Here is a 55,662-nt window from a genome sequence, read left to right as displayed (position 1 = left end):
GGCCTTCCGCGGCCTAGAGACCTTCATCGAGTTCTTCCACCGCCTTACCAGCGGCCTTTCCTTGCTAATGGTGGTGGGGCTGCTCCTTTGGTCGCGCCGGGCCTTTCCCAAAGGCCACCTGGTGCGCTTGGGGGCTGGTCTTTCGATGTTCTTCATGGTCACCGAGAGCCTGATTGGAGCTGGTTTGGTGCTCTTTCGCCTGGTGGGGCAGGACGCCAGCCTGGCTAGGGCCATCGTGGCCCCCGCCCACCTGATCAACACCCTCTTCCTGATCGGGGCCCTGGCCCTCACCGCCTGGTGGTCCCGCTACCCCGAGGCCCGGCCCTTCTGGCGGGGCCAGGGCCTCGTGGCCTGGGCCCTTGGCCTGGGGGTGGTGGGCCTGCTGGGGGTGGCGGCCTCGGGGGCCCTTTCCTCCTTGGGCGACGCGCTCTTTCCCGTGCGCAACACCGCCGAGGCAGTGGGGCGGGCCCTGACCCCAGGTGAGCACTTCCTGGTCCAGCTCCGCATCTACCATCCCTTCATCGCGGTGCTGGTGAGCCTTTACGTGGTGCTGGCAGCCCAGCTTATCGCCAGCCTGCGCCCCTCGCCCCACACCCGCTTTTTCGCTCGGATGGTGGGCGTGGTCTTTGTCCTGCAGCTTTTGGTGGGCTTCCTCAATGTCCACCAAGCGGCCGCCCTCTACACCCAGCTGCCCCACCTCTTGCTTTCAGATCTGGCCTTCATCACCTGGGTTCTGCTGGCCGTTTCGGCTCTGAGCACGAAGGGCCAGAGTGCGCAACCCCGCACCGCTGCGGCCCAGGGGGCAAGGTAAACTGGTATGGTGCTTTCTGCTACCCAAACCGAACGCGCCACCTGGCGCGACTACTTCTGGCTGACCAAGCCCCGGGTCATCAGCCTGCTGCTCTTCACCACCCTGATGGCCATGTTCATGGCCGCCAGGGGCTGGCCGGGCCTGGGCCTATTCTTGGTGGTGCTGGTGGGGGGGTATATGGCCGCGGGGGCGGCCAACGCCTTCAACATGGTGATTGACCGGGACATAGACGGTCGGATGCGGCGCACCGCCCAGCGCCCCACCGTAACCGCGAAGATCGGCACCAAGGAAGCCACCCTCTTCGCCAGCATCCTGGCTTTCCTTTCCTTCCTAATCCTGGGCTGGGGGGCCAACATGCTCGCCGCGCTGCTGGCGATGGCCGGGCTGGTCTGGTACGTGGGGGTCTACACCCTCTACATGAAGCGCCGTTTTTGGAGCAACATCGTCATCGGCGGAGCTGCCGGGGCCTTTCCTCCCCTGGTGGGCTGGGCTGCGGTCACGGGGGAGCTCTCCCTTTTTGCCTGGTACCTCTTCCTGATCATCTTCTTCTGGACGCCAGTGCATTTCTGGGCCCTGGCCCTGATGATCAAGGACGAGTATGCCGCAGTGGGGGTGCCTATGCTCCCGGTGGTGCGGGGTGAGCGCGAGACCGCCTACCAGGTGTTTCTGTACGCTATCCTGACGGTCGTTCTCACCCTTATCCCCGTGTTGATGGGGGAACTTAGGGGCTTTTACCTGGGGGTGGCGCTCGCTTTGAACGCTTTGCTGCTTGGACAGAGCTGGCGGCTTTTGCAAAGCCAGGAGCGCCCCCGTGCTCTGGCCTTGTATAAGTACTCGATGCTATACCTGGCATTACTCTTTGTCGCTATGGCTATAGACAGGGCGCTTTAGATGGTAGGATGGGGGCCTACCGGGTAGGGGTATTCTGTGCAGTAGAAAGGAGTAATTCCAAAAAAAATGCTTTAGAATGACCAGGCAAGTGTAGGGAGGACGCGCGAATGCTGCAACGAGGTCTGAGTTGGCTCATCCTACTTCTTGGGCTAGCCCTGGCGGCCGAGCCCGGCCAGGCAGGGGGTCATGTTCTCAACATCATCGACCCGGAGGCCTCGGCCTTCAACCGCGAGGTGCGGGGGCTGCTGGTCTGGGTGATGGGCTTTGCTGCCCTGGTTTTCGTGGTGGTGATCGGGGCGCTGACCTATGTGGTCATCAAGTTCCGCCGCACTGGAAAGGAGACCTCGGAGCCTGAGCAAATACACGGAAATGACCGGCTCGAGGTCATCTGGACGGTGATTCCTACCATCATCGTGCTCATCATCTTTGGTCTCACCGCCCGGAGCATGTTCCGCCTCGACCAACCTACCCCGGGCGCTATGGTGGTGGAGGTCCGGGGCTGGCAGTTCTGGTGGGACTTCATCTACAGAGACTATGGGGTGCGCAACTCCAACGAGCTCGTGCTTCCGGTAGGCAGGCCGGTGCGCTTTGAGGTCACTGGAGGGGATGGCCAGAACTACGACGTGATCCACTCCTTCCGCATTACCAGCATGGTGGGGGCCCGCGACGCCATTCCGGGGGTGGTCACCCACATCGAGGTGACCCCGGAAAAAATCGGTACCTACTATGGGCAGTGCGTGGAGCTGTGCGGGGCCTCCCACGCCAACATGCGCTTCCGCGTAAAGGTGGTTTCGCAGGAGGAGTTTGACCGCTGGATCGAGGGGGCCAAGGCCTACCAGGCCACCCCGCCAGCCGACCCCGTCCTGGCTCGAGGGGAGGAGCTCTTCAAGCAGCAGTGCGCAGCCTGCCACGCCATCAAGGGGGTTTCCCAGGGGCTGCCGCAGAACCCCGATCTCACCTTCTTTGGCAACCGTACCACTGTGGGGGCGGGGATGTGGCCCAACACCCCGGAATTCCTGGAGCGCTGGATCAAGAACTCCCCTGGCATGAAACCCGGGGTCAAGATGCCGGCCTACCCCACGATGTCGGATGAGGACGTCAAGGCCATCGCCGCCTACCTGATGAGCCACAAGGTGGAGGGCCTGGACTTCAGCAATCTGGATAGGTTCTAGAGGAGGTATCGCACAACTATGGCCGTAGTTGCACCACAACCTACACGGCGCATGACCTTTTGGGAGGCGCTCTGGGACCTTCTGACCACCAGCGACCACAAGAAGGTAGGGATGATCTACCTGGTCACCTCCTTTGTGGCCTTCGGGTTTTCAGGCCTGATGGCGGTGGCCATCCGCTGGCAGCTTGCTGGCCCCGAGCGGCAGTTTTTGGTTGGGGACGCCTACAACCAGGTGCTCACCCTGCACGGGGCCACCATGCTCTTTTTCTTCATCATCCCAGCAGGGCTGGCAGGTTTTGGCAACTTCATCCTGCCCCTCATGTTGGGCGAGCGGGACGTAGCCCTACCGCGGATTAACGCCTTTGCCGCCTGGCTCTTCGTCTTCTCGGGGGTGCTCATCTACACCTCGCTCTTCTTTGGCGGGGCCCCGGACGTGGGCTGGACCTTCTACTACCCCTTTTCCCGCACTACCGGCATCGGCACCGACTTCTTCATGATGGGGGTGCTGCTGGTAGGCCTGTCGAGCCTGCTGGGCTCGGCCAACTTCGCCGCCACGGTCTACAACCTGCGGGCCAAGGGCATGGGCCTGTGGAAGATGCCCATCTTTGTCTGGAGTATTTTTGCCACCTCCTTGCTCTCGCTCTTTGCCCTGGCGGGCATTACCGCGGCCAGCCTGACCGTGCTACTCTCGCGCAAGCTGGGGCTGAGCCTTTATGACCCCATCATCGGCGGCGACCCGGTGCTCTACCAGCAGTTCTTCTGGTTCTACTCCCACCCGGCGGTCTACATCATGCTGCTCCCTTACCTGGGCATTGCCGCCGAGGTGGCCTCGACCTTTGCCCGCAAGCCGGTCTTCGGCTACCGCTTCATGGTCTTCGCCCTGGTGGGCATCGCGGTGGTGGGCTTCCTGGTCTGGGCGCACCACATGTTCACGGTGGGCGAGAGCCTTCTTTTCCAGCTCGTTTTCGTCTTCTTCACCGTGCTGGTGGCGGTGCCCACAGGGGTGAAGATCTTCAACCTGCTGGGCACTTTGTGGGGCGGCCAGCTCGACTTCAAGACCCCCTTGCTCTTCTTGATGGGCTTCATGTTCAACTTCCTGCTGGGGGGGATTACCGGGATCATGCTGGCGGTGGCGCCCTTCGACTATCAGGTGCAGGACAGCTACTTCGTGGTGGCCCACTTCCACAACGTTCTGATGGCCGGCTCAGGTTTCCTAGCTTTTGCTGGGCTTTACTACTGGTGGCCTAAGATCACCGGGCGGATGTACCCCGAATTCTGGGGCAAGGTGCACTTCTGGCTCTTCTTGGTGGGCTATCTGCTGGCCTTCATGCCCCAGTACGTGCTGGGCTTTTTGGGCATGCCCCGCCGCTACTACACCTACCCCGACGGCCTCTACCTCTGGAACGAGATGAACCTCATCTCCACCGTGGGGGCCATCATCCTTGGGCTGGGGGGTGTCGCCTGGCTTATCGCCATGTTTGAGAGCTTCCGCCAAAACGTGAAGGCCCCCGACAACCCCTGGGGGGGCTATACCCTCGAGTGGGCCACCTCCTCGCCGCCGCCTTCGTACAACTTTGCCGTGCAGTTCCCCACGGTCTTCAAATCCGAACGGCCCCTCTACGACTGGGAGAAGGAGGGCCTGAAGCCCAAGCCCATCGACCCTGCCACCATTCACCTGCCAGCTCCCACCATCTGGCCCTTTATGACCGCGGTGGCCCTGTTCATCCTAGGGGTGGGCATTTCGCTGGCCCCTAACCTCGGGACGGCCCCGGTGGGCGGCCTGCCAGGGTGGGGCGGCTGGCTGGCGGTGGGCCTCCTCCTCTTCTTCTATAGCCTCTTCAAGTGGGGCCTGCGCCGCGAGTACGACCACCCGGTGGAGCACCACACCGTGACCGGTAAGTCCAATGCCTGGGTGGGGATGGCTTGGTTCATCGTCTCAGAAATTGCCCTCTTCGGCATCCTGATCGCGGGCTATCTGTACCTGCGCCTCACCGGGGCCGCGGTGCCGCCGGAGGACCACCGCCCGGCCTTGTGGCTGGCCCTTCTCAACACCTTCTTCCTGGTTGCGAGCTCCTTTACCGTGCACGCTGCCCACCACGACCTGCGCAGCAACAAGTTCTCCCCCTACAAGCTGGGGATGCTCATCAGCATCCTCCTGGGGGTGGCCTTCTTCCTCTTCCAAGTTTGGGAGTTTGCCATCGCCTCGGGCCACTATGTGGAGGCCCTGAACGCGGCCGGTCAGTCGGAGGCGGCCCGCAAGGCGGCGCTTTGGTTCAACGCCTTCTTCCTCATCGTGGGCCTCCACGGGCTGCACGTGCTCATCGGGGGGACCGGGCTGGTGATTGCCTACGCCCAGGGCCTGGCGGGCAAGATCAACAACCACGAGCAGGGCACCCTCGAGGCCTCCTCGATGTACTGGCACCTGGTGGATGCGGTTTGGCTCTTCATTGTGACCATCTTCTACATCTGGTAGGACTGGGTTCTGCTGGGGCCCCTTCGCGGGCCCCGTTTATCATGGGCCTGTGCTTGGGGCCTGCTTGGTGCTCGCTACCCTTTACAACAGCGCCCTGTTTGCCGGGGCCGAGGGGGTTTGGGTGGGGCGGGCCTGGGTCGAGGGGCGGCGGCTGGAGGCGCTGGTCCTTACCCCAAAGGGGGCCTTTGGGGTGGGCCTGCCGGAGGAGGACGAGGGGCTCTACGGCCTGGCCCCCACACCCGGGGGCTGGGTGGCGGTGGGCTTTAGCGGGCTGCGGGCCCTCTGGGTGAGGCTGGATGCCCAGGGCCGGCCCCGGGCGGCCTGGCGGGGGCCGGAGGGGGTGCTTTGGTTCACCGATGGGGTCCATGCTGTGGGTGGGCTGGGCCCTAGGCCCGACTGGGATGTCTGGCTGCTGCGCCTGGCCGATGGCAAGGGGCACCGTTATAGGGGCCCGGGCGATGCCTACGCCTATGGCCTGTGGCGCTCGGGCGGGGCGCTTTACCTGGTGGGCCGCACGGCGGGGCCCGGGGGCTTCGATGCCTTCTGGCTGCACACAGACCTGGAGGGCCGGCTACGGGCCGGCTACCAGAGCCGTTTTCCTGGCAACGACTACCTACGCTACGTGGGTCCGGGGTTGGCCGTGGGGCGGGCCGAGGTGGAGGGGGACTCGGAGGGCTTTTTGTGGTGGCTGCCCGGGGGCCGGGCCGAGCTGTGGCGCAGGCCCGGCCTGGACTACTTTCGCATGTGGCGGACCTACCCTAGGAGCCGGGTCCTGGTAGGGGAGGCCGAGGTGGAGGGGGAGCGGCGGGGGCTTTGGGTAGAGGGGGGGCAGGCCAGGGCCCTGGGTTCCGGCCTGGGCTCTTTGCGCTACCTCGAGCCCCAGACCCCCCGGGCGGTGGGCTTCAGCTACAGCTACAGCCCCGAGGGCCAGGGCTGGCTGAGCACGGGGCAGGGCGCTGGGGTGGTGCTAAAGTATCGGCGCGAGCCGTTCTTCCTACAGCCGAAGCGGCTCGAGTGGCGTGCGGAACCAGTGGAGCCGGTCTGGCAGCCGCTGCCGGGGGCGGTGGAACTGGCGGGGCGCCTCGAGCCCTGCCCGGCTCAGTAGAGCCAGGGGATGAGCTTTCGCACCTGTTTGCGATAAGCCTCGTACTGCGGGTAGCGCTGGTGTAAGAAACGCTCCTCGAGGGTGGCCTTCCTGTCCAGAAGGGCAGTCAATAGACCGCTGAGGGCCAGCGTCCAAAGGTTGAGGTGGGCCAGGGTGCTCCCCCAGGCCCAAAGGAGGAGCCCCGCGTAGATGGGGTGCCGTACTACCCGGTAGAGGCCTTCCTGCACCAGGTGGCCCTCCGGCCTGGGCCTAGGCAGGGCGGTCAGGTTGCGCCCGAGCTGCCAGGCTGCCACCAAGAGCACGGCCATCCCCAGCGCGCCCAGCCCTCTTCCGATCCAGACCAACCAGAAAGGGCTAGAAGACGGGGTAAGCCCCAGGGCCAGCCCCAGAAGCAAGAGCAGCCCGAACTGCCCCACCACATACCATCCTCCCGCTTCGCCAAAGCGCATGGCTACCCTGCAAGGCCCATGCCCAGGCTGGCCAGCCCCATCGTTCCCAGCGCCCAGAGCCAGACTCTATCAAAGTTAATCCAAAGCCGCGGCAAAAGGTGTAGCCCCAGCCGGTAGGCCAGCAGGGCCGCCAGGGCCATGACCAGAAGGGTGCTCAGGCTGTGCACCGCCAGGGCCTCCAGCCCCCGAAGGGCCCCAGAAGCGCATAGAAAGGGCAGGAGCATGAGCCCCGCTCCGTGGCCCAGGGTGAGCAGGAAGGACCAGGCCGAAAGCTCCAAGGCCCCAGCCCGCATCCGGCCCACCGGATGCCAGGGTTTTCGGCTGCGCCACAGGGCAAAACCGATCAGGCCCAGGCCCAGCCAGGGTCGCAGTTCGGTGGTGGGCAGCAGGAGGTCCAGGGCCCAAAGGGGCGCGAGCATGACCCCAACCGCCGCGGTATGGCCCAGCGCAATAGGGCCCAGCGCCCCCAGCAAAGCCCCCAGCCGCCTTTCCTGCAAGCCCCGGGCCACCGCGAAGAGCCAGCCCATGGCCGGGTTGAGGCCGTGGAGGGCCCCCATCAGGGCCACAGAGGGTAGGAGGGGCTCCATCAGGGGAAGCAGTAGGCGTCGCTCGAGGCGTCGCCCCCTTGCAGCCGCACCTGGTGGGCCCGGTTGGGGCCGAAGTCAATGAAGAAGCGCTCGTCCCAACGGAGCCCCCCCTCGGGGTCGGCCTCGGCCTTGACCATCCAGCCCCGGATGCCCTCGGGGTAGAACTGCGCATCCCAGGGCAGGTAGAGGGAGTTGGTGAAGTAGATGTGCCGCCCGTCGCGGCTCACCTCCACCATCTGGGGGCCGCCGTTCAGGGGGCCCTGGGCCGCAGGATGGCCCGCTTTCCGCACGATGCCGCCAATCCTAAGGCTTCCCGTGAGGCGGGGCTCGAAGGGGTTGGAAACCTCGTACTGCCTCAGCTCTCCGGTGCCCCAGCAGGCCACGTACAAGAAGCGGTCATCCACGCTCAGGTTGATGTCGGTGATCAGGGGGGGCACCGCCTTGAAGGGTTTCAGGATGGGGGGCAGCAGGTCCTCTTCGGCGGGCTCGGCGGGAATCTCGATGACCTTCTGCACCGCCCAGGCTCCATTCTGGCGGTACCAAAGCCAGACCGAGGCCGAGAGGTCCTTGAGCGAGACCACCGAGTTCAAAAAGCCGTAGGCCCGGGTGGGGTCGTGGGCCGGTCGGAGCTCCAGGGCCATCTGGTGCTCGGCCCCCAGGTCCAGGGCCTGGAGGCGACGGCGGCGGGCTATGTCCCAGAAGTGGAGCCGGTGGCCGTATCTCCCGGCCAAAAGCTCCTCGCCCAGCAGGCCCTGCTCCACCATGCGCGGGGTGCCCCATTCACTGGAGATCAGGGTGTCGTAGCCCAGGTGCCACCAGAAGTCGTAGTGTAGGTACTGGTCCCCTCGGTCGATTTCCCAGCGACCTAGAGGCTCCAGGCTTTCGTGCTCCAGCACCATGATGCCCCCGGGGCCCTCTCCTTCAGGGCTGCCTAGGGCCGAGATGTAGACGCCATCGGGCCCGCAGTGCACGGTATGGGGCCGGCTGTAGCCGGTGCGCTCGGCTAAGGTCTTGGGCTCGATGACCTTGACTACCTTGGGGCAGGTGGGGTCGGGCTTGGTGTCCAGGATGGTGATGTGCGAGCTTTTGATATCCGGCACCACCAGGTAGCGCCGCTCCACATGGGGGTGGGGGGCCTGGGGGCAGAGCATGGAGCTGCAGGCGTTCCAGCCAAAGTGGTGGAGCTCCCCCCCGGTGTAGGGCATCTCGGCGTGGCCGATCACCTGGGCGTAGCGGCTCGAGCCCGGGTTCACGTCCACCACCGCGATCCGGTCGGGCTGGCTGCGGTCGGCGTTCAGCCAGACCACGTAGGCCAGCTCCTCAGGGGGGGCCTTCATAGCGGCGCGGGGCGAGGGGTAGAAGCTTGGGTCGGGTTGCCACAGGGCCATGCTGCACCTCCTGCTTTTCTGATTACCTTACAAAAAGGGTAAATATTGCTGCCCTGGGGTTCAAGGGCCTGGGTTACGAAGCCGTCCCTACCGAGGCCTGACGTGGGGGCCTTATCCTCGCATGGAGGAGGGTATGAAATGCGGCGTGTTTGGATGGCAGTGCTCCCGCTCTTTTTAGCGCTGGTGGCCCTGGTTTTCGTGCTTGGCCAGGGCCAGACCCTCACGGTTACGGTTTTGGCTATAAACGACCTGCACGGGGCCTTGTTGCCCCAAAACTTTAGCGTCCCCGACCCAAACGACCGCAGCCGCCGGGTGAGCATCCAGGCCGGGGGGGTGGAGGCCCTGGCCACCCTGGTCAAAGAGATGCGGGCGCGGAACCCCCACACCGTCTTCGTGGGGGCGGGTGACCTGATCGGGGCCACCCCCCTCATCTCGGCCCTCCTGGCCGATGAGCCCACCATTATGGCCCTCAACCGGATGGGCATGGCGGTGAGTGCTTTGGGCAACCATGAGTTCGACAAGGGCCTCAAGGAACTCCAGCGCATCCAGCGCGGCGGTTGCCAGGAGGCCTACGACCCCAGCCGGGCCTGCCGGCTCGGGACCTATGAGGGGGCCCGGTTCCCCTACATCGCCGCCAACGTGCTGGACAGGGCCACGGGCCGGCCCCTCTTCCCCCCCTACGTGGTGCAGCGGGTGGGTGGGGTGGAGGTGGCTTTTGTGGGCGCGGTGCTTCGGGGTACCCCCAGCATCGTTCCGCCCAGCGGGATAGCCGGCCTGGATTTCACCGATGAGGCCGAGGCCATCAACCGGGTAATCCCCGAGATCCGGGCGCGGGGGGTCGAAGCCATCGTGGCCCTGGTGCACGAGGGAGGGTTCGCACGGGAACCCTTCGACGAGCCCAACTGCACATCGCTCAGCGGCCCCATCGTAGACATCGTGCGCCGGCTGGACCGTGCGGTGGACGTGGTGGTCTCGGGCCACACCCACCGGGGCTACCTGTGCCGGGTGGATGGGCGGCTGGTGACCCAGGCCGATGCCAACGGGCGGCTTCTGACCCAGATCGACCTCAGCATCGACCCAAGGACCCGGGATGTGGTAGCGGCCCGCGCGGCCAACCTGGTGGTGGATGCGGCCCGGCTGGCCAAGGACCCCGAGATGACCGCCTTGGTGAACCAGGCCCGGGCCATCGCCGACCCCATCGCCAACCAGCCGGTGGCCCGGCTGGCGGTTGAGCAGATCAGGCGCGAGGCCAGCCCCGCAGGGGAGAGCGCCCTGGGCAACCTGATTGCCGATGCGCAGCTCGCGGCCACCCGCGACCCGGCCAAAGGGGGCGCGGTGGTGGCCTTCATGAACCCTGGGGGAATCCGGGCCGACCTGCCCCCGAACCCCAGCCCGAACCGCACCGTCACCTACGGGGACCTCTTCACCGTGCAGCCTTTTGGCAACACCCTGGTGGTGATGACCCTCACCGGGACTCAGATCAGGGCCCTGCTCGAGCAGCAGTTCGACAACCCCGAGCCGGGCCGCAACCGCATCCTGCAGGTCTCGCAGGGCTTCAGCTACACCTGGGATGCCCGCCGGCCCAAGGGCGAGCGGGTCCTCAGCATCCGCCTCAACGGACAGGAGCTTCTGCCCGATGGGCGCTACCGGGTGACGGTCAACAGCTTCCTGGCCGAGGGAGGGGATAACTTCACCGTGCTGCGCGAGGGCACCGAGCGCGTGGGGGGGCCGCTCGACCTGGACGCCCTCCAAGCCTACCTGCAGGCCATGGAGGCCGCCGGACGACCCGCGGGGTCCCTTCTGGAAAACCGGATTAGCGCGGTCAATCTGCCCTAGTCTCAGGAGGTCAGCATGGCCCGCAAGGCCTCGGCCGCGGGGTTGCCGGCTTGGGCGGGGTAGATGAGCCAGAAAAGCCGCCTGAGCTCCATTCCCCGGATGCGCAAGGCCCGCAGGTTGCCCACCTTTACGTTGGGCCGCACCACCACGCTGGAGACGATGCCCACCCCGGCCCCCTCGAGCACCAGCCGTTTGGTCACCTCGTGGTTGTCGGTGTAGAAGACCGGGTTGATCTCCAGCCCGGCCTGTTCCAGGGCCGAGCCCAGCACCCGGTAGGTCATGGCGTTGGGGTCCCGCACGATAAGCGGGACTTCGACTAACTGCTCGGGATTAATGTCTTCTTTTTTGGCCCAGGGGTGCTCGGGGGGCACGATGACCACCAGCTCGTCCTCGTAGAAGAGGGTGCGCTCAAAGCCCTCCAGGTGCTCCACCGACTCCACCACTGCAAGCTCGATCTCCCCCTGCAAGAGCCGCTGGGTAAGCCGTTCGGAGCTGCCGCTTTCCAGCTTGACCCGGATTTCGGGGTAAAGCCGCTTGAACTCGGTGAGGTAGCGAGGCAGCACGTAGACCGCCATGGTGGTGGCGGCGCCTATCTCCACCCGCCCTCGTTCTAAGCGCTCGAGGGCCTGGGCGGCCTGCATGAACTCCTCCAGGGCCTGCACGGCCCGTTTGGCCTCGGGCAGCAGGTCCTGGCCGGTCTTGGTCAGCACCAGTCGGCGGCCCTGGCGGTGGAAAAGGGTGTGGCCGAGCTGGGCCTCGAGGGCCCGGATGTGTTGGCTTACCCCGGGCTGGGTCATGCCCAGGCTTAGGGCTGCGCGGCCCACGCTGCCCTCCTGCACCACGCTTAGGAACACCCGCAGCGACTGGGGGTTGGGGAAGGGGCGGCGCTCAAGCATAAGACCAGTTTATCAAAAACTTTCAAAACAAACTTGCGCTATTTGTCACGAGCACCTACGCTGAACTCACCAAAGGAGGTGATGGATGACGGTTACCGAACGCCCCACGCGCAACCTGTCCCTGGACTTGTTGCGCGGCACCGAGGCAGCTGCTCTGGCGGCTGCCCGGTGGGTGGGGCTCGGCAACAAGGAGGAGGGCGACCAAGCAGCAGTAGACGCTATGCGCCTTCTGCTCTCCACCGTGCCCATGCGGGCCCGGGTGGTGATCGGGGAAGGCGAGAAGGACCAGGCCCCCATGCTTTACAACGGCGAGGAGCTGGGGACAGGAGAGGGGCCGGAGGTGGACCTGGCGGTGGACCCCATCGAGGGCACCCGGCTGGTGGCCTATGGCCGGGGTGGGGCCATCAGCGTGATTGCGGCAGCCGAGCGGGGGGGGCTTTTCAACCCCGGACCCGGCTTCTACGCAGCCAAGCTGGTGGTGGGCCCGGCAGCCAGGGAGGCCATCGACCTTGCAGCAAGCCCGGAGGAAAACCTGAAGGAAATAGCCCGGGCGCTGGGCAAGCGTGTGCAAGAGCTTACCGTTTTCGTGCTGGACAAGCCGCGCCACGCCCGCCTAATCGAGCAGATTCGCCATGCTGGGGCGCGGGTCAGCCTGCACACCGATGGCGACGTGGGCGGGGCCTTGGCCGCGGTGCTGCCCGATACCGGCATCGATGTGCTGATGGGCACCGGCGGTACCCCGGAAGGGGTGATTGCGGCGGTGGCGGTCAAGGCGCTGGGTGGTGGGATGCAGATGCGCCTCGACCCCCAAAGCGAGGAGGAGCGCTGGGCCTTGGTGAACAGCGGTTACGACCCCCAGCGGGTCTACAGCCTGGAGGAGCTCTGCCCTTCCCAGGACACCCACTTCGCCGCTACGGGCATCACCGATGGCCAGTTCGTGCGAGGGGTGCGCTACCGGGGCGCCTACGCCATTACCCACAGCCTGGTCATCCGGGGCCACACCGGTACCCTGCGCTACATCGAGTCGTACCACCGTTTGGAAAAACTCCGCGCCATTAGCGGGGAGCTTTACTAGGAGGAAGTATGTCACTGGGATACGCAGGTAAAACCACTGGCAAGTACGCCAAAGCCGGGGTGCGGGAATACCGCGACATGGGCTACTGGCGGCCTGACTATGTTCCTAAGGACACCGACACCCTGGCCCTGTTCCGCATCACCCCCCAGCCTGGGGTGGAGCCGGAGGAGGCTGCTGCAGCGGTGGCCGGTGAGTCCAGCACCGCCACCTGGACGGTGGTCTGGACCGACCGGCTGACCACCCTGGACCGCTACCAGGCCAAGGCCTACAAGATCGAGCCGGTGCCCGGTAACCCAGAGCAGATTTTCGCCTACATCGCCTACGACCTGGCCCTGTTCGAGGAGGGCTCGATTGCCAACATGACCTCCTCCATCATCGGCAACGTCTTCGGCTTCAAGGCGGTGAAGGCTTTGCGCCTGGAGGACCTTAGGATACCGGTGGCCTACCTCAAGACCTTCAAGGGAGCCCCCCACGGCATCCCGGTGGAGCGGGACATGCTCAACAAGTATGGCCGGCCGCTGCTGGGCTGCACGGTGAAGCCCAAGCTGGGGCTTTCGGGGCGCAACTACGGCCGCGTGGTCTATGAGGCTTTGGCCGGGGGGCTTGACTTCACCAAGGACGACGAGAACATCAACTCCCAGGCCTTCATGCGCTGGCGCGACCGTTTTCTCTACTCCCAAGAGGCGGTCATGAAGGCCGAGCAGGTCTCGGGCGAGCGCAAGGGCCACTACCACAACGTGACCGCGGCCGACATGGAGGAGGTGCTGCGCCGGGCAGAGTTCGCCAAGGAAATCGGCTCCATCATCATCATGGCCGACCTGACCATGGGCTACACTGCCCTCCAGACCCTCTCCAACTGGTGCCGCAACAACGGGATGATCCTCCACCTGCACCGCGCCTCCCACGCCACCTTCACCCGGCAGAAGAACCACGGCATCAACTTCCGGGTGCTGGCCAAGTGGATGCGGATGTTGGGGGTGGACCACATCCACGCTGGGACGATTGTGGGGAAGCTCGAGGGCGACCCCAACCTGACCAAGGGCTACTACGCCATTCTGCGGGAGCAGTACAACCACTACGACCCGGTACGGGGCATCTACTTCGACCAGGACTGGGGTTATCTGCCAGGGGTGATGCCGGTAGCTTCCGGCGGCATCCACGCCGGGCAGATGCACCTGCTGCTGGACCTCTTGGGCGAGGATGTGGTGCTGCAGTTCGGCGGGGGCACCATCGGCCACCCCATGGGCATTGCCGCGGGGGCCACGGCCAACCGGGTGGCGGTGGAGGCCATGGTACAGGCCCGCAACGAGGGGCGGGACATTGTGGCCGAGGGGCCTGAGATCCTGCGCCAGGCCGCCAAGCACTCCCCGGCGCTGGCCGCTGCGCTGGAGATCTGGAAGGACGTCACCTTCGACTTTGCCTCCACCGACACCCCGGACTTCCTGCCCACCCCGACCATGTGAAGGAGGCAATCATGCGCATCCATCAGGGGACTTTTTCCTTCCTCCCAGACCTTACCGACGAGCAGATCGAAAAGCAGATCCGCTACATCATCCAGAACGGCTGGGCGGTCTCGATTGAGTACACCGACGACCCCAACCCCTACAACATCTACTGGAACATGTGGGGCCTGCCCATGTTCGACCTGGAGGACCCGGCGGCGGCCATGTACGAGTTCAAGAAGTGCCGCGAGGCCTTCCCCAAGCACTACATCAAGATCAACGGCTACGACCCCAGCCCCATGTGGCAGGCCCAGCGGGTGAGCTTCATCGCCCACCGGCCCACCCAGGACGACCCTGGCTTCCGCCTGAAGCGCATGGTCTGGTCGGATGGGCGGGTGCAGAAGTACGGCCTCGAGCCCTATGTGACCGATAAGCCCTCGGGAGAGCGTTACTAGCCCCCTCCGGCCCGCCCCTCGGCCCCTGGCTGGGGGCGGGTTGTCCTAAAAGGAAGTGCCCATGACCGAGACTGTAAGCACCACCGACCTAAAGGCCTTGTTGCAGGAGACCGGCGTGCCCGAGGTGCTGGAGCGCCTCGACCGGGAGCTGGTGGGCTTGGCACCGGTCAAGACCCGCATCCACGAGATTGCGGCCTACCTGGTGGTGGATAAGCTGCGGCGGGAGCTGGGCCTGGTGGCCACCCGTCCGGTCTTGCACATGGCCTTTACCGGCAACCCTGGCACCGGCAAGACCACCGTGGCCATGCGCATGGCCACCATCCTAAACCGGCTGGGCTACATTCGGCGTGAACATCTGGTGGTGGCCAGCCGCGACGACCTGGTGGGCCAGTACATCGGCCATACCGCCCCCAAGACCAAGGAAGTGCTGAAGCGGGCCATGGGGGGGGTCTTGTTCATCGACGAGGCCTACAGCCTTTACCGGGCCGAGAATGAGCGGGACTACGGCCAGGAGACCATCGAGATTCTGCTCCAGGTAATGGAAAACCAGCGCGAGGACCTGGTGGTGATCCTGGCCGGCTACGAGGACAAGATGGAGCAGTTCTTCTCGCTCAACCCCGGGATGCGCTCGCGCATCGCCCACCACATCCGCTTCCCCGACTACACCGAGGAGGAGCTGGTGGCCATCGGCAAGCTCATGATTGCCGAGCAGAACTACTACCTGGACGAGGCCGCCGAGCGGGCCTTCGTGGATTACGTGCGCTGCCGCAGGCGGTTGCCCAACTTCGCCAACGCCCGTAGCATTCGCAACGCCATTGACCGTTTCAAGCTGCGCCAGGCCAAACGGCTGTTTGAGCGGGCGGGCCAGGTGACCCCCGACGATCTGCGCCGTATTGCCGAGGAGGATATCCGGGCCAGCGAGGTCTTCCGGGAGTGCGAAGAGCTGGAGAAAGGAGGCCAGGATGCCGCATAGGCCCTTTATGCTTGGCATCGCCGGCGACTCGGGGGTGGGGAAGACCACCATAAGCAGCGGGATCGCCCGCTTGCTGGGCCAGGAGCGCACCACCAACATCTGCGTGGACGACTACCACAAGTACGACCGCAAGCAGCGGGCTGAGCTCCAGATCACCCCCCTCAACCCCGAGTGCAACTACATGGACATCATGGAGCAGCACGTGCGGCTGTTGGCCATGGGGGAGCCCATTTTGAAGCCGGTTTACAACCACTCCACCGGCACCTTCGACCCCCCGGTGTACGTGCCCCCGCCCCGGGCTATCCAGGACGGCAACCGACTTATTCCCCGGGCGGTGGTGCTCGAGGGCCTGCTCACCCTTTACTCGGAGCGCATGCGCGACCGCTACCACCTGAAGGTCTACCTTGACCCCGAGGAAGACCTGCGCAGGGAGTGGAAGATCAAGCGCGATGTGGCCAAGCGGGGCTACACCCCCGAGCAGGTGGTGGCTGACATCGAGCGGCGTATGCCCGACTCCAAGGCCTACATCTGGCCGCAGAAGGAGCACGCAGACATGGTGGTGCGCTTCTACCGGCCGCCGGGCTACGACCCCGAGAAGCCCAGCAGCCTTTCGGTGCGCATCACTCTCCGGCGCAGCCTGCCCCGGCTCGACCTGACCGAGGTGCTGCACTCGGCCTTCGAGGACGAGCCAGCGGTGATCCGCCTCGAGGCCCGCAAGGAGGCCGACATCCTGGACATCTCGGGGGGCCTCGAGCCTGAACGGGCAGCGGTCTTTGAGCGGCTCATCTGGGAGCAGTTGGGCCCCCATGCCGAGCACTTCAACCCCGAACTCATCGGCACCTTCTGGGACAAGGGCGGCCAGAGCTACCCCCTGGCCCTCACCCAGCTCGTCATCGCATATTATCTAGTACATATGCGCGAGCAGGCCATTCAAAAAGGAGCCCTGGCCTATGCCTAAACTGCGGGTGGCGCCCTCCATCCTCACCGCCGACTTCGCCCGGCTGGGCGAGCAGATTCAGGAGGCCGAGGCGGCGGGGGTGGACTGGATCCACCTGGATGTGATGGACGGGCGCTTTGTGCCCAACCTGACCTTTGGGCCCTTGGTGGTGGAGGCCATTCGCAGGGTTACCCGGCTCCCGCTGGACGTGCACCTGATGATTGTGGAGCCGGAGCGCTACCTGAAGGACTTCGCCCAGGCTGGGGCGGACTGGATCACGGTGCACGCTGAGGCCACCCCCCACGCCCACCGCGCGGTGCAGCAGGTCAAGGAACTGGGCAAAAAGGCTGGGCTGGCCATCAACCCGGCTACGCCGCTGGAGGCCCTGCTGCCCCTCCTGCCCGAACTCGACCTGGCCCTCATCATGAGTGTGAACCCCGGCTTTGGCGGGCAGAAGTACATTCCCGCCAGTACCGAGCGCATCCGTCGGCTGGCCGTGTTGCGCGAGCACCTGAATCCAGGCTGCCTGATTGAGGTGGACGGGGGCATCAAGCCCGAGAACGTGGCCGAGGTCTACCGGGCCGGGGCTGATGTGGTGGTGGCGGGGAGTGCCTTGTTTAACAACCGGCCGGTGGCCGAGAATATGGAGAAGCTGTTAGGAGAAGCCTATGCCGTTGGCCCTAGGTAAAGACGTCCTCAACAAAGCGCGGCGCGAAGGCTACGCCGTGCCCAGCTTCAACACCAACAACCTAGAGATCACCCAGGCCATCCTCGAGACCGCCGAGGCCCTCAAGGCCCCGGTCTTCATCCAGGTCTCGGATGGGGCCCGGAAGTACGCGGGCTTGGAGAACCTGGCCAACCTGGTCAAGGACATGGCCAGCCGGGTCAGCGTGCCGGTGGTGCTGCACCTCGACCACGGCGCCGACTACAAGATGGTGCTGCAGGCCCTTCGCGCTGGGTTTACCAGCGTGATGATTGACGCCTCGCACCACCCCTTTGAAGAAAACGTGCGCGAGACCAAAAAGTGCGTGGAGGCCGCGCACGCGGTGGGGGTGAGCGTGGAGGCTGAGCTGGGGCGCCTGCAGGGCATCGAGGACAACATCGTGGTGGACGCCAAGGACGCCTTCCTCACCGACCCCGAGGAGGCCGAGCGCTTTGTGGAAGCCACCGGAATCGACTACCTGGCCATCGCCATCGGCACCTCGCATGGGGCCTACAAGGGCAAGGGGCGGCCCTATATCGACCATGCTCGGCTCGAGCAGATTGCCGCGCGGGTTTCCATTCCCCTCGTCCTGCACGGCTCCTCGGGGGTGCCGCAGTGGCTCAAGGACAAGATGAGCGCCACCGGGGCTGATCTGGGCGACCCCACCGGCATCCACGACGACGATATCCGCCGGGCTATTCCGAACGGCATCGCCAAAATCAACATTGACACCGACCTGCGCCTGGCCTTCACCGCTGGCATCCGCGAGGTGGTGATGGGCAACCCCAGGGAGTTCGACCCCCGGAAGCTTCTGGGCAAGGGGCGGGAGTACTTGAAGCAGATTATCAAGGAAAAGTTCGAGCTGATGGGCACGGTGGGACGGGCTTGAGTCGCATCGAGCAGCTCATCCAAAGCCTGCTCTGGCAGGCCCGCTGGGTGATGCTCCTACCGGTGGCAGGGCTGCTTGCCGGAGCGGTGTATTTCGCGCTGCAGACCGGGCTCGAGGTCTGGCAGGCCCTGAGCTCGGGTAGTGTGGAGAAAGCCCTGCCGCTTATGGTGGGGGCGGTAGACCTGGCCCTTCTGGCCTCGGTGCTCATCATCTTTGCCCTTGGGCTTTACGAGCTTTTCATCGCCGAGGTGAACCCCATGAAAGGTAGCCTCAATGTGCTGGTGGTCAGGAGCCTCAACGACCTCAAGACCAAGCTGGGCCAGGTCATCATGATGATCCTGGTGGTCAAGTTCTTTGAAAAAGCCCTGGCATTCTCGCCCAAAGGGGCCCTGGACTTCCTCTTCTACGCCGGCGCGGTGGCCCTCTTGGGGGCTGCTCTTTGGCTGGTTCAGGCCCGGGATAAGCCGGAAAAATAACCCGCGGTTATCGGCTAGATAACCTTAATCTAGCTGTCAGTCGCTTGCAAAAAGAACCCAAGCGCCATACTGTTTATCTGGAGGTGAACAACTTGAAGCGCAGACTCTCCCTGCTACTCACGTCGGCTGCCCTGGCCTTGGGCCTGGGTACCTATCTGTTCAGCGCGCAAACGGCTGTGGCCCAGGCCACGCCCCTCTACGCCCAGTGCCAGGGCTGCCACCAGGCCAACGGCGCCGGTGTGCCCGGGGTGTTCCCACCTTTGGCCGGCCATATCCCCGAGATTCTGGCGGTTAGGGGAGGGCGGGAGTACCTGATCCAGGTGATGCTCTACGGCCTGCAGGGCCCCATCACCATCAAGGGCACGAGGTACCAAGGGGTGATGCCGGCCTACGCCCAGCTCAAGGATGAAGACATTGCCGCTTTGCTGAACCACATCTCCACCCAGTGGGGCAACAGGTTCCCGGCCGGCCAGCAGCCCTTTACCGCGGCTGAGGTCAGGGCCCAGCGGGCCAAGACCATGACCGCGGCCCAGGTGTTGGAGGCCCGCAACAAGCTTGGGCTTAAGTAGGGGCCCCGCCCAAGCACAAAACCCCCCACCTGGTGGGGGGTTGGATTGTTTGTTGGGCTAGCGCAGGGTCCGCACGAAGTCGTCGTAGCGGAACTCGTTGGTGGCGAACCAACGCCGCGTCTCGTCGCGGAACCTCCTCCAGCCCTCGTAGATGCCGCGGAAGGTGGCGTCGCGCGCGGCAATCTCGTCGTAGAGGGCTGTGGCGGCTTGGTTGGCTGCCTGCAGCACGCTGGTGGGGTAGGGCCGGAGCTGGGTCCCCGCCCGTACCAGGCGGGCCAGAGCCGGGGCGTTCTTGGCATCGTACTCGGCCATGACCGAGTCGTTGGCCTCGCGGCTGGCGCTGATGATAGCCTCCTGATAGGCCTTGGGCAGGCTGCGCCAGCGCTCGAGGTTCACGATGGTCGAGACCGTGGAGCCAGGCTCCCACCAGCCAGGGTAGTAGTAGAAGCGGGCAGCCCTGTGCAGCCCCAGCCTTTCGTCGTCGTAGGGGCCTACCCACTCAGCCCCGTCGATGGCCCCACGCTCGAGGGCCAGATAGATCTCGCCCCCGGGCAGGGTCTGCACCGTTGCGCCCAGCCGGCTCATCACCTGGCCACCTAGGCCGGGGATGCGGAAGCGCAGCCCCCTGAGGTCCTCCGGGCCGCGGATCTCCCGGCGGAACCAGCCGCCCATCTGCACCCCGGTGTTGCCGGCGGGGAAGGTGATGGCGTTGAAGTCGGCGATCACCCGCTGCATGGCCTGCAGACCCCCGCCGAAGTAGAGCCAGGCGTTCTGCTGCCGGGGGTTGAGGCCGAAGGGCAACCCGGTGTCGAAGGCCAGCGAGGGGCTCTTGCCAATATAGTAATAGTTGGCGGTGTGGCCCATTTCCACGTTGCCGGCCTGTACCACATCTAGCACTTGCAATCCCGGTGCCAGCTCCCCTGCAGGGAAGACCTGGATCTCGAAGCGCCCCTCGGTCAGCTCAGAGACCCGCCTAGCCACCAGCTCGGCTCCCCCAAAGAGGGTGTCCAGCGAGCGGGGCCAGCTCGTGGCCATGCGCCAGCGGATGCGGGGCTGGGTCTGGGCATAGACCGGGCCGAAAACGCTGCTGGCGGCTACCGCGCCAATCCCTGCCTTTTTCAGAAACTCGCGTCGCTTCATGGGTTTCCTCCGTGGTGAAGTAAAGCCTAGATTTTAGGCACACAAGTGGGTGCTATGAGATTATATTCCCGGAATCACGGGTCATCAATAGCGGGGGTTTGGAGGGGGGGGCTAGCGGATGTAGAAGTAGGTCTCGGCGATGTCGCGCACCCTCGAGCCACTACGTTCGATGTAGAGGTAGGTCTGCTGCTCCCAGCCCGAGGCGGTATAGCGGCCCCGCAGCACAAGGCCGGGGGGATGAGGGGTATCGGTGTAGATGGCCCGCACCCGCTGGAGGCCCAGAGGAGGGCGGAGCTCGTAGCGGTAGCCAGGGGGGCCCGAGAGGAGGTGGGTCCCCGGGTTGAGGAAGAGCCGGTCGAATTCGTAGGCCACCCCGTCGGGGTCTATGGCCGCCAGGGTGATGTAGCCCGGTCGGGTAAGGCTCAGCCAGAACCTTACGCTTTCGCCGACCCGGTAACTGGAGCCGGGTCCCCGGTCGGGCTCGAACCGGGTGATGACGGGGCTGAGCTCGAGGCGCAGCCCCAGCCCCACTGTTACGGAACTGGGCGCACAGCCCGCCAGGAGCCCCAACACCACCAGCAGCACCTTGCGCATCACGACCACCTGCCTGGAATTCTAGCTCCTTTCCCCCAAAGAAACCTGAAAGAGCGCTCTAGCCCGGTTCAAAAGGGCCCAGCCGGGCCACCGGGGCAAAGCGCAGGCGGTGTTCAGGGCAGGGGCCCAGGTGCCTGAGGGCGGCCTGGTGCTGGGGGGTGCCGTAGCCCTTGTGCTGGGCGAAGCCGTAGCCAGGGTAGCGCGCCTCCAGGGCCTCCATGTAGCGGTCGCGGGCTTGCTTGGCCAGGATGCTGGCCGCAGCCACGCTGGGGCTTAGCCGGTCGGCCTTGGGAGGGGCGCAGAGGGGGGCGGTGGGGGTCTCGGCGTAGGTCCGCCAAACGGGTTCCAGGCGCAGGTAGTCGGTCAGGAGGGCCTGGGGTCGGGGTGTGAGCTGGGCCAGGGCCCGCAGGGCGGCTTGATGGGTGGCCTGCAGCACGCCCAGCCGGTCGACCTCTTCGTGGCTGGCCCAGCCCACCGCGAAGGCCAGGGCCACCTCCTTTACGAGGCTTTCCAGCGCTGCGCGCTCGGCGGGGGTGAGGGTCTTGGAGTCGGCAAAGGGGTAGGCCCCGGGACCGGGCAGGATTACCGCCGCTGCCACCACCGGTCCGGCCCAGGCCCCCCGCCCGGCCTCATCCACCCCGGCCACCCGCAGCCCCAGGTCCCACCACTCGGCCTCCAAAGGTGCTTTCATCGAGCCAGTATAGCCCGCGTTCAGACCTGGTTAAGGGGGGGTTTGCTACCCTTCCTTCGCAAAGGGGGTACCCAGTAAAGGCATGGCTGAGATTTGGCGTTGGGAGGTGCCCCTAGGAGGTAAGATGCTCTACGAGCGGCGTTCTGAAGCTCCCCGGTGTTCCGCTATGACCCGCCATAACCTCGATCCCTACGCCACCTTGGAGGTAGCCGACCCCTTGGAGGGCCTGCGCCTCAGGGTGACCCTTTGGCTTCTGCCCATGGGAGCGGCAGCAGCCCTGGCGGCTTGGGGGTTTTCGGTGGCTGCGGGTAAGCTCAACTTGCTGGATCGCTGGCTGCTCTGGCCGCTGGCCCTGTGCTTTTTGCTGCTGGAAATCTACCTTCTGCGCAACCCCGAGCGCATCCGCCAGGTCTGGCAGTTGGCCCTGGTCTTGATAGGCGTGTACGAGCTTGGGGCGGTGTACTACGAGGCTTCCCATTTCCTGCACCGCCGCGATGGCATCAGCCCTGCTTTGCTCTGGTTTCCCGTGGTCTACCTGATGGCCTTCGTGCTCCTAAGGCGCCGCCAGGCCCTGTACTTCTCCCTGGGCTACCTGGGGCTGGGGGTTTTGCTGGGGGGGCTGGGTCTGCTCCAAAGCCCGCAGATCAACCACACCGCCCTCAACACCACCCTGCAGTTTGTGCTTTCCAACCTAGCCTTCCTGATGCTCCTTTTCGTGCTGGCCTATTTGCGCCGCTACTACGCCCAAATGCACCAGATGGCCCACACCGACGCCCTCACCGGCCTGCTCAACCGGCGGGGCATGCAGGAGGTGTTGGAGCTCGAGCTGGAGCGGGCCCGGCGCTATGGGCAGCCCCTGGCCCTGCTGCTGGCCGATATAGACCGCTTCAAGCTGGTCAACGACACCTACGGCCACTCGGTGGGCGACCAGGTTTTGCGCGAGGTGGCGGCCCGGTTGCAGCGGCACCTGCGGGAGAACGACGTGCTGGCCCGCTGGGGCGGGGAGGAGTTCTTGTTGCTGGCCCCCGGAACCGACCTGCCCCAGGCCCAGCGCCTGGCCCAGCGGCTTTTGGAGGTGGTGCGCCAGAGTCCGCTGACCGGGGTTTCCGTCACGCTGAGCATCGGGGTGGCCGCCTATCGGCCCGGGGATACCCCAGCAGCCCTTTTGAGCCGGGCCGACGAGGCCATGTACCGGGCCAAGGGGGGTGGACGGGACCAGGTGGTGGCGGAGGAGGGCGAGGAGTTCCTGCCACGGGGGTTGGAGGGCTGAAGGCGATAAGCTAGAGGCATGCAGCTCGAGCTCCCCGCTCACCTCCTGCGCGACCCTCACGGCTACAGCCTCAAGTGGCACTTCTACCCCCCAGATGTGCTGCCGCTTTGGGTGGCCGACATGGACTTTCCTGTTGCCGAGGCCATCCTCCGGGCGGTGGAGGAGCGGTTGCGGCTCGGGTTGGGCTACCCCCCCCCGCGAGGGGATGGAGAGCTTTTGGAGCGCATCGTGGAAGATCAGGCCGGCAAGGGCCTGAAGGACCTCAGCCCGGAGAACCTGCTCCTCACCAGCTCGGTGGTGCCCGGCATCTATGCCAGCGTGCTGGCTTTGAGCAGCCCCGGGGATGAGGTGATTATCCAGGTTCCGGTCTACCCTCCCTTCCTGAACGCGCTGCGGGAGCACCAGCGGGAGGTGCGCTACAACCCCTTGCAGCCCACCACCCAGGGCTGGGCCATCGACTTCGAGCAGCTCGAGCGGCTGGTCACCCCCCGCACCCGGCTTTTGATGCTCTGCAACCCGCAAAACCCCACCGGCCGGGTTTTCCGGCGGGAGGAGCTTTTGCGGCTGGCCGAGTTTGCCCTGGAGCACCGGCTTTGGGTGATGGTGGACGAATTATGGGCCGATTTGGTCTTTGAAAGAGACCACGTGCCCCTGGCCTCCCTTGGTCCTGAGATTGCCCAGCGCACCGTTACCCTCACCGGTCCTGGCAAGGCCTACAACACCGCCGGGCTGGGGGGCGGGGTGGTGATCAGCCACAACCCCAGGCTCCTCGCAGCCCTGGCCCAGGTGCTCAAGGGCCTGGGGGGGCACCCCAATGTGCTCTCCATGGCGGCCTGGCGGGCAGCTTTGGAGCATGGGCGACCCTGGCTGGAGGCGGTGCGGGCCCAGCTTCGGGCCAACCGCGATTTTCTGAGCGCTTTTCTGCAAAGCCGGCTGCCCCAGGTAGGCTACACGCCCCCGGAGGGCACCTACCTGGCCTGGCTCGATTTCCGCCAGGCTTTGGGGGAGGAGGCCTACCAGAAGGTGCTCGAGCGGGGCCGGGTGGGCCTGAGCGACGGGCGAGCTTTTGGGCCTTTTTACGCCGGCTGGCTTAGGCTCAACTTTGCTACCAGCCAAAAGGTGCTGGCAGAGGCGCTGGAGCGCATCGCCGGGGTGGTGGAGGGGGTATGAGGGTGGCCTTCGTGGCCTCGGAGGCCTTCCCCTTGGCCAAGGTGGGGGGGTTGGCCGACGTGGTGGGCAGCCTGCCCCAGGCCCTGCGGCGGCTGGGGGTGGAGCCCACCGTCTTCCTGCCCTGGTACTGGGGCATCGAGGCCTACTATGTGGGCGAGGTCGGCTTCCGCTTCGCCGGGAAAGAGGAGCGGGCCGGTATCGGGCATGCCGAGCATCGCGGGGTGCGGTACGTGCTTTTGGGCCTGGGCGACTTTGCCCGGGACCGGGTCTACGGCTACCCCGACGACTTTCGCCGCTTCGTGCGCTTCGCTTTGGCAGTGGCCGAGCTCTTGCGCGACTTCGAGGTGGTGCACGCCCACGACTGGCAGGCGGCTTTGCTTCCCCTGCTGCGCAACTTGGGCTGGTTTTCCGGCCGCACGGTCTACACCATCCACAACCTGGCCTACCAGGGGGTGTGGAACCCAGAGGAGTTCTATGCCTGGACGGGCCTCCCGGGCGAGACCTACTATGGGGCAGGCCTGGAGCACCATGGCTCGGTCAACCTGATGAAGGCCGGCATCGTCAACGCCGATGCGGTGACCACGGTTTCGCCCCGGTACGCCTGGGAGATCACCACCCCCGAGGGGGGCGAGGGGCTGGATGGGGTGCTCCGGGCCCACCAGGGCAAGCTCAGGGGCATTCTGAACGGCCTGGACACCGAGTACTGGAACCCCGCCACCGACCCCTACCTGCCCTTCAACTACGACGCGAACAACCTCCTTGGGAAAACCAGGAACAAAAGCGCCCTCAAGGCCGAGCTGGGCCTGGAGGACCGCCCCACCTTGGGGGTGGTCTCCCGCTTCGTCTACCAGAAGGGCATAGACCTGATTGCCCAGGCGGTGGAGGGCCTCCTGGACCTGGGGGTCAACCTGGTGGTGCTGGGCAGCGGAGAGGCCGAGCTCGAGCACACCTTTAGCCGGCTCAGCGCCCAGCACCGAGGGCGTTTGGCCTATGTGCAGGGCTACCACGAGGCCTTGGCCCACCGCATTTACGCCGGTGCGGATGCTTTCTTGATGCCCTCGCGCTTTGAGCCCTGCGGCCTGGCCCAGCTTATCGCCATGCGCTACGGAACCCCCCCCATCGTGCGGGCGGTGGGGGGGCTTTTGGATACGGTGCGGCACTGGGAGACCGGCTTCATGTTTGAGACCGCAGACGCAGGGGGGATTCTCCACGGGGTGCGGGAGTTCTTAAAGCACCCCGACCTGGAGGCGGTGGCCAGGAGCGCCATGCGGCAGGACTTTTCCTGGGAGAACCCGGCCCGGGCCTATCAGCACCTCTACCAGCGGCTCTTGGGCCAGCCGGCCTAGCTTTCCAGCGCCAGCCGGACCAGCCGGTCGAGCAGGGCAGGGTAGGCCAGGCCCGAGGCCTCCCACAGCTTGGGGTACATGCTGGTGGGGGTGAAGCCCGGGATGGTGTTGAGCTCGTTCAGGTAGAGCTCGCCCTGGGGGGAAAGGAAGAAGTCTACCCGGGCCATGCCCCGCCCGCCCAGAAGGCGGTAGGCGCTCTGGGCCAGGTGCTGGATGCGAATCGAGAGAGCGGGGTCGATGGCTGCGGGCAGGAGCAGGCGGGCCTTGCCCGGGGTGTACTTGGTCTCGTAGTCGTAGAATTCGGCCTGGTAGGTGATCTCCCCCACCACGCTGGCCTGGACCTCCAGGTTGCCCAAAAGCCCCACCTCGAGCTCCCGCACCCCCTCCACCCCTTGCTCGATGAGCACCTTGCGGTCCCAGGCAAAGGCCTTATCCAGCGCGGGGGGCAGCTCGGCGGGGCTTCTGACCTTGGAGATGCCGACTGAAGAACCGGTGTTGGCGGGCTTGACGAAGTAGGGGGGCGGAAAGGGCAGCTCGGGCAGGGGTTCTCTTTGGCGGAGGGTGACCCAGGGTACGACCGGAATGCCGGCCTGCTGCAGAACCCGCTTGCCCAGGTCCTTGTCCATGCAAAGCCCCGAGCAGAGCACCCCAGCCCCCACGTAGGGCCGGCCCAGCAGCTCTAAAAAACCCTGCAAACAGCCATCCTCCCCCCACCTGCCGTGCAGAAGGGGAAAGACCACATCGTAGCTGTTCCAGGCGATGGGAGGGGGAAAGGGGTGGAAGCCCTGTTCGGCCACCCCTGCCAGGAGGGCCTTCTCTGCCTCATCGCCTAAGCACCACCGCCCGTCCTTGGCTATTACTGCCAGCTCGGTAGGGTGGGGCATGGCGGCGAGGACCCCTCGCGCCGAGGCCAGGGAGACCTCGTGCTCGCCGGGAGGCCCCCCGGCAATGAGTAAGATGCGTAACCTACTCATATTGCGCATTGTAGCAGCGGACGTCAGGTATAGACTGGGGGTGTGAGCTGGGTGGCGGTCTTCCTGGTGCTCTTTTGCCTCATCGGGCTTTTTGGCCTGGTCCACTACTGGGGCCACAAGCGGGTGGAAAGGGCCCAGCAGGCCTGGTTCCGCCAGGTGCTGGGGGAGGGGGTAGATCTGGAGGCTTTCCTGGCCCAGGCCCCCTACGAGTACCGCCCGCTTGCGAGCGGACGGGCCTACGGCATCCTGGACAAGCGCACCGGGGAAGAGGTGGGCCAGGCCAGGACCCCTGAGGAGGCCGAGGCCTGGATTGTGCTCCGCACCCTGCGCGAGCAGGGCCGTCTGCCCCGTTCGGAGGATGGTCCATGAGACTCTCGGGCAAGGTCGTGGTGGTAACAGGCGGGGGCAGCGGCATCGGCCGAGCTCTGGTGCTTCAGCTTCTGGGCAAGGGGGCACAGGTGGCGGCGGTGGACATCAACGAAAAAGCCCTTCAGGAGACCATGGCGCTGGCGCAGGGTTCTAAACAGCTTTCCACCCATGTCGCCAACATCGCCGAGCAGGAGGCGGTGGAGGCATTGCCCGCTGAGGTGGTGGTCCGGCATGGGGTTGTGGACGCTCTTATCAACAACGCAGGTATCATCCAGCCCTTCGTGCGGCTACAGGATTTGGGGTATGAGGCCATCGAACGGGTGATGCGGGTCAACTTCTACGGTACCCTTTACATGACCAAGGCTTTTCTGCCCCATCTCCTGGCCCGCCCCGAGGCCCACATCGTGAACATTTCGAGCATGGGTGGTTTTCTTCCCGTGCCAGGCCAGAGCCTCTACGGGGCCTCCAAGGCTGCGGTGAAGCTTCTGACCGAAGGGCTATATGCCGAGCTTCTAGGCACCTCGGTGCGGGTTACCGTGGTCTTTCCAGGGGCGGTGGCCACCGGCATAGCCGCGCACTCGGGGGTGGAGGTGGCTTCAGCCGGCAGGCGCCCTGCTATCCAGCCCCTGGCCCCTGAGGAGGCGGCTCGGCGTATTCTGGCTGGGGTAGAGCGGGACCGTTTCCGGGTGCTGGTGGGGCCGGATGCCCGGCTGATGGACCTTCTTTACCGCCTGGCCCCGGCCTGGGCCACCCGCTTTATAAGGCGGCAGATGGGGGCCCTTCTGGAACGCTAGGGCCAGGCCCGATTGTAAGGCCAGCCCTACCCCACCCCTCCTGGGGTGGGTTAGTCTCTAACCTATGGTTGTCCTGGAGATTGAGGGCATGAGCTGCCAGAACTGCGTGCGGCATGTGATGGAGGCGCTGAAGAGGGTACCCGGGGTGGTGCGGGTGGAGGTCTCGCTCGAGCCGGGCCAGGCCCGGGTGGAGGGGCAGGCAGCCCCTGAGGCCCTGGTGCGGGCGGTGGAGGAGGAGGGCTACAGGGCCCGGGTGGCCTGATGCCGCGCGGGCACCTGCACCTGGAGCCCAAGGTGCGGCAGGAGGCCAGGCTCCGCCTGCTCTCGGCCAAGGGGCATCTGGAGGGGGTTATCCGGATGCTGGAGGGCGAGCCCTACTGCGTGGATGTGCTCAAGCAACTCAAGGCGGTGCAGGGCGCTTTGGACAAGGTGGGCGAGATGGTGCTCAGGAGCCACCTCGAGCACCACGTGGCCAGCGCCGCTTTACGGGGTGAGGCCAAGGAGATGGTGGACGAGCTGATGGAGGTGCTGAAGTGCCGTTGAAAGAGGTCCGGATTGGCATCCAGGGCATGACCTGCGCGGCCTGCGTGGCCCGTGTGGAGCGGGGCTTGCAGAAGGTGGAGGGGGTGGAGCGGGCCCAGGTCAGCCTGGCGACCGAACAGGCCTGCATCGCCTACGACCCCGAGAAGGTGAGCCCTGCACTGCTTGTTGCCAAAATTGAGGAAGCCGGGTACAAACCCCTGGTGGCCGAGCTCGAGCTTGCCATCACCGGCATGACCTGCGCGGCCTGCGCGGGTCGGGTTGAGCGGGCCTTGCAAAAAACCGAAGGGGTGCTAAAGGCCAGCGTCAACCTCGCCACCGAGCGGGCCAGCATCCAGTACCTGCCCGCCCTCACCGGGCCGGCCCAGCTCAAACGGGCCGTGCGGGAGGCGGGCTACGGGGTGCTCGAGGCCCAGCGCACCGATGTAGAACGCGAAGCCCGCGAGCGGGAAGTCGCTTCGCTCCGGCAGGCCTTCACCTTTGCCTACTACTTTTCGCTGCCGCTCTTCTTGCTGGCCATGCTACCCATGCTCTGGATGCCGGCCCATATGTTCCTGCACTCACTGGCCCCCGAAGGGGTGTGGAACTGGGTCATGTTGGCCCTGGCCACCCCGGTGCAGTTTGGGCCGGGGCTGCGCTTTTATCGGCACGGCTTTGCGGCCCTGCGGGCGGGTTCGCCCGACATGAACAGCCTGGTCATGCTGGGCACCTCGGCGGCCTACTTCTATAGCCTGGCAGTGGTGCTCTTTCCCCAGGTCTTCCCCCCACAGGCCCGGCACGTCTACTTCGAGGCGGCGGCGGTGGTCATCACGCTGGTCTTGCTGGGCAAGTACCTCGAGGCCATCGCCAAGGGCCGCGCCAGCGAGGCCATGAAGAAGCTCCTGGGCTTGCAGGCCCGCACCGCCCGGGTGCTCAGGGACCAGGCCGAGTTGGAAGTGCCTTTAGACGAGGTGCGGGTGGGCGATTTGGTGGTGGTGCGCCCTGGGGAGAAAATCCCGGTGGACGGGGTGGTGGTCTCGGGGCATAGCTACGTGGACGAGAGCATGCTCACCGGCGAACCCCTCCCGGTGGCCAAAAGCGAGGGGGCCAAAGTGGTGGGGGGTACGCTCAACCAGAACGGCACCCTGACCTTCCGCGCCACGGCGGTGGGGGAGGGAACGGTGCTGGCCCAGATTATCCGGCTGGTGGAGCAGGCCCAGGCCACCAAGCCTCCTATTCAGAACCTGGCCGACCGGGTGGTGGCGGTCTTCATGCCCGTTGTGCTGGTCATCGCGGCCCTCACGGCGGGGGTGTGGCTGGTCTTTGGCGGCGAGAATGCCCTGACCCTGGCCCTGGTGAACACGGTGGCGGTGCTGATCATCGCCTGCCCCTGCGCCATGGGGCTCGCCACCCCCACCAGCCTGATGGTGGGCATGGGCAAGGCCGCCCAGATGGGGGTTCTGTTCCGCAGTGGGGAGGCTTTGCAAACCCTGCAAGAGGCCTGCATCGTAGCGTTCGACAAAACCGGCACCCTGACCAAAGGCCGCCCCGAACTCACCGACTTTGAAACCCTAAACCTCGACCGGGCGGAGGTGCTCAGGCTTTTGGCTTCCCTCGAGCAAAAATCGGAGCACCCCATCGCCCAGGCCATCGTGCGGGCTGCCCGGGCCCAGGGGCTAGAGTTGTTGGAGCCGCTCGATTTTAGGGCCCTGCCGGGCCTGGGGGTGAGCGGGCAGGTCGCTCACTACCGTGTGGAGGTGGGCTCGGAAGGCTACATGGCCCAATTGGGGATCAGCGTTGCCCCATTTGCGCCCCAGGCCAGACTGCTCGCCGAGCAGGGCAAGACCCCGCTCTACGCCGCCATCAACGGCCAACTGGCAGCGGTTCTGGCGGTGGCCGATTCCATCAAGGAAGAAGCCCCATCAGCCCTCCAGGCCCTGCACCGGCTGGGCTTCCGGGTGGCCATGATCACCGGCGATAACCGCCTGACCGCCCAGGCCATCGCCCGCCAACTGGGCATAGACCAGGTGCTGGCCGAGGTGCTGCCCCAGGGCAAGGCCCAGGCGGTAGAGCAACTAAAGCGTTCGGGGGCCAAGGTGGTCTTTGTGGGCGACGGCCTCAACGACGCCCCGGCCCTGGCCCAGGCCGATGTGGGGCTGGCCATCGGCACCGGCACCGACGTGGCCGTGGAGACTGCCGATGTCATTCTGATCTCGGGCGACCTGCGCGGGGTGCCCAATGCCATCGCGCTGGGCCGGGCCACTTTGCGCAACATCCGGCTCAACCTGTTCTGGGCCTTCGCCTACAACGCGCTTTTGATTCCGGTGGCCGCCGGGGTGCTCTACCCCTTTACCGGCTGGCTGCTCTCGCCCATGCTGGCCGGGGCGGCCATGGGGCTTTCCTCGCTGTTTGTGCTGTCCAACGCCCTGCGGCTGCGCTCCTTCAGGGCGCCGCTGGGTTCCTGGGTCGAGGCACGGGCGGGAAAGCCGGTTCCTCAGGTATGAGTTTTTTAGTGGAAACCCCCAATCAACACAGGTGGCTAACGCCCGCTTGCGGGTTAGTTCATAACAAGTCTGAGGAGGCGCATATGCACGCAAAAATGTTCGGCTTCGTAGCGGCCCTGCTGCTCGGGTGGGGCCTGGCCCAGAGCGACCACGGCGCACACGGCGGTATGGCCATGCAGTCCATGACCGAGCTCAAAAAGCTCTCGGGGCGCGACTTCGACATCGCCTACATGTCCATGATGATCGAACACCACAGGGGAGCGGTGGAGATGGCGGAGGCCATACTGAAGCTCTCGAAGGAGGCCCGCATCCGCAAGGCGGCCCAGGAGATTATTGCCGTGCAGAACAAGGAAATTGCCCAGCTTACGGGCTGGCTCAAAGCCTGGTACGGCGTGGCCCCCAGCCCGCGCTACCTGCAGATGATGCGGGCCGGTATGGAGCCCATGCAGAGGAGCACCCGGCAGGGGATGCAGACCGGGCGGGCCGAAAGGGCCTTTCTGGAGGGCATGATTCCCCACCACGAAGAGGCCGTGGCGATGTCTCGCCTTTGCTTGCAGAAAGCGGGCCGGCTCGAGCTCAAGCGCTTTTGCCAGGAGGTAATTGCGCTGCAGAGTCGGGAGGTGGCCCAGTTTCGGGCTTGGCTCGAGGCGATGCGCTAGCCTTGGGAGAGCAGTTCCCCTAGCTCTTCTGGCGGTGGAAAAGCCTTCACCACCCCAGGGTCGAAGCGCGGGTCTTTTCGGAGCGCCTCCAGCGCCTCCTTGGGGTCTTTCATGCTTCGAAGAGCCTGGATGAACCCGTGGGCCGCCTGAAGCACCCGCGCCGCCCAAGGGATGGGCTCGCTGCCCCGGCCGGCCTTCCCTTCCCAGGGGCTGTGCAGGTAAAGCAGCATCCGTGCTGCCTCGCGCAGAAGCCCGTTGGGCAGTGTCATTTCTGGGTTGGGGCGCAGCTCGCCCGTGGCAAGCTGCAAAAGGTAGCAGCCGGCCTGGAGCGCGTTCATTTCCTCTGGACCCAGCCCGAGCCTGGCCCCCAGCCGCCGGGCCAGCCGAACCAGGGGGGTCTGGTACTGGGCCAGGGCGTGAGGGGGCGGACCGGGGGCCCGGCTTTTGCGCTGGAGTTTGTCTTTGTACATGCGGTCATCGGCCAACTGCCAGAGGCTTTCGGGGTCGGCGGCGTCCTGCGGATAGATTGCGTAGCCCAGGCTGACCCGCAGGTAGGTGTTTTCTGCCACCCGGATCTCCTCGATCAGCGCCCGGTAGCGTTCGGCTACGCGCAGGGGCTTGAGATGGCCGGGCCCTTCAATGAGGAGGGCAAACTCATCGCCCCCAAGCCGGTAGGCCCGGTCGCCCGCCCGGGCTTTGGAGCGCAAGACCCCCCCTAGCCGGGCCAGGACGTGGTCGGCCTGCACATGCCCGTAGGTGTCGTTGATCTGCTTGAAGCTGTCCAGGTCGAACAGCACCAGCATGGTCAGGCGCCGGTCCGGGCTTTCCTGAATTCTCTTGAGATCGTGCTCGAAGGCCCGACGGTTGCCCAACCCGGTTAGGGGGTCGGTCAGCGCGGCCCGGGCCAGCTCCTGCCGCAGGGTCCACTCTGTCTGAACCACCCCGATGGCCGCGGCCATGTCCCTCAGCAGGGCCTGGGTCTGGGCGTCGGGCAGCCAGTTGGGCTGGGTACTGAAGAACAGCAAGGCGTGGCTTTGCCGGGGGATGGGCAGGGCGAACAGGCTGCGCAGCCCGGCCTCGACCAGCGCAGGGCAGGCCTTGGGGTACAGGTCGTAACGGGGAATCCCGATCTGCTGCCCGCTTTTTAGACTTTCACCCAGGCCGTGCTGGAGGGCCAGCTCGACCGGCAGCCCGGCCCCCCAGCCGGCCTGGACTAGGGTGCGGACCGGGCCCTCGAGCTGGACGAGGCGGGCCCCTTCGGCTTCCAGGAGGCGGGTGGCCTCTTCCAGGGTGTCCCGGAGGTGGAGCTCGAGCCAGGAGGGGAGGTCCGTTTTCTCCGAAGGCTCTGGGGTAGACCGCTGCTGGGTGCCGAGCAGGGTGTTGATTAGGGAAAGCCACAGTCCCCTACGCTCGGCGGCTTCCCGCAGGTATACGGCGCGCAGGAGGGGGGCCAGCCCTTTTACGAGCGACCCCAGCTTTTGGGCCTTGGCCCGCTGCGGGAAGGGGGTGTAGAGGTGCAGCAAGGCCCAGACCCGCTCTTCTTCAGCCAGGGGCAGGATGAGGTTGCTGCCCCGCTCGAGCCCTTCCAGCCAGGCCGGCGCCTGGGGCAGCAGGCGCAGCAGGAGGTGGGCTCCCTCGAGGAGGGCGGGCCGGCCCCGGCGCCAGTCCCTAAGGCTTCCCCGGTAGGCCTTGCGGAAGGCGCCTTCGCCCACCTTGCCTACCTCTTCTGGCCTTAGGACAGGTAGCCCCAGATGGGCCTTCAGGCCAAACTGTCCGGGGCTTTCCTCGACCCACCAGAAGCCCTGCGCCCCCGGGGGAAGGCTTTTTAGTATTTTATCCAGACTTCGCTCAAAGGCTTGTTTGCTGCTGGCAGAGAGTAATTCCCTAGCAAGGGTGGTCGTGAGGCCCGCCTTCAGCCGGCGGGAGCGGGACGGAACTGGCATTTAGAACCTCCAATAATTTCCGCAGGAGACCCTATGTGCCGGCTAGGACCCGGATAGGTGGTTTCAAAGAAGCTTAGCGCCCAATTCAGCGGGGAATCCTCTTTCCACACGGCCCCACTCCATTTCTGGGGCCAATGTAATGGAAAGGCGCTGGTTTTGCGACCCTGGATGACCGTTACGGCAGGGCAATTGACCCCGCACAAAGCCGAGGGCGTTACGCGGCTTTTCAGCGCTTGATGGACCCCACCGCGCTTATGGCCTGTTCGGCTGGGCTCATCCGGAGCCGCTTGCCCAGCTCGCGCCACCAGATGTAGGCAGGGCTGTCCAGGCGCCGGATCTGGTCCATGGGGGTTGTCTTGCGCCAGGCCCTGAGGCGGAGCAGGACCAGATTCAAAAACAGGTCGCGGTACTCGGGGCTGGTGCGTTCGAGGTGGAAGTGAAAGCGCAGACCGCGGTGCTGAGAGAAGGTGATGATCAGGGGCACCCCCTCCGGTCCCTCCACCGGGATTTCCACCGTGGTGTCGGTGAGGGAGGAAGCGGTGAACTCATACTCATCTTGAATCATACCGAGCTCCAATAGGATGAGGGCAAAAGCGCGCATCTCCAGGCCGTTTAGCTCGCGGTATATGCGATCGAAGAGTTCGTAGGTGGTGCTGTAGTGGAATTGCTCGCCCTCCTCTTCGGCCCACCACATGGCGTACTGCCCCTTGGGGGCGCTCAGGGTGGCCTGGATGTAGAGCCGGTCCCGCCGGGCTACGGTCTCAATCTCGGCTGGGTAAATCGAAAGCAGGTCGTCGGTGCTGTAGAATATGGGGCGAATCCTCCCCCACTTCTGCGCCAGCTCGAGCACCGCCACATAGTGGGCCGCGGCCTTTTCGTCGGCCACCGGGTAGAAGAAGAGGTCGTACTCCAGCGTTCCATCCCGTACCCTGAGCGGAATCTCCAACACCCCCTCCCGGGTGAGCCGCAGCACATCGGCCTCCAGCACCTGTAGCCCCGAGCGGCGAAAGACCGTCTCGATGGTGGTGGCAAAGATCAGGCGGTTGGCCGCCTGGGCTTCCGGGGCCTCGCTGGCGATCAGCCCCTCGAGCCGCACCCTGGGCCAATGGGCTGGGGCGTTGGTGAAGAGCTCGAGCATGGACGGCGAAACCTCCCCTAAACTCAAGGGTAATCCTCCCATTTTCACCCTTCTGTGATATTTTTGGGATGGCTGCTCGCGTTTAGACTCCCGGTATGGAGCTGCCGATACTGCTGATCGGATTCCGGGGTTTGCTCAACCTCCTGGTGCTCCTTGGGTTAGGGGCTTTCCTCCTCCTCAGTTTTTCCCTTTTGCTGCGAGAGCCGGCCCCCTGGCAGGCCCGCTTTTTTCGGGCGGTTGCACTTCTGGCGGTGGTGGCCTATACGGTGGAGTTGTTGGTACGCACCCTCCTGATGGGAGGGATGGCTTGGCTGCATGCCGTGTATGGCCTGATGGCCGCAGGGATCCTTTGGTTTGTGAGCGGACTGGAGCCCGAAGGTTGGCTGCGCAAAAGCCTGGAAAAACCTCCTGAGCGGGTGGGACCCTACTTCTTTTGGGCGGCTTTGGTGGGCCTTTTGCTTTGGTGGCGCTTCATTGAGACGGGAATAGCTCGCTGAGGCTTTTTACTCCTCGTTGGGCTTCCTCACAAGCCCCTAATCCTAGAACAGCAAAAGAGTTTTGTCAAGTGTTCGCGGGCAGGCTCCACACAAACCCTGGTCCTCCTTTCCACAAGGCGGGGTCTACGTTGTGGCAAAGGCCTTGGTTGTACGTCAATGGCTCCCGCACCGCCTGGGGCGGACAGCCCAGCAGGGTGTAGATGGGGGTGTGGCCGTGTACCAGGCGTTCGGCGCTGAGCAGGCGTAAAAACTCCTTGGTCAGCGGCACGCCTCCCCGCACAAAGGCGAACCGGGTAGAAAACAGCCCTATGAGGGCGTCCCAGGCCTCCACCTGTGTCGAGCGAAGGAGGGCCTGCAGATTCTGGTTGACTTCCTCTAGCCTTTCGCCCAGCTCGAGGTAGAAGGTGCTGTCGGCGTGCATCAACAGGGTTTCTCCCACCCGGGCCAAAGCCGGGCGCGCTTCTAGCCAGCGGACGTGCCGCTCCTCCAGCCGCTCCAGGTCGTGGGGCTGGCCCCCCACATGCCGCCAAAGCTCCAGAAAGTTGACCTGCTCACCGGCCTCCAGGAGGCTGGGCACCTTTTCTTGGGAGAACCGGTAGGCCGCCAGCAGTATCAGGTCGTGGTTGCCTAAAAGGGCGTGTACCGCCCCACCGACCTGCTGGGCCTCCTCTTCGAGGCGCATCAGCAGCTCCAGCACCCCCACCCCGTCGGGCCCACGGTCGGTGTAGTCGCCCAGAAACCAAAGCTCGGCCGCCCCACCAATCCACTGGCCCCCGGGACCCACCAGGCCGGCCTGGTGCAGCAGCCTCAGCAGGGCTTCCAGACAGCCATGTACGTCGCCGACCACGTAGGGCATGCTCGGGCCAAAGTGTATCATCCAAGGCGTGAAGGTATCCTTACCGGCGCTTTTTTGGGCGTTTTTGCAGGTGGGGTTGGTGGCCTTCGGCGGTGGGGGGAGCGCCCAGCTCTACCAGGCTTTGGTGCGGCGGCGAGGCTGGATGAAGGAGCGGGAGTTCCTCGAGGCCACTGCGCTGTGTCGCATTTTGCCAGGGCCGGTGTTTGCCAATATGGCGGTTCACCTTGGTACGCGCTTGGGAGGTGTGGTGGGTGGGGTGCTGGCCCTGCTGGGGGTTCTGACCCCGGGTGCCTTGCTGATGCTGTTCCTGAGCCTTGCCTATCTCCGGCTGGGTGCCCTGCCGGGATCGCTGGCCGAGAGTGCCCTCAGCGGGGTGACCGCCGCGGCTATTGGCCTTATTTTAGCAACCCTCTTCCACCAAGCACCCCTTGCCCTGGGCTCGCTCAAAGCGGTGGGGCTGGCCCTGGGGGTCTTTGTTACCTACGGCCTACTGCACTGGCCGCTTTTGTTGGTGCTGCTCTGCTTTATGCCTTTGGGAGTGATGTTGTACTGGCCAGAGGCTGCAGAAGAGGACCCCTGGGGGTAGGGCCCATGCCGGAATTGCTTCAGGTTTTTCTCACCTTTTTGCGCTTTGGTCTTTTGAGCTTTGGGGGAGGCATGGCCAACCTGCCCGAGATGGCCCGGGTTCTCATCGCTCACGGGTGGGTCACCCCCCAGACCTTTGCCGACGGATTTGCCCTGGGGCAGTTCGTACCTGGGCCCAACATGCTGGCGGTGATCTTCTACGGCCTGAGCGCGGCCGGTCTGCCCGGGGCTATAGCGGCCCTGGTGGGCATGTTTGCGCCGGGGGCGCTGGGGGCCATGGGGCTGGTAAGGGGCTGGCAGTGGATGGCCCGGGCCCGCTGGAGCCGGGCGGTGCGCAAGGCATTGGTGCCAATCAGCGTGGGGCTGAGTGGCAGCATGTTCTTGGTGCTGGTCCAGGTGGGGATTGATGGGGTGGGGTGGTTGCTGGCCATGCTTCTGGCGGCCTTCCTAATTTACCGCGGGGTGCCGGTGGCCTGGGTTATAGCCGGCGGGGCCCTGCTGGGTCTGGCGGTGGGGTTGTTCTAGGCCCCTTGGGGAGCGCTTGACGGGGAGAGGGAAAGGGGGTATTTTATTCTTGTCGAGAAATAAACAGCCAGACCTCTATGCGCAGGTTCACCGAGTCGACCCCCACTGGCGGCACCCGCCAGCTCAGGCGCTGGCACCGTGCCCGCATCCTGCAGGCCATTCGGGCCGAGGCAGGCATCTCCCGCCTCCGCCTGGCCCGCAAGCTCGGCCTCTCCCCCTCGGCAGTTACCGAGGCGGTGGCCGAGCTATTGGCCGAAGGGCTGGTGCAGGAGCGGCCTTTGCCCCCCAGCGGGCAGGGGCGGCCCTCGGTGGCCCTCGAGCTCGAAGGCCAGCGCCACCTGGCCCTGGCCTGGGAAATCGACGTGGACCGTATGGCGGTGGCGCTGCTGAACCTGCGGGGGGAGGTGCGGGCCCACGTGGTTTTGCCCCCGGCCCCCGCCCGCCTGGAAGAAGCCCTGGCGCAGCTTCAAGCGGCCACCGCCCCCTACCTGCAGGGCGTGCGGGTGCTGGCCGCCGGGCTTTCGCTGCCGGGGCTTTTGGAGCCGGAGGCCGGCCACCTGACCCTGGCCCCTAACCTGGGCTGGGCCGACCTGCCCCTCTTGGAGCGCTTCCGTGCGGCGCTTACGGCGCTTGGGCTGAACAAGACCCTGGCAGTGGTGGAAAACGAGGCCAACGCTGCGGCCTATGGCCTTTACGCCTTGGCGGGGCTGGCTTTGGAGCACTGCGTCTACCTGAGCTTAGGGGTGGGCGTGGGGGGCGGGGTGGTGGTGGGGCGGCGGGTCTACCACGGGGCCCGCTTCCACGCCGGCGAGGTGGGCCACATCCCCCTAGACCCCGCAGGTCCCCCCTGCCGCTGCGGCAAGCGGGGTTGCGCCGAGGCCTTCCTGAGCTACCGCCGCTGGCAGGCCTCGCCCAGCAGGGCCCGGCTAAACGAGATGGCCGAACGCCTGGCCCAGCTCTTGGCGGTGGTGCTGGCCACCCTCGACCCCGAACAGGTTTTTCTGGGGGGACCTCTGGTGGAGGCTATCGGGGAGACCCTGCTAAAGGCCGCGCAAAAGCGGCTGCCCCGCTACGCCCTCTCGGTGCATACCCCCGAGCAGGTGGCCCTTTCGCCTTTAGGCCGCGAGGCCGCGCTTTTGGGGATAGGGGCGCTGGCGGCGGATTCTTTTGTGGAGCAGATGGCTTACGAGGTGGAATGATGTACCAACCCAGACCCGAGCACAAGTTCACCTTTGGCCTTTGGACGGTGGGGAATGTGGGGCGCGACCCCTTTGGCGAGGCGGTGCGGGCCCGGCTCGAGCCCGACTACGTGGTCTACAAGCTGGCCGAGCTGGGGGCCTACGGGGTCAACCTGCACGACGAGGACCTGATTCCCCGCGGCACCCCACCTGCCGAGCGCGAGGCCATCCTGCGCCGCTTCAAGCGAGCCCTGGAGGAAACCGGCCTAAAGGTGCCCATGGTCACCGCCAACCTTTTCTCCGACCCGGCCTTCAAGGACGGAGCCCTGACCAGCCCCGACCCCTGGGTGCGGGCCTATGCCCTCAAAAAAAGCCTGGAGACCCTCGACCTGGGGGCTGAGCTGGGGGCCCAGATCTACGTGGTCTGGCCGGGGCGCGAGGGGGCCGAGGTGGACGCCACCGGCAAGGTGCAGCGGGCCTGGGACTGGTTTCGCGAGGCCCTCAACTTCCTGGCTGCCTACTCAGAAGACCGGGGCTACGGCTACCGCTTTGCCCTGGAGCCCAAGCCCAACGAGCCCCGCGGCGACATCTACCTGCCCACCGTGGGGAGCATGCTGGCCCTTATTGGCACCCTGGAGCAGCCCCAGCTCTTCGGCCTCAACCCCGAGTTCGCCCACGAGACCATGGCCGGGCTCAACTTCGTGCACGCGGTGGCTCAGGCCTTAGACGCAGGCAAGCTCTTCCACATCGACCTCAACGACCAGCGCATGAGCCGCTTCGACCAGGACCTGCGCTTTGGCGCGGAGAACCTCAAGGCCGCCTTCTTCCTGGTAGACCTGCTGGAGCACAGCGGCTACACCGGCCCCCGCCACTTCGACGCCCACGCCCTGCGCACCGAGGACGAGGCCGGGGTCTGGGCCTTTGCCAAGGGCTGCATGCGCACCTACCTCATCCTGAAGGAAAAGGCCCAGGCCTTCCGCGCCGACCCCGAGGTAGAGGCCCTGCTGGCCGAGTACTACCAGGCCGACCCCGAGCCCTTAGCCCTGCTGGGCCGCTACAGCCGGGAGAAAGCCGAGAAACTCAAAGGGCTCGCCCTGCCCGAGGCCCGCCGTTCGCGCGGCTATGCCCTGGAGGCCCTCGACCAGCTCGCCGTGGAGCACCTCCTGGGGGTGCGGGGATGAGGTTGGCGCTGGGGCTGGACCTGGGCACCAGCGGGCTCAAGGCGGTGGCCCTGGACGAGCAAGGCCGGAAGGTGGCCGAGGCCCGGGCCGCCTACCCCCTGCACACCCCCCGCCCCGGCTGGACCGAGCAAGACCCGCAGGACTGGGCCAGGGCCGCCCAGGAGGCCCTGCGGGCCTTGTGCGGGCGGCTGGAGGGGGCCGAGGTGGTGGGCCTGGGGCTCTCGGGCCAGATGCACGGGGCGGTCTTCCTGGACAAAGCCGGCGACCCCTTGGCGCCAGCCCCCCTCTGGAACGACCAGCGCACCGCCCAGGAGGTGGCCCAGATAGAAGCGGCCATCCCGCGCCAGGAGCTGATCCGGCGCACCGGCAACCCGGCGGTTACCGGCTTCCAGCTCCCCAAGCTGCTCTGGCTCCGAAACCAGCACCCCGAGGTCTTCCGGCAGGTCTACAAGGTGCTTTTGCCCAAGGATTACCTGGCCTACCTTTTGACCGGGGCCTGGGTCAGCGAGTACTCCGACGCCTCCGGGGTGGGGGCCCTGAACCTGGCCACCCGGCGCTGGGACAGTGAAATCCTGCAAAGCCTGGGGCTTTCCGAAGGGCTTTTCCCCGAGGTGGGCCCTAGCGAGCGGGTGGTGGGCGCTCTAAGCCCGGCCTGGGCCCAGGCCACCGGCCTGCCGGCGGGCCTGCCGGTGGTGGCCGGGGCGGGCGACAACGCCGCGGCGGCCCTGGGCCTGGGGGTCTCGCGCCACCGCGGGGGAGTGGGCAGCGTCTCGCTCGGCACCAGCGGGGTAATCTTTTTGCCCCTGGAGGAACCCACCCCCGAGCCCGAGGGGCGCGTGCACCTCTTTGCCCACGCCGATGGGGGCTACCACCTGCTGGGGGTGACGCTGAGCGCGGCGGGCAGCCTGGAGTGGCTGCGGGGGCTTTTCCCGGAGGTGAGCCTGGATGCCCTCTTGCAGGAAGCCGAGCAGGTCCCCTTGGGCAGCGCGGGGCTGTACTTCCTGCCCTTCCTGGCCGGGGAGCGCAGCCCGTACCTGAACCCCTACCTGCGCGGGGCCTTTGTGGGGCTTTCGCTGGCCCACCGGCGGGGCCACCTGGTGCGTTCGGTCTTGGAGGGGGTGGCTTTGAGCCTGGGCGAGGTCTACCGGGTGATGCGCCCCCTGGCCGAGGCCCGGCGGCTGCTGGCTACCGGCGGGGGAGCGGCCTCCGACCTGTGGCTCTCGCTCTTGGGCGGGGCGCTGGGGGTGCCGGTGGTGCGGGTGGCGGGCGACGAGGGGGCGGCGCGGGGGGCTGCTCTTTTGGCTTTGGTGGGGGCAGGGGTATACCCAAGCCTGAAGGAAGCCCTGGAGGCCACCGCCCCCGCCGAGCAGCCCTCCCCGTTGCCGGCTACAGGGCTCGAGGGCCTGCGGCAGGGGTACCAGGAGGCCGTTGAGAAGGCGCTCGAGCTCTACCAGGGCTAGGGGGCTACTTCCCCAACAGCTCCTCGGCCTCCTTCCACAGGGGGCTGTCCTCGCCCAACTGGCCCCTTGCCCTGGCCTCGAGCAGCCGCTTTAGAAGCTGCTGCGCGGGGTCTTTGTGCTGTTGCATGGCCTCCAGCAGTCCGGTGGCCAGGATGGCGGTGGGCAGGGCGAAGAGCCCGATGCCTAAGAAGGCCACTAGGCTTGAAAGAAGCTTGCCGGGGGCGGTTAGGGGCACCACATCGCCATAGCCGATGGTGGCCATGGTCACCACCCCCCACCATAGGGCCTGGGGAATGGAGCCCAGCCGCTCGGGCTGATGGGGTCCTTCGAGGACGAACATCAGGGTGGAGAGCAGCACCAGCACCACGAAGGCCAAAGTTGCCGTGGCCAAAAGCAGGTCGCGCTTTTGCCGCACCACGTCGTCCAGGAGGTTGAGGGCCTGCGCGTACTGGCCTAGCTTGAGCAAGCGCAGCACCCGCAGCACCCGGGCGGCCACGAGCTGTTCTGAGCCGGGGAAGAAGAAGAGCCAGCCCGGCACCACCGTGAGGAGGTCCACCACCCCCATGGGGCTCAGCAGGTAGCGCAGGGTGGCGCGCAGGCGGTGGGGCTCTTTTTGGATATCGGGGGCTAGGTAGAGCCGGAGAAGCATCTCCAGGGTGAAGACCACCAGGGCGAAGACCTCCAGCCCCATCAGGGCTCCCCCATAGGCCAGATAGACGCTGGGTTCGGTCTCCAGCACCAGGGCCAGCACCGAGAGAACGGTTAGGGCGGCTAAAAAACGCACCCCCCAGGCCGCCGCAGGGGTCTGGGTGCCTCCTCCATCCAGGATATCCACCAGAATGGGCCTTAGCTGGCCGTGGCGGCGCTTGATTTGCAGGGCTATGAAGAAGAGCAGAGCGGCCAGGGCCAGCCCCAGAAGAGCGGCTTCCGGTGCATAGTAGCGGAGGAAGTCTACGTTGTCGGTGGTGGTCATACTTCGATTCGGTGGGGCACAAAGCAGGAGGTGTTTTGGGTGATGGGGCTTCGGTCCTCCCGGATACCCAGGCCGGCCGGCGCTTCCCCCACGATCCAGGCCCCAAGCACGGGGTGGCGGCCGTCGAAGGCCGGTGGGGGTTGGTAGGCCTGGTAGACGAAGCCCTCCTGGCCGTAAGGGCCCGGGGTGGAACAGAGGAGGGCCTGGCCCTGCCGCACGGTCAGGTTGGCCCCTTCCCGCGAGAAGAGGGGTTTTTCGACGAGGGGGCCGGGTAGGCGCTCGGGTTGGAAGTAGGCGGGAAGCAGGTTGGGGTGTCCGGGGAAGAGCTCCCAGAGTATGGCCAGCAGGCCCTTGTTGGAGAGGAGCATCTTCCAGGCCGGCTCGATGGGCTGGAAGGGCTCGGCCAGCAGGTAGAGGCCGAATTCCTCGTGGATCCACCACTCCCAGGGGTAGAGCTTGAAGAGGGTTCGGATGGGCCTTTGGGCCTCGTCCACGAAGCAGCTTCCATCCCAGCCCACCTGCTCGATGGAAAGCAGGTGCACCGAGTGGCCGGCCTGGGCGGCGGTGTCGGCCAGGTACTCCACCGTGCGCTGGTCCTCCAGGGAACCGCTGTAGTAGGTGAGGTGGACCGCGGTGGGCAAAAGAGCCTGCCAGCGCTCGATGAGGGCCTCGTGCAGGCGGTTCCACTGGTCGGCCTCGGGGAAGACCTCCTCCTTCCAGAACCACTGCACCACCGCGGCCTCCAGAAGGGTGGTGGGGGTGTCGGCGTTGTACTCCAGCAGCTTAGGGGGGTAGCCCGGGGCGTAGAGCAGGTCGAAGCGGCCGAAGAGGCTGAAGTCGCCCCGGCGCCAGCTTCGCTCAATCAGGCCCCACCAGCGAGGGGGGATGCCGAGCTCGGGGTAGCGCTCCTTGGCCACGATGTGGGCCGCAGCCTCCAGCGCCAGCCGGTGTAGCTCGGCGGTGGCGGCCTCGAGCTGTTCTACCTCCTCCATCGTGAAGACGTAGCAGGCGCTTTCGTCCCAGTAGGGTTCAGGGGGATTCACCTGCAGGTGGGTGTGGAAGTCGAAGCCCAGCGCCTCCACCTTCTCCACCCAGTCCGGTCGGGGCCGAACTTGCTCCCGGCGCACGCTATCCTCCTACCCCTGTGCCTCGGGCAGTCTGGCCGAAGCCGCCGGTGCGGATTTCGCTGGAACGGACCGGCACCAGGCCTGGGTTTTGGTAGATGCCGGCGTGGCCAGGGAGGAGCTGGTAGCGCCCTGCCGCCTTGTTGTAGGCGTAGACCTTGCCCCCGGCGTAGTAGTAGCTGGCGCCATAACGGCGAGGCAGGTCCACTTCCACATCTATTATCTCCTCGCAATGCTCCTCGCCCCATTCCTGCACGCAGCTCTGGTAGTCGTTGTAGATGGCGCTCTGGGGGGTCTGGTAGTCGCTGCAAGCCGCCAGGCCGGCCACGCTGGCAAGTAAATGGATGTAGCGGCTGCGCTTCATGGCCCTGCTTCCACATTCTAGGCAGGGGTGGCTGGGGCTGGGCGGGCATTTGCACCAAGGCGGATTGATGAGGCGATGAAGCCTGTGTAGAAAATTAGAAGTATGCCAGATTCTGAACGAGCGCGGCTGGGGCGGCTTTACCAGGAGCTTTCCTGGCTGCGCGAGGAGGTGGTGCGGGAGGGCGAGGCCCGCTACGAGCCCTGGCGCGCTTACATCCAACGTCCTTCTTTTGCCTCCGCGGCCCGCAATTTAGCCGACTACCTCGCTCTTCGACGGCGCGACCTGCGCCCTCTCCAGCGTGAGCTAGCACAGCTTGGGCTGTCATCTTTGGGGCGGGTGGAGTCTCGGGTACGGGAGAACCTGGAGGCAGTCTTGGCTACCCTGGGCCGGGTGCTTGGGCAGGAAGGGCCTCCCTACCCCACCCCAGAGGCTTTCTTCGCCCGTGAGGCCCAGCTCGAGGCTGCCACCCAAGAACTTTTCGGTCCCGGCTGGCGTCCTCGCATCCTGGTTACCCTACCTGAGAAGGCGGCCGACGATTCCACCCTGGTCCAGTCCCTGGTGGAGGCCGGCATGGACGCGGCCCGCATTAACTGTGCTCATGGCAATCCGGAGATTTGGGCTCAGATGATAGCCCAAGTGCGCCAGGTGGTAGGGGAGGACTTTCCAGTGCTTATGGAGCTAAGCGGGCCGCGCTTGCGTGTGGCCTCGGCCTGGGCGGATCGACGGCTTTGCGTTGGGGATCGCCTCTGGCTTTGCGAGTCGCCCCCTGAGAAGGCCGAGTTTTTCTGGGCTGCCGTGGGGCTGCCGCGCGTGCTGGAAGGGTTGCAGGTGGGACACCGGGTTTGCATGGATGAGGGGAAGCTCGAGGCCAGGGTAGAGGAGCGGGCTGAAGGAGGGGTGTGGCTGCGGGTGACGCACGCCCAGCCCAAGGGCTTCAAACTGCGGGCGGAAAAGGCGCTAAACCTACCCGACACCCCTCTGGCTTTAGAACCTCTGGGCCCCAAGGACCGTGCGGACCTCGAGTTTGCTGTAGCCCACGCAGATCTTCTGGGCTATTCCTTCGTACAGCGCCCTGAGGATGTAGAGAGGCTTCTGCTCGAGCTGGAGGCCCGCCAGCCCCGGCGCCTGCGGGGGTTGGTGCTCAAAATAGAGACCGGCCAGGCGGTGCAAAACCTGCCCGAACTGATGGTGCAGGCTGCCGGGCGTTGGCCTACGGCCATCATGATTGCCCGCGGGACCTGGCAGTGGAACTGGGTTTCGAGCGGCTGGCCGAAATGCAGGAGGAGATCCTCTGGCTGGCGGAGGCCGCAGCCATACCGGTGATCTGGGCCACGCAGGTTTTCGACCGGCTGGTCAGGAAGGGCACCCCTTCCCGGGCCGAGGTCTCGGACGCGGTCTTGGCAGCTCGGGCCGAGTGCGTGATGCTCAACAAAGGTCCCTACCTAGCCCAGGGTATCCGGGTGCTGGCCGAAGTCCTTCGGCGGATGAAGGCCCACCAGTACAAGAAGACCCCTAGGATGCGCCCCCTCAGGGCGTGGGGCTGAAGGAGCCGCTCCGTAAGAAAGCCCCTATGCGGGCTGCGCTCTGCCGGAGCACCGCCTCGGGCTGCACCAGCGCGAAGCGCACGTGCCCCACCCCCCCGGGCCCAAAGGCCTGCCCCGGGGCCAGGGCCACCCCCGTATGGCCCACCAGTGCCTTGGTGAAGGCCAGGTCGTCTGAAGGGATCCCTGGAGGGAGTTTGGCCCAGAGGTACATGCCCGCAGCCGGCAGGGGGACAGCCCAGCCCTGCTCGGCCAGGGCCTCCACCATGACCTGGCGGCGGCGGGCCCAGAGCTCGGCATCGGCCCTGAGCCGCTCCGGCGGGATGCGGAGTGCGGCGATGCCCATGCGCTGAATGCCCAGGTAGGGGTTGAAGTCAATGGGGGCCTTGAGGGCCTCGAGGCTTGCGATGGCCTCGGCGTTGCCCAGGGCAAAACCCAGCCGGAAGCCAGCCAGGTGGTAGCTTTTGGAAAAGCTGAATAGTTCCACCACCCGCTCACGCCCTCCAGGCAGGGCCAGGGGGGAGGGGGTGGGGGTCAGGGCCTGGTCCAGGTAGGGGTTGTCGTGGATCAGGAGCAGGTCGTAGCGCCGGCAGAAGGCCAGGGCCTCGGCGAAAAACTCGGTCGGGGCCAGCGCAGCGGTGGGGTTGTTGGGGTAGTTGAGGAGCAAAACCTTGGCCCTCCGGGCCACCGCTTCGGGCACGGCTTCCAGCCTGGGCAGAAGGTCCTGGCCCAGGGGCATCAGGTGGGCCGCCAGCCCGGCCACCCGGGCGGCCCCGAAGTACGAGGGGTAGGCCACCTCGCACATCAGGAGCCCGTCCCCCGGGTCGGCCACGGCCATAAGGAGGTGGGCCAGCCCTTCCTGGCTCCCAATCAGCACCAAGGCTTCCCGCCGGGGGTCGAGCCGCACCCCGTAGCGCTCGGCGTACCAGGCTGTGGCGGCCTCCAGAAGGGGTTGGGTTCCCGACCTCAGGCAGTAGCCGTAGGTGGTGGGGTCGTCCAAAGCCTCCCTCAGGGCCTGCAGGGCCTCGGGGGGTGGGGGCAGGTCGGAGGCCCCGATGGAGAGGTCCACCACCTCCAGCCCCCGCGCGCGGGCCTCGGCCTTGGCCGCGTCCATCTCCAAAAAGACCCCCCCGCCCGGTGGTGTGCGACGGGAGCGAAACATACCAGGCCCTACGAAGCTTCAATCCGGGTGTGCAGGTCGCCGATGCCCTCGATGGCGACCTCCACGTGGTCGCCTGGGCGAAGCTCACCCACCCCCTCGGGGGTGCCGGTGAGCACCACGTCACCAGGCTCTAGGGTCATGAAGCTGCTGATGTAGGCGAGAATCCGGGCCACCGGGAAGATCATCATGCTGGTATGGGCTTCCTGGCGCAGCTCGCCGTTTACGTAGGTGCGCAGGGTGGTGTTCTGCGGTTCCAGACTGGTCACCAGCCAGGGCCCCAAAGGGCAGAACTTGTCGGCTGATTTGGCCCGTACCCACTGCAGGTCGGTCTTCTGGACGTCGCGGGCGGTCACGTCCAGGGCACAGGTGTAGCCCAGCACATAATCCAGCGCCTCGGATTCTTCCACGTTCCGCATGCGCCGCCCAATGACCACCGCCAGCTCGCCCTCGTAGTGCAGAAGCCGGGTGAAGCTGGGGTAGGGCACCGCATCGCCCGAGCAGTCGGGCCGGGCCGGGTTGGCCGGGTGGGCCAGGGCGTTGGGGCCTTTTAGGAAGAGGCCCGGCTCCTTGGGCAGGTCGGCCCCGAAGTCGTGGCCCATCTCGCGGATGTGGTCCAGGTAGTTGCGCCCCACGCACACGATTTTGCTGGGGTTGGCCGGGGCCAGGAGGGTCACCCCGCCCAGGTCGAAGTGGCGGCCGGTGGGGTTGCCAGCGGGGCCGTCGGTCTCGTGGATGGTCTCGCCTTCCAGAATGCCCCACTGGCCTGCGCCGAATCGGACGAGCTTCATGAAGAAAGTATATCCCGGCGCGGGGTAGTCCCGGCTTACACCCCCTTTTCACCCCCGGGTGTTAGAGTGTGCCTCGAGGAGTAAGGCATGAGCGCGTTGTTTCTCTGGATTCTGGGCATTCTGGGCGTGCTGGTCCTGCTTTACGGCCTCACCCGCCTGCAGCGCAACGGGCTTTCCTGGATGGGGTTTGGCCTTTTGCTTGGGCTTTTCGGCCTGGGGGGGGCCTGGCTTCACCAGCACTATGGCAACACGGTCTTCTGGGGGCTCGGGGTGTTAGGGGTGCTGCTATTGCTTTGGGCCCTTTTCAACCTCAAAAGCCGCCTGGCGGGCTGGGTTGCAGCCTTGGCGGTGCTTTTGGGTCTTACCGGTTTTGGCAGCCTGGTGCTTCTAAACAGCAGCGCTCCCAACCTGCTCACCAGCCCTGCCCCACCCACTCCCATGGAAGGCTTTCGTCCGGAGGTGCCCGAGGAGCCTGCGCCTTCTCCGCCCCCTGAGCCGGAGGCCCAGCCCGAGCCCCCTCCACCGGCTGAGGCCCTCCCCGCCGAGGGGCGTCTGCGGGAGGTGCTGCCCACCTGCCCCTGTCCCCTGGAGGTGCGGGTGAACGCCCCCAGCCCCACCGTGCGCATCCTCCAGGATGGGCAGGAGGTGGCCCGGAGCACCACCCCCCGCTCGCTCTTTTTGCTCGAGGCTGGGGCCTACACCCTTGAGGTAGAGGCCCCCGGCTACCGTCCGCTGAGCGCCCCCATCCGGGTGCCGGAGAGCCGGAACCTGGAGGTGGACCTGGCCCAGTAGCCCTGCCCCTGGGTTCAGATTCGCTTGCAAACTACACTACACCTGAATATGGTGTAGTTACTGTGGGAGGTGTGAGTACACTCTGGCAGGCCCATCTGGAGGTTTTGCGGCCTCACCTTTCCGGGCGGGACCATCGGGGCAAGAAGGGTAGCCTGCGCTGGCTCGAGGCAGCGGTGGCCGAGCGGGGGGGGCGGGCTGGGACGGTGCGCAACATCCTCTACAAGGACCTGGGCAGCCCCGAGGAGAAGCTGAGGCTGTTTGAGGTCATCTGCGACCTTTACGCCGAGGCCGGCCTCGAGCCCCCCGCCCTGCCCTCCGAGCTGGCCTTGGAGTCGGCCCGGCGGGCTTTAGGAAGGGACAAACGCCGGCTCTTCCGACGCTTTGTGCGGGCCTTGGAGCAGGGGGAGAAGCCCCAGATGGTGGTGGTAGGGGGGCCGGCCACCGGCAAGGGCGTGCTGCTTTCGGCGGTGCAGCGGGCGGTGCCCGACTGCCTTTTGGTGAACCTGGGGGGCGAGCTGGCCCCCCACCTGCACCCGCTGGCCGAGCGGCTGGGGGTGGAGCTGGAGGGCATTCTCTCCCAGCTTTCCCCCACCCAACCCTATGCCCTCCAGGCCGCTCTCCAGGATGAGCTCAAAAACGAGCTGGCCCGGGCCCTCAACGCCTACGGCAGGCCCCTTTTGCTGCGGGCCGAGCGGGAGGGTCAGCTGGGGGGCCTGAGCCTGCGCGACAGCCAGGGCAACCCGGTGGGCCTCTCGGCCTGGATAGAGCCCCTTTTGCGTCGGCTCACCATCCCCTTCCTGGCCGGGCTTTCCGAACCTCCGCCCAACCTGGCCTGGCACCCCCTCTCGGCCCCCAGCCGGGCCGAGGCCCGCCGCTACGTGCGGGACCGCCTGCCCGACCTACCCCCCGAGCGGGTGGAGGCCTTGGTCAACCAGGCTGGGCGCAACTTTGCCGAGCTCTCGCGCCTGGTGCTGCTGGAGGCCGCCCAGACCCACGGCAGCGCGCCCAACCTGGCCCAGGACCCGGCCCTCCGGCCCATCCTTTATGCCCTGGCGGTGCTCTCGCCGGAGGCCGACCCGGGGGTACCGGTGCCCCTGCTGGAGAAGGCTTTGGGCAAGGGTCTGGAACACCTCTCCCAGGCCGAGCGGGCCCTGCTGGCCCCTTTGGGCGAGGGCAAGGTACGGCCGGCGCTGCGCACCCTTCTGCCCAGCGTGCCCGAGCGGGAGGCCCGCAAGCTGCACCTGCTGGCGCTGGACTACTTCAAGCACGACGTTTTCCGCCAGCTCCACCACGCTTGGGGCGCGGGGCGGTTGGACCGGCTTTTAGAGCTGCTCTCCCAGGACCCGAGCCGCCTGGCCCTTCTGCCCACGCTGTGGGGCGAGTCCAAGGGCTGGCCGGCCTGCGAGCGCGAGCGGCTGGCCATGGCGGTGGTGCGTTACCGGGCGGTGCTGGGCCAGTACGCCCACCCCGAGGCCCTGGAGGCTTTGGAGGTGCTATTTCGCTCGGCCGACCCCTCTATCCAGGCCTGGGCCCGGGTCAAGGCCGCCGAGGCCCGGGTGGACGCGGGCGACTTTCCCGGCGCTCTCAACCTTTTGCCCCCACCCGAGAGCCTTTCAGGCGAGATCGGCGCCGAGGGGCTTCTGGTCTGGGCAGCGGTGGAGCGCTGGCAGGGCGACTATGCCCAGGCCGAGGCCTACGTGCAGCAGGCCCTCTCCCTGCCCATCCCCCCCTTTTTGGCCGACCGGGTGCGGCTTTGGCAGGGCCTGGTGGCCAAGGACGCGGGCCGCTTCGAGGAGGCCCTGGCGGCGTTGCGCCAGGTGAGCCACGACCCTTTGCTGGTGGGCCGGGCCCGCTACCAGTCGGGCGATTTGCTCCTGCGCATTGGGCGGGTGTACGAGGCCGAGGTCCAGATGCGGGAGGGCCTGGCGGCGCTGGAGTCCTCCGGGGCCCCTCCGGAGGAGATAGCGCGGGTGCGGGCCCGCTTTGGCAGCGTGCTGCGCCGCATCGGCAACTTCGCTGAGGCTGAGCGCTGTTTGTACCGCTCCATTGAGGAGGCCGCCGACGAGTTCATACGGGCCCGGGCCATGAGCGAGGCCAGCGTGCTCGAGCTGGCCCGGGGGCGTCCTTTGGAGGCCCTGGAGCTTCTGGCCCAGGCCGAGCGCTATCTGCGGGAGGTGCGGGAGCGGCCGGAGGAGGCCCACTACCGCCACCGCCGCACCCTCTACCGCATTGCGGTGGCCTACTGGGTTCGGGCCTGCGGCCTGCCCTACCTGCCGCCCTATGTGGGAGGGCAGAGCGCCCCCGATGCTTTGCGCATTCTGCGGGAGCTCGAGCACGAGCTTTCCACCAAACAGCTCCCCGGCGACCGCTACGTCGCCCTGGCCATCGACGTGGCCCTCAAGCTTTCGCTCCTCCTGCCGGCGCCCGAGGCCGAGCGCATGATGCAGGGCTACCTCAAGCAAAACGACCCCTACTTCCAGGCCCAGGCCCGTCTGGGCTATGCCGAGACCCTGGCCCGGCAGCACAAATGGGCCGAGGCCCTGGCCCAGGTGGTGCAGATCGGCGAGCTGCAGGACCCTGGGGTGCAGAGCTGGAGGCTGGGCCTGGAGACCCAGGCCCTTTTGGGCCTGGGGCAGGAGGAAGCTGCCTGGAAGAAGCTGCAGAGCTGTTACAGCCTGCCGGCCCCCTACCGGGCCCAGCTTGGGCGGGTGCTGGGCAAGATCTGGCCCAAGGATGCCCTGCGCGAGCGCTTGCAGACCCAGTCGCCTTTGGCGCTGGAAGACTGCCTGGCCCTGCGGCTGGGCCAGGGGGTCTAGCGGAGTTCCTGCAGGAAGCCCAGCAAGGCGGTGTTGAAGGCCTTGGGGTTTTCCAGGTTGGCGAGGTGGCCGGCCTCGGGAAGGATGAGCATCCGGCTGTCGGGGATGGCGCTGTTCATGGCCCGGGCCTCGGCGGGAGGGGTCAGGGTATCCTCCTCGCCCACCAAAACCAGCGCCGGCACCGCGATGTGGGGCAGGAGGGGGGTGGAGTCGGGCCGGTGGGCCAGCGCCCGGAGGCTCTGGGCCACCCGGGCGGGGTCGGCCTGGAGCTGGGCCTGGCGCACCTCCTCCAGCAGCGCGTGTCGCCGCGCGTGGGTGGTGGCCCCCAGGTGTCCTTGCAGCGTGGCCTCGGGGAAAAAGGCCATCCCCTCGCGTTCTACCCGCTCGGCCTGTTCCAGCCGCAGCCGCCGCCCCTCGGGGGTGTCCGGGGTGGCCCGGGTGTCGGCCAGCACCAGCCCCACGAAGCGTTCGGGCTCCAGGTTCCACAGGCGGAAGATCACGTACCCCCCCATGGAGAGGCCCACAAAGACGGCCCGCTGCCAGCCCCGGGCGTCCATCTCCACCAGCACATGGGCTGCAGCTTGTTCCAGGCTTTCGAACCCCAGGATATCCGGCACCAAAGTGGGGTGCCCCCGCACGACGGATAGCTGGGGGGCCCACATGGCCGGGCTGTAGGGAAAGGCGTGTAGAAAAACGATGGGCACAGACATACCTAGAGCTTAGCGGGGTTTCGAGCCGGCGGCCAGGGCAACCTGGTAGAGCTTCTCCAGGTCGGTCTCGCCGGTCTCGAGCTGGTGCTGGTAGGCGGCCTGCAGCATGGGGCCAAAGGCGGGGCCCGGGGTGTGTCCCCGCGCAATGAGGTGACGCCCTTTGAGGAGGGGCTCAATGGGGGTGGGCTGGGGCTCGAAGAACCGCCAGGCCTCGGGGGGGCGCCGCCCGGCCCCATCGGCCTCGAACACCGCCCTTACGGCCTCCAGGTGGGGCCCGGCCCGGGCCTGGAAGCGCCGGATGGCCGCCGGGGTGGGGGGGGTGAGCGCCGGCACCATGTGCAGGGCCGTGGTGGTCGCGATTTCCTCGCGCAGGTGGCTGGGCAGCCTCAGGTCCTGGGCGATGCGGGGTATGAGGCGGGCCCCCACCTCCGCGTGACCGGGAAAGCTGTAGTAGCCCTCGGGCCGCCGCACCGCGGTGTCTTTCTTGCCGATGTCGTGCAGCAGGGCGTGCCAGCGGTAGCGGGGAGGGGCCCGGTCCACCACCTCCAGCACGTGGGTGAGCACATCCCCCTCGGGGTGCCAGCGGGGGTCTTGCAGGAGTAGATGGGTGCCCTCGAGCTCGGGGATGAGGCGCCCCAGGAGGCCCAGCTCGTAGAGGTAGCGCAGGAACGGGCTGGGCCGAGGGTCGCGGAAGGCCTTTTCGAGCTCGGCGGTGACCCGCTCCACGGCCACGTGCTCGAGCACCTGCGGGGCCACTTCGCGGGCGGCCTGCAGGGTGTTTTCCTCTATGGAAAAGCCATAGCGCGCGGCGAGCCTGCCCGCCCGGATGACCCGCAGGTAGTCCTCGCGGAAGCGCTCCTTGGGGTCGCCCACGGCCCGGATAAGGCCTCGTTTCAGGTCTTGCTGCCCGCCAAAGGGGTCGACCACCCGGCCCTCGGCGTCCATAGCGATGGCCCCGATGGTGAAGTCGCGCCGGGCCAGGTCTTCCTCGATGCTCTGGCCCCAGACCACCCTGGCCCGGCGGCCGTAGGTCTCTACATCGCGGCGAAAGGTGGTGACCTCGTAGGGGTGGTGGTCTATTAGGAGGGTTACGGTGCCGTGCTCGAGGCCCGTGGGCACCGCTCGGATTCCGTGGGCTGCGGCCAGGCGCATGACCTCTTCCGGGGGAGCGGCCGTGGCGAAGTCGAGGTCCTCGGGCTCGAGCCCTGCCAGGAGGTCCCGCACGGCTCCCCCCACCAGGTAGAGCTTGGGGAGGAACGAAAGCCGCTCCATGACCGCGCGGTGGTCCATAGCGCCGGGACTGAGGGTAGCACGCGGTGGGGGGCTTGCCAAGGCTTGGCTATGCGGTTTCGAGGTCTAAATCCCAGCAAAGCCCTCCAAAATCCGGGCGATGTGCCGCGCGGCGTTGTGGAAGTCCTGGATGCGGATGTGCTCGTTGGGGGCGTGGGTGCGGTTGGAAACGCCGAAGCCCACCCCAGCGTCAATCACCGGGATGCCCAGAGGACCGGCGAAGGCGTACACCGGCGAGCTGCCGCCGGTCATGGGGATGAGCTGGTAGGGCTTTTGGTAGACCTCCTGGGCGGTGCGGGCGGCGAGGTCTACCAGGGGGTGCTTGGGGCTGGTGCGGAAGGGGAACATGTGGTCGGCGTGGACGATGCGCACGTCGGTGAAGCCTTCAGCGTCCAGATGGGCCCGCAGCTTTTTCAGGATGTCGGTGGGGTCCTGGTCGGGCACCAGGCGGAAGTCCAGCTTGGCACTGGCCCGGGCCGGGATGACGGTTTTGGTACCGGGCCCCTGGTAGCCGGCGGTGATGCCCTGGATGTTGCAGGTGGGGTTGAAGACCGCCTTTCTCAGCTCAAAACCGCTTAGGTTGTTGACAAAGCCCCGCACCCCAAAGCTCTCGCGCAAATAGGCCTCGCTATCGGGCAGGCGGCGCAGAAGCTCCAGGTCTTCCTCAGAGGCCGGGCGCACCTTTTCGTAAAAGCCGGGGATGAGGACGCGCTCGTTCTCGTCCTTGAGCGAGGCCAGCACCCGCACCATGCGCCAGGCCGCGCTGGGCAGGATGTGGGCACTGCCGGAGTGGGCGTCGCGCGAGAGGGTCTGGACCTCCAGCTCCACCGCCAGAATCCCCCGCCGCCCGAGCGAGGTGCCGGGTCGCCCCTCCTGGTCGATGCCGCCCTCCTCCCAGACGGCCCCGTCGCAGCGGAGCAGGTCCAGGTGGTCCTGCACGAACCGGGCGATGCCGGGGCTGCCCACTTCCTCGTTGCCCTCCACCACGAAGAGCACCCCGCAGGGGAGCTCGCCCCCATGGGCCGCCCGCGCCGCGTCCACTGCGGCGATGCGGGCCATAAACTCGCCCTTGTCGTCCTTGGCCCCCCGGGCAAAGAGCTTGCCCTCGCGGATTTGCGGCTCGAATGGGGGTGAGTCCCAAAGCTCTAGGGGCTCGGGGGGCTGCACATCGTAGTGGTTGTAGAAGAGCAGGGTGCGCTCGGATCGGCCCTGGGCCCGGCCCACCACCACCGGGTTGCCGTAGCCCTCAATTTTCCAGGTCTGGAAGCCGCGCTGCCGCAGGATTTGCTCCACCAGGCTGGCGCACTCGAGCACCCCCTCGCCGGTGGCCGAGACGCTGGGCTGGGCGCAGAGCCGGATGGTCTCTTGCAGGTAAGCCTCGAGGTTGGCCTCCAGGTAGCGGTCTATGGCGCTGGACATGCTCAGACTATAAGGCCCCGCTCAGGGCTGGGATGCGGCGGAGCGGGCTTTGTAGTCCCTGTACTGCTCGCGCAGTTTGGACTTCAGGAACTTGCCGGTGCTGGTGCGGGGGATTTCGTCCACAAACACGTAGCCATCGGGCAGCCACCACTTGGCAAACCTGGGCTCGAGGAAGGCCCGCAGCTCTTCCGGGGTTGCACTGGCCCCTTCCTTGAGCACCACCACCGCCAGCGGACGCTCGTCCCACTTGGGGTCGGGAATGGCGATGACGGCGGCCTCCTTCACCGCCGGATGGGCCATCAGGGCGTTCTCCAGGTCAATCGAGCTGATCCACTCGCCCCCAGACTTGATCAGGTCCTTGGTGCGGTCGGCGATGCGGATGTAGCCCTCGGGGTCGATGGCCACCACATCGCCGGTGCGGAACCAGCCGTCTGGGGTCCACTTGTCCGACTCTGCCTCCAGGTTGTGGTAGCTCTTCGCCACCCAGGGCCCGCGCACCTGCAGCTCCCCCAGCGACTGGCCGTCCCAGGGCACCACCCCCTGCTCGCCCACCGCCCGCACCTCCACCCAGGGCGTGGGCAGGCCCTGCAGGGCCCGGTAGCGGTACTCGAGCTCGGGGTCGCCCCTGAGCTGGCGCTTGAGCCGGCTCACGGTGCCCAAAGGGCTCATCTCGGTCATGCCCCAGGCGTGGACGACGGTGTGGCCGAAGCGGTCGAAGCCCCGGATTAGGGCCTCGGGGGCGGCGCTTCCCCCCACCACCATCTCCATGGGTTTTAGCTTCCAGCGGGTGGGTTCTTTCTCCAGCGCCTGCAACACCCCCAGCCAGATGGTGGGCACCCCGGCGGTCTTGGTTACCCCTTCGGCCTCAAAAAGCTCCAGCAGGCTCACCGGGTCCAGGTGCGGCCCCGGCAGCACCAGCTTGCTCCCGGCCATCACCCCGGTGTAGGGCAGGCCCCAGGCCAGGACGTGGAACATGGGCACCACCGGCAGGAGGACGTCCTGGCCGGAGAGGTTGAGGGCGTCGGGCAGGGCCGAGGCCAGGCTGTGCAAAGCAATGGAGCGGTGCGAGTACACCACCCCCTTGGGCCTCCCGGTGGTGCCGGAGGTGTAGCACATGGCGGCGGCCTCCTCCTCACCCAGCTGGGGGTAAGTAAAGGCCTCGTCGCCCCCCTCCAGAAACTCCTCGTAGCTCTGGTAGCCCTCCGGCACCGGCTGGCCCGAGAGGGGCACCACGATGACCTTTTCCAGCTTCACCTGCTCCCTGATGGCCTCGTAGAGCTTCAATAGCACGTCGTCCACAATCAGGAACCTGTCCTGGGCGTGGTTTACGATGTAGGCAATCTCCGAGGGGTGCAGCCGCAGGTTCAGGGGGTGCAGCACCCCGCCCGCCACCGGGACGCCGAAATAGGCCTCGAGGTGGGCGTAGGTGTTCCAGCCGAGGGTGGCCACCCGGTCGCCCTTTTGCAGGCCCGCTTTCTGCAGCGCCGAGGCCAGCCGGCGGGCCCGGCGGTAGAAGTCGGCGTAGGTGTAGCGGTGGAGCGATTTATCGGGCCGCCGCGTCACGATTTCTTCCTTGGGAAACAGGCTGCCGGCGCGCTCCAAAAGGTGCACCAGGGTCAGGGGGAAATCCATCATGGTGGACCGCATAGGCTTCTCCTTTGCTTTGGCCTTGATTGTACAGCCTGTGTCAGCCAGCATGTGAGGCCCTCCCCGAGCCTCCGGGGAGGGCCCTGGGGGCCAGAGCCTGCTAGAAGACAAAGAAGGCTGGCACGAACTCGTAGGCGTTGCCCGCCCGGCGCACGAAGCCCACCCCCGGCCAGGCGAAGTGGTAGCCCACCACCATAATCCGCTCGGCGGCGGCGGTCTGCCACAGGCGTGCCCGGGTGGCCACGGCCTGCTGGGGGTTGGCGTCGAAGCCCAGGTAGTGGTCGGGGAAGCGGAAAGAAAGGATGTAGTGCCCCCCGGCATCGCCCAGGTGCCAGAGCGTCTGCCCTCCCGAGCTTACCTGCACCGCCAGGTGGCCCACGGTGTGGCCCGCGGTATCCACCGCTGTTACCCCAGGGGCGATCTCGGCCCCGGGCCGCACCCGGGTGAAGCGGTCGCGCAGGGCCAGTAGGTTGGCGGGGGGATTGGCCTGGCTGAGCCAGAACTCCAGCTCGGTCTC

At 66.4% G+C, this 55,662-nt stretch carries 51 protein-coding genes and 2 pseudogenes (2 of these 53 cut by a window edge); 32 read left to right on the top strand and 21 right to left on the bottom strand.

Annotated features, from left to right (window positions below; translation table 11 throughout):
- From DV704_RS07425 to DV704_RS07410, 4 genes and pseudogenes are all read left to right on the top strand, one after another.
- Positions 1-1,702, top strand: a pseudogene (locus DV704_RS07425) (heme o synthase); it begins 146 nt to the left of the window's first position.
- Positions 1,703-1,809: 107 nt separating this feature from the next.
- Positions 1,810-2,874 (top strand): cytochrome c oxidase subunit II, encoded by a 1,065-nt coding sequence (gene coxB, locus DV704_RS07420; RefSeq protein WP_114798943.1) that lies wholly within the window; start codon positions 1,810-1,812, stop codon positions 2,872-2,874.
- Positions 2,875-2,925: 51 nt separating this feature from the next.
- The gene (locus tag DV704_RS07415; RefSeq protein ID WP_114798942.1) at positions 2,926-5,346 is read left to right on the top strand and encodes a cbb3-type cytochrome c oxidase subunit I; all 2,421 of its coding nucleotides are present in this window, start codon (positions 2,926-2,928) and stop codon (positions 5,344-5,346) included.
- Positions 5,347-5,395: 49 nt separating this feature from the next.
- Positions 5,396-6,451, top strand: coding sequence for a hypothetical protein (locus DV704_RS07410; protein ID WP_114798941.1), 1,056 nt, complete (start codon positions 5,396-5,398; stop codon positions 6,449-6,451).
- Here DV704_RS07410 and DV704_RS07405 read toward each other — a convergent pair.
- The 3 genes from DV704_RS07405 to DV704_RS07395 are packed head-to-tail and all read right to left on the bottom strand — an operon-like array spanning position 6,445 to position 8,875.
- Positions 6,445-6,900 (bottom strand): isoprenylcysteine carboxylmethyltransferase family protein, encoded by a 456-nt coding sequence (locus tag DV704_RS07405; RefSeq protein WP_114798940.1) that lies wholly within the window; start codon positions 6,898-6,900, stop codon positions 6,445-6,447. The genes DV704_RS07410 and DV704_RS07405 overlap by 7 nt on opposite strands.
- A 2-nt stretch (positions 6,901-6,902) precedes the next feature.
- A complete protein-coding gene (locus DV704_RS07400) occupies positions 6,903-7,487 on the bottom strand; it encodes a hypothetical protein (protein ID WP_114798939.1) in 585 nt (194 codons plus the stop codon).
- Positions 7,487-8,875, bottom strand: a complete 1,389-nt coding sequence (locus DV704_RS07395; RefSeq protein WP_114798938.1) for a selenium-binding protein SBP56-related protein — start codon at positions 8,873-8,875, stop codon at positions 7,487-7,489. Before DV704_RS07395 ends, DV704_RS07400 begins: the two co-directional genes overlap by 1 nt.
- A 138-nt stretch (positions 8,876-9,013) precedes the next feature.
- Here DV704_RS07395 and DV704_RS07390 point away from each other — a divergent pair, with 138 nt between their 5' ends.
- Entirely contained in the window at positions 9,014-10,711 is a 1,698-nt protein-coding gene (locus DV704_RS07390; protein ID WP_199489956.1) for a bifunctional UDP-sugar hydrolase/5'-nucleotidase, read from the top strand.
- 2 nt (positions 10,712-10,713) lie between these two features.
- Here DV704_RS07390 and DV704_RS07385 read toward each other — a convergent pair whose 3' ends face one another.
- Positions 10,714-11,607 carry a LysR family transcriptional regulator gene (locus DV704_RS07385; protein WP_114798937.1) on the bottom strand — a complete coding sequence of 298 codons (894 nt, stop codon included), beginning with the start codon at positions 11,605-11,607 and terminating at the stop codon, positions 10,714-10,716.
- 85 nt (positions 11,608-11,692) lie between these two features.
- Here DV704_RS07385 and glpX point away from each other — a divergent pair, with 85 nt between their 5' ends.
- The 9 genes from glpX to DV704_RS07340 all read left to right on the top strand — a co-directional run bounded on the left by glpX (position 11,693) and on the right by DV704_RS07340 (position 19,126).
- Positions 11,693-12,682, top strand: coding sequence for a class II fructose-bisphosphatase (gene glpX / locus DV704_RS07380; RefSeq protein ID WP_114798936.1), 990 nt, complete (start codon positions 11,693-11,695; stop codon positions 12,680-12,682).
- Between the two features lie 8 nt (positions 12,683-12,690).
- Positions 12,691-14,145, top strand: a complete 1,455-nt coding sequence (locus DV704_RS07375) for a ribulose-bisphosphate carboxylase large subunit (RefSeq protein WP_114798935.1) — start codon at positions 12,691-12,693, stop codon at positions 14,143-14,145.
- An 11-nt stretch (positions 14,146-14,156) separates the two neighbouring features.
- On the top strand, positions 14,157-14,579 hold the full coding sequence (locus DV704_RS07370; RefSeq protein ID WP_114798934.1) for a ribulose bisphosphate carboxylase small subunit: 423 nt from the start codon (positions 14,157-14,159) through the stop codon (positions 14,577-14,579).
- Positions 14,580-14,640: 61 nt separating this feature from the next.
- Positions 14,641-15,552 (top strand): CbbX protein, encoded by a 912-nt coding sequence (gene cbbX / locus DV704_RS07365; protein ID WP_114798933.1) that lies wholly within the window; start codon positions 14,641-14,643, stop codon positions 15,550-15,552.
- A 7-nt stretch (positions 15,553-15,559) separates the two neighbouring features.
- The gene (locus DV704_RS07360) at positions 15,560-16,510 is read left to right on the top strand and encodes a phosphoribulokinase (RefSeq protein WP_233498289.1); all 951 of its coding nucleotides are present in this window, start codon (positions 15,560-15,562) and stop codon (positions 16,508-16,510) included.
- Positions 16,503-17,177 (top strand): ribulose-phosphate 3-epimerase, encoded by a 675-nt coding sequence (rpe, locus tag DV704_RS07355; RefSeq protein ID WP_114798931.1) that lies wholly within the window; start codon positions 16,503-16,505, stop codon positions 17,175-17,177. Before DV704_RS07360 ends, rpe begins: the two co-directional genes overlap by 8 nt.
- Positions 17,158-18,081, top strand: coding sequence for a class II fructose-1,6-bisphosphate aldolase (gene fba / locus DV704_RS07350; protein WP_114798930.1), 924 nt, complete (start codon positions 17,158-17,160; stop codon positions 18,079-18,081). Before rpe ends, fba begins: the two co-directional genes overlap by 20 nt.
- A complete protein-coding gene (locus tag DV704_RS07345; RefSeq protein WP_255419444.1) occupies positions 18,078-18,557 on the top strand; it encodes a YqhA family protein in 480 nt (159 codons plus the stop codon). The genes fba and DV704_RS07345 overlap by 4 nt, the downstream gene beginning before the upstream one ends.
- A 92-nt stretch (positions 18,558-18,649) precedes the next feature.
- Positions 18,650-19,126, top strand: a complete 477-nt coding sequence (locus DV704_RS07340) for a cytochrome c (RefSeq protein WP_114798976.1) — start codon at positions 18,650-18,652, stop codon at positions 19,124-19,126.
- A gap of 57 nt (positions 19,127-19,183) precedes the next feature.
- On the opposite strand, the gene DV704_RS07335 is transcribed toward DV704_RS07340, so the two are convergent.
- The 3 genes from DV704_RS07335 to DV704_RS07325 all read right to left on the bottom strand — a co-directional run bounded on the left by DV704_RS07335 (position 19,184) and on the right by DV704_RS07325 (position 21,551).
- A complete protein-coding gene (locus DV704_RS07335) occupies positions 19,184-20,266 on the bottom strand; it encodes a TRAP transporter substrate-binding protein (protein ID WP_114798929.1) in 1,083 nt (360 codons plus the stop codon).
- 111 nt (positions 20,267-20,377) lie between these two features.
- Positions 20,378-20,860, bottom strand: coding sequence for a DUF4384 domain-containing protein (locus tag DV704_RS07330; RefSeq protein ID WP_114798928.1), 483 nt, complete (start codon positions 20,858-20,860; stop codon positions 20,378-20,380).
- Between the two features lie 58 nt (positions 20,861-20,918).
- Positions 20,919-21,551 carry a ribonuclease HII gene (locus DV704_RS07325; protein WP_114798927.1) on the bottom strand — a complete coding sequence of 211 codons (633 nt, stop codon included), beginning with the start codon at positions 21,549-21,551 and terminating at the stop codon, positions 20,919-20,921.
- An 82-nt stretch (positions 21,552-21,633) separates the two neighbouring features.
- Between DV704_RS07325 and DV704_RS07320 the strand changes: the two genes are divergently transcribed.
- The 3 genes from DV704_RS07320 to DV704_RS07310 are packed head-to-tail and all read left to right on the top strand — an operon-like array spanning position 21,634 to position 25,337.
- Positions 21,634-22,821, top strand: coding sequence for a diguanylate cyclase (locus DV704_RS07320; protein ID WP_233498288.1), 1,188 nt, complete (start codon positions 21,634-21,636; stop codon positions 22,819-22,821).
- 18 nt (positions 22,822-22,839) lie between these two features.
- Positions 22,840-23,991, top strand: a complete 1,152-nt coding sequence (locus DV704_RS07315) for a MalY/PatB family protein (protein WP_114798925.1) — start codon at positions 22,840-22,842, stop codon at positions 23,989-23,991.
- The gene (locus DV704_RS07310) at positions 23,988-25,337 is read left to right on the top strand and encodes a glycogen synthase (RefSeq protein WP_114798924.1); all 1,350 of its coding nucleotides are present in this window, start codon (positions 23,988-23,990) and stop codon (positions 25,335-25,337) included. The genes DV704_RS07315 and DV704_RS07310 overlap by 4 nt, the downstream gene beginning before the upstream one ends.
- On the opposite strand, the gene DV704_RS07305 is transcribed toward DV704_RS07310, so the two are convergent.
- A complete protein-coding gene (locus DV704_RS07305; RefSeq protein WP_114798923.1) occupies positions 25,334-26,311 on the bottom strand; it encodes a D-alanine--D-alanine ligase family protein in 978 nt (325 codons plus the stop codon). The genes DV704_RS07310 and DV704_RS07305 overlap by 4 nt on opposite strands.
- A 42-nt stretch (positions 26,312-26,353) precedes the next feature.
- Between DV704_RS07305 and DV704_RS07300 the strand changes: the two genes are divergently transcribed.
- From DV704_RS07300 to DV704_RS07275, 6 genes are all read left to right on the top strand, one after another.
- Positions 26,354-26,680, top strand: a complete 327-nt coding sequence (locus DV704_RS07300) for a hypothetical protein (protein WP_114798922.1) — start codon at positions 26,354-26,356, stop codon at positions 26,678-26,680.
- Positions 26,677-27,474 carry an SDR family oxidoreductase gene (locus tag DV704_RS07295; protein WP_114798921.1) on the top strand — a complete coding sequence of 266 codons (798 nt, stop codon included), beginning with the start codon at positions 26,677-26,679 and terminating at the stop codon, positions 27,472-27,474. Before DV704_RS07300 ends, DV704_RS07295 begins: the two co-directional genes overlap by 4 nt.
- A 64-nt stretch (positions 27,475-27,538) precedes the next feature.
- Positions 27,539-27,736, top strand: coding sequence for a heavy-metal-associated domain-containing protein (locus DV704_RS07290; RefSeq protein ID WP_114798920.1), 198 nt, complete (start codon positions 27,539-27,541; stop codon positions 27,734-27,736).
- Positions 27,736-28,017: a metal-sensitive transcriptional regulator gene (locus tag DV704_RS07285; RefSeq protein ID WP_114798919.1), complete on the top strand. Its 282-nt coding sequence runs from the start codon at positions 27,736-27,738 to the stop codon at positions 28,015-28,017. Before DV704_RS07290 ends, DV704_RS07285 begins: the two co-directional genes overlap by 1 nt.
- On the top strand, positions 28,014-30,497 hold the full coding sequence (locus DV704_RS07280) for a heavy metal translocating P-type ATPase (protein WP_114798918.1): 2,484 nt from the start codon (positions 28,014-28,016) through the stop codon (positions 30,495-30,497). The genes DV704_RS07285 and DV704_RS07280 overlap by 4 nt, the downstream gene beginning before the upstream one ends.
- A gap of 83 nt (positions 30,498-30,580) precedes the next feature.
- On the top strand, positions 30,581-31,156 hold the full coding sequence (locus DV704_RS07275) for a DUF305 domain-containing protein (protein ID WP_114798917.1): 576 nt from the start codon (positions 30,581-30,583) through the stop codon (positions 31,154-31,156).
- On the opposite strand, the gene DV704_RS07270 is transcribed toward DV704_RS07275, so the two are convergent.
- Together DV704_RS07270 and DV704_RS07265 are read right to left on the bottom strand one after the other, a co-directional pair.
- Positions 31,153-32,868 (bottom strand): diguanylate cyclase, encoded by a 1,716-nt coding sequence (locus tag DV704_RS07270; RefSeq protein WP_147279594.1) that lies wholly within the window; start codon positions 32,866-32,868, stop codon positions 31,153-31,155. The genes DV704_RS07275 and DV704_RS07270 overlap by 4 nt on opposite strands.
- 457 nt (positions 32,869-33,325) lie before the next feature.
- A complete protein-coding gene (locus tag DV704_RS07265; RefSeq protein WP_114798915.1) occupies positions 33,326-34,237 on the bottom strand; it encodes a hypothetical protein in 912 nt (303 codons plus the stop codon).
- Between the two features lie 95 nt (positions 34,238-34,332).
- On the opposite strand from DV704_RS07265, the gene DV704_RS07260 reads away from it, so the two are divergent.
- Entirely contained in the window at positions 34,333-34,734 is a 402-nt protein-coding gene (locus tag DV704_RS07260) for a hypothetical protein (protein ID WP_114798914.1), read from the top strand.
- A gap of 64 nt (positions 34,735-34,798) precedes the next feature.
- Here the strand turns inward: DV704_RS07260 and DV704_RS07255 are convergent, their stop codons facing one another.
- Positions 34,799-35,590, bottom strand: a complete 792-nt coding sequence (locus tag DV704_RS07255) for a metallophosphoesterase (protein WP_114798913.1) — start codon at positions 35,588-35,590, stop codon at positions 34,799-34,801.
- Positions 35,591-35,618: 28 nt separating this feature from the next.
- Between DV704_RS07255 and DV704_RS07250 the strand changes: the two genes are divergently transcribed.
- The 5 genes from DV704_RS07250 to xylB all read left to right on the top strand — a co-directional run bounded on the left by DV704_RS07250 (position 35,619) and on the right by xylB (position 40,519).
- Positions 35,619-36,176 (top strand): chromate transporter, encoded by a 558-nt coding sequence (locus tag DV704_RS07250; RefSeq protein ID WP_233498287.1) that lies wholly within the window; start codon positions 35,619-35,621, stop codon positions 36,174-36,176.
- Positions 36,177-36,181: 5 nt separating this feature from the next.
- Positions 36,182-36,700 (top strand): chromate transporter, encoded by a 519-nt coding sequence (locus DV704_RS07245; RefSeq protein WP_114798911.1) that lies wholly within the window; start codon positions 36,182-36,184, stop codon positions 36,698-36,700.
- A 77-nt stretch (positions 36,701-36,777) separates the two neighbouring features.
- On the top strand, positions 36,778-37,899 hold the full coding sequence (locus DV704_RS07240; RefSeq protein WP_114798910.1) for an ROK family transcriptional regulator: 1,122 nt from the start codon (positions 36,778-36,780) through the stop codon (positions 37,897-37,899).
- Positions 37,899-39,059 carry a xylose isomerase gene (xylA, locus tag DV704_RS07235; RefSeq protein WP_199489955.1) on the top strand — a complete coding sequence of 387 codons (1,161 nt, stop codon included), beginning with the start codon at positions 37,899-37,901 and terminating at the stop codon, positions 39,057-39,059. Before DV704_RS07240 ends, xylA begins: the two co-directional genes overlap by 1 nt.
- Entirely contained in the window at positions 39,056-40,519 is a 1,464-nt protein-coding gene (xylB, locus tag DV704_RS07230) for a xylulokinase (protein WP_114798908.1), read from the top strand. The genes xylA and xylB overlap by 4 nt, the downstream gene beginning before the upstream one ends.
- A gap of 4 nt (positions 40,520-40,523) precedes the next feature.
- Here xylB and DV704_RS07225 read toward each other — a convergent pair whose 3' ends face one another.
- Genes DV704_RS07225 through DV704_RS07215 form a run of 3 tightly spaced genes read right to left on the bottom strand, consistent with a single transcriptional unit; the run spans position 40,524 to position 42,980 of the window.
- On the bottom strand, positions 40,524-41,492 hold the full coding sequence (locus tag DV704_RS07225) for an ion transporter (protein ID WP_114798907.1): 969 nt from the start codon (positions 41,490-41,492) through the stop codon (positions 40,524-40,526).
- Positions 41,489-42,619 carry a glutathionylspermidine synthase family protein gene (locus DV704_RS07220; RefSeq protein ID WP_114798906.1) on the bottom strand — a complete coding sequence of 377 codons (1,131 nt, stop codon included), beginning with the start codon at positions 42,617-42,619 and terminating at the stop codon, positions 41,489-41,491. The genes DV704_RS07225 and DV704_RS07220 overlap by 4 nt, the downstream gene beginning before the upstream one ends.
- A 1-nt stretch (position 42,620) precedes the next feature.
- Positions 42,621-42,980 (bottom strand): hypothetical protein, encoded by a 360-nt coding sequence (locus DV704_RS07215; protein WP_114798905.1) that lies wholly within the window; start codon positions 42,978-42,980, stop codon positions 42,621-42,623.
- 102 nt (positions 42,981-43,082) lie between these two features.
- Here DV704_RS07215 and DV704_RS07210 point away from each other — a divergent pair.
- A pseudogene (locus DV704_RS07210) lies at positions 43,083-44,524 on the top strand (pyruvate kinase).
- On the opposite strand, the gene DV704_RS07200 reads toward DV704_RS07210, so the two are convergent.
- Together DV704_RS07200 and DV704_RS07195 are read right to left on the bottom strand one after the other, a co-directional pair.
- Positions 44,508-45,683 carry an aminotransferase class I/II-fold pyridoxal phosphate-dependent enzyme gene (locus DV704_RS07200; RefSeq protein WP_114798902.1) on the bottom strand — a complete coding sequence of 392 codons (1,176 nt, stop codon included), beginning with the start codon at positions 45,681-45,683 and terminating at the stop codon, positions 44,508-44,510. The pseudogene DV704_RS07210 and the gene DV704_RS07200 sit on opposite strands and share 17 nt — an antisense overlap.
- Positions 45,684-45,691: 8 nt before the next feature.
- Positions 45,692-46,471, bottom strand: coding sequence for a fumarylacetoacetate hydrolase family protein (locus DV704_RS07195; protein WP_114798901.1), 780 nt, complete (start codon positions 46,469-46,471; stop codon positions 45,692-45,694).
- A gap of 87 nt (positions 46,472-46,558) precedes the next feature.
- Here DV704_RS07195 and DV704_RS07190 point away from each other — a divergent pair, with 87 nt between their 5' ends.
- The gene (locus tag DV704_RS07190; protein WP_114798900.1) at positions 46,559-47,263 is read left to right on the top strand and encodes a PEGA domain-containing protein; all 705 of its coding nucleotides are present in this window, start codon (positions 46,559-46,561) and stop codon (positions 47,261-47,263) included.
- A 62-nt stretch (positions 47,264-47,325) separates the two neighbouring features.
- Positions 47,326-50,079, top strand: coding sequence for a tetratricopeptide repeat protein (locus DV704_RS07185; RefSeq protein WP_114798899.1), 2,754 nt, complete (start codon positions 47,326-47,328; stop codon positions 50,077-50,079).
- Here the strand turns inward: DV704_RS07185 and DV704_RS07180 are convergent.
- The 5 genes from DV704_RS07180 to DV704_RS07160 all read right to left on the bottom strand — a co-directional run.
- On the bottom strand, positions 50,076-50,789 hold the full coding sequence (locus DV704_RS07180) for an alpha/beta fold hydrolase (RefSeq protein WP_114798898.1): 714 nt from the start codon (positions 50,787-50,789) through the stop codon (positions 50,076-50,078). The genes DV704_RS07185 and DV704_RS07180 overlap by 4 nt on opposite strands.
- Positions 50,790-50,798: 9 nt before the next feature.
- Positions 50,799-52,061, bottom strand: coding sequence for a CCA tRNA nucleotidyltransferase (locus DV704_RS07175; protein ID WP_233498285.1), 1,263 nt, complete (start codon positions 52,059-52,061; stop codon positions 50,799-50,801).
- 84 nt (positions 52,062-52,145) lie between these two features.
- A complete protein-coding gene (locus tag DV704_RS07170) occupies positions 52,146-53,498 on the bottom strand; it encodes a M20/M25/M40 family metallo-hydrolase (RefSeq protein WP_233498284.1) in 1,353 nt (450 codons plus the stop codon).
- Between the two features lie 21 nt (positions 53,499-53,519).
- On the bottom strand, positions 53,520-55,145 hold the full coding sequence (locus DV704_RS07165) for a long-chain fatty acid--CoA ligase (protein ID WP_114798895.1): 1,626 nt from the start codon (positions 55,143-55,145) through the stop codon (positions 53,520-53,522).
- Positions 55,146-55,245: 100 nt separating this feature from the next.
- A protein-coding gene (locus DV704_RS07160) for an MBL fold metallo-hydrolase (protein WP_114798894.1) crosses the window boundary here: on the bottom strand, positions 55,246-55,662 show its 3' portion. The gene runs 492 nt beyond the window's last position; only the last 417 of its 909 coding nucleotides appear in the window; its start codon lies beyond the right edge, outside the window; the stop codon is at positions 55,246-55,248.

This window comes from Meiothermus sp. QL-1 (assembly GCF_003351145.1).
In the GTDB taxonomy this organism is placed as follows: domain Bacteria; phylum Deinococcota; class Deinococci; order Deinococcales; family Thermaceae; genus Meiothermus.
The sequence above is the reverse complement of the archived record's forward strand: the minus strand, read 5'-3'. Positions and strand labels throughout refer to the sequence as shown.

Coding starts and splice junctions, on each gene's coding strand:
- coxB (WP_114798943.1), top strand. CDS start 1,810: ATGCTGCAACGAGGTCTGAGTTGGCTCATCCTACTTCTTGGGCTAGCC.
- DV704_RS07415 (WP_114798942.1), top strand. CDS start 2,926: ATGACCTTTTGGGAGGCGCTCTGGGACCTTCTGACCACCAGCGACCAC.
- DV704_RS07405 (WP_114798940.1), bottom strand. CDS start 6,900: ATGCGCTTTGGCGAAGCGGGAGGATGGTATGTGGTGGGGCAGTTCGGG.
- DV704_RS07400 (WP_114798939.1), bottom strand. CDS start 7,487: ATGGAGCCCCTCCTACCCTCTGTGGCCCTGATGGGGGCCCTCCACGGC.
- DV704_RS07395 (WP_114798938.1), bottom strand. CDS start 8,875: ATGGCCCTGTGGCAACCCGACCCAAGCTTCTACCCCTCGCCCCGCGCC.
- DV704_RS07390 (WP_199489956.1), top strand. CDS start 9,014: ATGCGGCGTGTTTGGATGGCAGTGCTCCCGCTCTTTTTAGCGCTGGTG.
- DV704_RS07385 (WP_114798937.1), bottom strand. CDS start 11,607: ATGCTTGAGCGCCGCCCCTTCCCCAACCCCCAGTCGCTGCGGGTGTTC.
- glpX (WP_114798936.1), top strand. CDS start 11,693: ATGACGGTTACCGAACGCCCCACGCGCAACCTGTCCCTGGACTTGTTG.
- DV704_RS07375 (WP_114798935.1), top strand. CDS start 12,691: ATGTCACTGGGATACGCAGGTAAAACCACTGGCAAGTACGCCAAAGCC.
- DV704_RS07370 (WP_114798934.1), top strand. CDS start 14,157: ATGCGCATCCATCAGGGGACTTTTTCCTTCCTCCCAGACCTTACCGAC.
- cbbX (WP_114798933.1), top strand. CDS start 14,641: ATGACCGAGACTGTAAGCACCACCGACCTAAAGGCCTTGTTGCAGGAG.
- DV704_RS07360 (WP_233498289.1), top strand. CDS start 15,560: ATGCTTGGCATCGCCGGCGACTCGGGGGTGGGGAAGACCACCATAAGC.
- rpe (WP_114798931.1), top strand. CDS start 16,503: ATGCCTAAACTGCGGGTGGCGCCCTCCATCCTCACCGCCGACTTCGCC.
- fba (WP_114798930.1), top strand. CDS start 17,158: ATGCCGTTGGCCCTAGGTAAAGACGTCCTCAACAAAGCGCGGCGCGAA.
- DV704_RS07335 (WP_114798929.1), bottom strand. CDS start 20,266: ATGAAGCGACGCGAGTTTCTGAAAAAGGCAGGGATTGGCGCGGTAGCC.
- DV704_RS07330 (WP_114798928.1), bottom strand. CDS start 20,860: ATGCGCAAGGTGCTGCTGGTGGTGTTGGGGCTCCTGGCGGGCTGTGCG.
- DV704_RS07325 (WP_114798927.1), bottom strand. CDS start 21,551: ATGAAAGCACCTTTGGAGGCCGAGTGGTGGGACCTGGGGCTGCGGGTG.
- DV704_RS07320 (WP_233498288.1), top strand. CDS start 21,634: ATGGCTGAGATTTGGCGTTGGGAGGTGCCCCTAGGAGGTAAGATGCTC.
- DV704_RS07315 (WP_114798925.1), top strand. CDS start 22,840: ATGCAGCTCGAGCTCCCCGCTCACCTCCTGCGCGACCCTCACGGCTAC.
- DV704_RS07310 (WP_114798924.1), top strand. CDS start 23,988: ATGAGGGTGGCCTTCGTGGCCTCGGAGGCCTTCCCCTTGGCCAAGGTG.
- DV704_RS07305 (WP_114798923.1), bottom strand. CDS start 26,311: ATGAGTAGGTTACGCATCTTACTCATTGCCGGGGGGCCTCCCGGCGAG.
- DV704_RS07295 (WP_114798921.1), top strand. CDS start 26,677: ATGAGACTCTCGGGCAAGGTCGTGGTGGTAACAGGCGGGGGCAGCGGC.
- DV704_RS07290 (WP_114798920.1), top strand. CDS start 27,539: ATGGTTGTCCTGGAGATTGAGGGCATGAGCTGCCAGAACTGCGTGCGG.
- DV704_RS07285 (WP_114798919.1), top strand. CDS start 27,736: ATGCCGCGCGGGCACCTGCACCTGGAGCCCAAGGTGCGGCAGGAGGCC.
- DV704_RS07275 (WP_114798917.1), top strand. CDS start 30,581: ATGCACGCAAAAATGTTCGGCTTCGTAGCGGCCCTGCTGCTCGGGTGG.
- DV704_RS07265 (WP_114798915.1), bottom strand. CDS start 34,237: ATGCTCGAGCTCTTCACCAACGCCCCAGCCCATTGGCCCAGGGTGCGG.
- DV704_RS07260 (WP_114798914.1), top strand. CDS start 34,333: ATGGAGCTGCCGATACTGCTGATCGGATTCCGGGGTTTGCTCAACCTC.
- DV704_RS07255 (WP_114798913.1), bottom strand. CDS start 35,590: ATGCCCTACGTGGTCGGCGACGTACATGGCTGTCTGGAAGCCCTGCTG.
- DV704_RS07245 (WP_114798911.1), top strand. CDS start 36,182: ATGCCGGAATTGCTTCAGGTTTTTCTCACCTTTTTGCGCTTTGGTCTT.
- DV704_RS07240 (WP_114798910.1), top strand. CDS start 36,778: ATGCGCAGGTTCACCGAGTCGACCCCCACTGGCGGCACCCGCCAGCTC.
- xylA (WP_199489955.1), top strand. CDS start 37,899: ATGTACCAACCCAGACCCGAGCACAAGTTCACCTTTGGCCTTTGGACG.
- xylB (WP_114798908.1), top strand. CDS start 39,056: ATGAGGTTGGCGCTGGGGCTGGACCTGGGCACCAGCGGGCTCAAGGCG.
- DV704_RS07225 (WP_114798907.1), bottom strand. CDS start 41,492: ATGACCACCACCGACAACGTAGACTTCCTCCGCTACTATGCACCGGAA.
- DV704_RS07215 (WP_114798905.1), bottom strand. CDS start 42,980: ATGAAGCGCAGCCGCTACATCCATTTACTTGCCAGCGTGGCCGGCCTG.
- DV704_RS07200 (WP_114798902.1), bottom strand. CDS start 45,683: ATGTTTCGCTCCCGTCGCACACCACCGGGCGGGGGGGTCTTTTTGGAG.
- DV704_RS07195 (WP_114798901.1), bottom strand. CDS start 46,471: ATGAAGCTCGTCCGATTCGGCGCAGGCCAGTGGGGCATTCTGGAAGGC.
- DV704_RS07190 (WP_114798900.1), top strand. CDS start 46,559: ATGAGCGCGTTGTTTCTCTGGATTCTGGGCATTCTGGGCGTGCTGGTC.
- DV704_RS07180 (WP_114798898.1), bottom strand. CDS start 50,789: ATGTCTGTGCCCATCGTTTTTCTACACGCCTTTCCCTACAGCCCGGCC.
- DV704_RS07175 (WP_233498285.1), bottom strand. CDS start 52,061: ATGGAGCGGCTTTCGTTCCTCCCCAAGCTCTACCTGGTGGGGGGAGCC.
- DV704_RS07170 (WP_233498284.1), bottom strand. CDS start 53,498: ATGTCCAGCGCCATAGACCGCTACCTGGAGGCCAACCTCGAGGCTTAC.
- DV704_RS07165 (WP_114798895.1), bottom strand. CDS start 55,145: ATGCGGTCCACCATGATGGATTTCCCCCTGACCCTGGTGCACCTTTTG.